Genomic DNA, 55,897 nt, shown 5'->3' on the forward strand with positions numbered 1-55,897 from the left:
CTTCCATCACCACGCAACCCTGTGCATCGCAGCCTATGGCTTTCTGATCGCCGAGCAGGCGACGATTCCCCCCTCAGGACCACGTTCCGCCCCGTCAGTCCCGGTACCTCGCTTACCCGACGATTATCGACCGAGAGGCTCCGCCCACGCGGCCTGAACGCCACGTCCCGAACTCGATCGCAACCATGCGCGCCCGATTGATCCGCATGCTCATTAAAACCTTGCCGCGATGTCCATGCTGTGGCATCGGCGCAGCATCCAATGGACGACGACGCCCATGACGCAGTAAGATTAGCGCAGCGTAACCCACCTCTTTGGTTTCCGCGGAAACAGAAGTGGTGGGTTACGCTGCGCTAACCCACCCTACAATTCTGCGATTGCTCAGCCCGCCAGATCCAGCTTCGACGCCACCGTCGAATCCGCATTGAGGCGGTAGATGATCGGCACGCCGGTGGCGAGCTCGCGCTTCAAAATGCCTTCGGGCGACAGCTTTTCCAGCACCATGATCAGCGCGCGCAGCGAATTGCCGTGGGCGGCAACCAGCGTGCGCTTGCCGTCGAGCACAGCGGGCAGGATCTCCTGGACGTAATAGGGCAGTGCGCGCGCAAGGGTGTCCTTGAGGCTTTCGCCGCCGGGCGGCGGCACGTCGTAGGAGCGGCGCCAGACATGCACTTGCTCTTCGCCCCATTTCTTGCGTGCGTCGTCCTTGTTGAGGCCAGAGAGATCGCCATAGTCGCGCTCGTTCAGCGCGAGGTTCTTCGATGTCGGCAGACCGGTCTGGCCGAGCTCGTCGAGGATCAGGTCGAGCGTGTGCTGGGCGCGCGTCAAGACCGAGGTGAAGGCGACGTCGAACACGAGGCCCTGTGCCTTCAGCTTGCGGCCGGCCTCCTTGGCTTCCTTCACGCCGAGCTCGGTGAGGTCAGGATCCTTCCAGCCGGTGAACAGGTTCTTGAGATTCCATTCGCTCTGGCCGTGCCGCACCAGCACGAGAAGACGTTCGCTCATTGACTGCTTTCCGTTATCTGTTTCGTTCAGATGTCAGCGAGGCCGAGCACGTCGGCCATCGAGTAATGCCCCGGCTTCTTGCCGTGCGCCCACAGCGCCGCCTTCAGCGCGCCGTGCGCGAACAGCATGCGGTCCTCGGCGAGATGCGACAGCGTCAGCCGCTCGAACGGGCCGAGGAAGGTCACGCTGTGCTCGCCGGCGACGGTGCCGCCGCGCAAGGAGGCAAAGCCGATCGCGCCCGGCTTGCGCGCGCCGGTGATGCCGTCGCGGCCGCGTTCCGCATTGTCCTCGAGCGAGATGCCGCGGCCGGCTGCGGCCGCCTGGCCCAGCATCAGCGCGGTGCCGGAGGGCGCATCGACCTTCATGCGGTGATGGGTTTCGACGATCTCGATGTCAAAGCTCTCGTCGAGCGCCTTGGCGACGCGCTTGACCACCGCGGCAAGCAGATTGACGCCCAGGCTCATATTGCCTGATTGCACCACGACCGCGCGGTTGGTGACGCTCTTGATCACGGCATTATCCGAAGCCGAAAGCCCGGTGGTGCCGATGACATGGACGAGCCCGCGCTGCGCCGCGATCGCGACATTGGCGATGGTCGCAGCCGGCACGGTGAAATCCAGGATGCCGTCGGCGTCTTTCGACATCGCCCAGAGGTCGGCCGAGAGTTTGATGCCGTTGGCCGGCAGGCCCGCGAGCACGCCGGCATCCTTGCCGAGCAACTCCGAACCCGGCGCCTCCAGGGCTCCCGCGAGCACCGCGCCTTCGGTGTCGGCAATCGCTCGCGCCAGCGCCCGGCCCATCCGGCCGCCGGCCCCAGCAACAATCAAACGCATATCGGCCATGGTTCACCCTCTCCACGCCCTATAGCGGGAGCGGGCCGTTCCGGCAACCGATCAGACCTTCAAAAGGCCCGTGGAGAGGGTCCCCCAGAACGCAGGCGCAGCACTAGAGCATGAGCTCGAGGTCTTTCCTGAGCACGACCTTGCCATCGCGCTCGACAACGTAAGTTGCCTTGTAGGAGCCACGTTCCCAGCCCCCAGGAGGTCGCTTCTTCCCCGCGAAGAGCATGAATTGCGCCTTGTTGGCCTGAAGTGGTGCAGACCGATTTTCCGCAATGACGTTCTCGAGGGGATCCTTGATGACCAGCCATTGCGCATCGCCTGCCTTCAGCCCGATAGCCCGCACGAACGCGACGATCGCCATCGAACTGACAGACGGCATTTGGCTCTCGGCACTGCCGTCCTCGACGAGTTCCATCGTGACCGGCCCCGTCGTAAAGCCCGCATTGAGGATGGCTCGTTCCCGATATTCGAGTTTCGAGCGGAGGGCTGCAAGCCAGAGGGATTGACCGCCCTCGCAAGACTCGGGACGAACGCCATACGCAAAGGGATCGACGACCACGCCATTATGCCTCACGGTGAAATGCAGGTGAGGATACTCCGTGAGGCCGGAGAGTCCGACACGGCCGATCGGCTGTCCAAGGTCGACCTTGTCTCCAGACTTGACCAACACACTGCCGGTGGCCAAGTGACAGTACTGGGTTTCCCACTGCTCCGGATGTTCGATGACGACGCCATTGCCGCATTCGGCCTCGCGTACCGCTTCGCGTCCCGATTTTGTGAAAGCGCCGTCCGGAGCGTCATTGCGGGTACGAATAATGCGGCCGCCTGCCGCTGCGCGCACTTCCACGCCAGCTTTTTGCACGGCCAGTGAGGGCAGACGAAAGTCGGTGCCGTTGTGGTCGTCATAAGTCAGCGTGCCGCACTTGTAATCTCGCGCCGACCGAGACGGATCGATATCCGTGTAGTTCTGGATGTAGCAGGTACGGCCAAGCTCGCAGGCAACCGGAAGCGCCAATTGAATGTTCTGGGCATCGGCATGGAAGCCGGTCCCAGCCAATGCCAGGGCAGCGAACGCCCGGTAGAAGAAACCTGCGCAGCTCATGCGCCTCGACATCAGGGCCCCGTACTCAGTCAGGCGAACGCTTGTCAGCCGTCCGCAAGCCCATCGGACCCTCTTCGTCCAATCGACCGTCGGAGGCCGACCGGCTCACCGTGTTCTCGCGTCTGCCAGCGCCAAAAGGCGACTGTGTGAGATGATACAGAAGAAAGAACTCCGACTGTCGATTGATCCCTAATTTGAGCATGATCCTCTTGGTGTAGGTTCGCACCGTTGCCTCGGTCAGCCGCAGCTCGGCTCCAATATCGCGAGGGCACTGGAATTGAAGAATCCTGGCGACGATTCTTTCCTCAGCCCAGTTCAACCCGAAGGCAGATCCAATGCAGTGCGCACCCTGCACGTCATCGAATTGCGGCACGACAATGAGGGCCTGTCCCAGCTTGTCATGCGTTGGAACAGCGCCGATCTTGGCGAAGGCGAATTGCTGGCGATCCATCGAGAGCGGTACCGTAGTGTTGAGCCCTCCATGAGTCCCGCTCTCGATGAGCACCTTCCCGATTGCCTCCCGCAAGCTCTCGGTCACGGAACCGCATGAGCCAGCGAGCCTGCCTCCGTCGATCCTTAGCAGCTCGCGCTTGGCAAGCAGCGCTCGTCCACCACGATTGACCGCGCAAATGTGCAGGCCCTGGTCCGCGACGATGGCAGGAAAGGTCAGCTCTTCAAGCCAGAGTTGCGGATCGACACGCGCCGGCGTTTGTCGGGCAAGTGAATAAGCAGCCTTCCATAATGGGCGCACGGTATGCGCCAAACCGGGAATCTCGGCTGCCGCAAGCGGGGCCGGTCGCCATCCGGCCACGAATACGACCGTGGCTCGCTCATCGGAAGCAAACCTGCCAATGACCGAATGACTCTTCACCGGGGGTTGCGCGCCGATCAACTTGCGGACGAAGGAGGTCCGGGAATTGATCGGCTCGAGCGAGGCGACGTCCTCGGCGATGCCCTTGCGCGCAATTCGCTCAACCATCGTCGTGCATGACGGGTCGGTCGGGGCGTCTCCGATTCTGACTTCTTCCAGCCCGGAGGAGGATATCAAGGCTACGTAGCAGCTCCGGCAACCGAGCAATTCCGCCATGGCCCTCGCGAAATATTCCATTGCGGCCTGTTGCGGGCGCAGCTCCGGACAAGGCCCTGATGGACCAGGTCCGTCACTGCCTTGCTTCGAGGCGCGCTCGACGCAATCGGAATGAAAATCATCCTGTGCGGAAGGTAGTGCCTTACTGCACTCATGCACGGTCGCCTCCCTCGTAGGCCGGCCCACCCCTTACCAGCGCTTAATTCTCCCTGAACGCACGGTTGATCCGTAGCGTCATCGGCTGCAAAAGATATTCCGCAAAGGTTCGTTCCCCGGTCTCGACAAATATCTCGACAGGCATTCCAGGCATCAATGTGGAGATGTAGGAGGCCGTCGGTGCGTTGGGGTCCAGCTCAACCTCGGCCAAATAGGAGCTCTCGCCGGAATGGGTATCGGTCAGCGCGTCTGCCGCAACGCCGACGACCCTTCCCTCGAGCATCGGCCGGCGACGGATGTTCAGCGCGTGAACCCGCACACGCGCCATCTGTCCGACGTAGACCTCTTCCCGATCGGCAGGCTTCAATGTCGCCTCGATGACAAGCCGATCTTGCGTCGGAACGATTTCCATAAGGGTTTCCCGAGGTCCAAGCACGGCATTGAGGTCCCTGCTGTTGAGGCCGACGATCCTTCCACTTTCCGGGGCACGCAATTCAGACCGGACAAGCTGGGCACGCAACGCGGCAATTCGATGTCTGAGGTCGCCGATTTCCTCGCTCGTCGCATGCCGCTGCTTGGCGATATCCTGATTTTGGTTGAACCCCAGCTGCCGGCGTCTGTCCTGCAACTCCGAGATTTTGCCCTGCATCTCCGAAATTGACGCGGCATTGCGATCGACCTGTCCGGCGGCCTCGGCTTCGGCGCGTCGCAACGCCAGCACACGTGGTTTCCGGGCGAGGCCCTTTGCCAGGAGATAGCTCGTGTCGGCTATCTCTTCTCGCAGCAGTTTGAGTTGCTGTTCGAGTCCTTGAGTGTTGCTCTGCAGGCCGCGGATGGCGTCCGCGTCTTGCAGCATCTGCTGATCGATCACCTTGCGCTCGTTTTCGATCGCGGCCAGTCGCGCGGCAAATTCAGCCTCCTGGGTTTGAATGGCGATACGTGCGGAGAGACGGGTCGCACTTTCCCGCAATTCGTCCGGAAACCGGATTGACTTCGCGGCGTCTTGCTCCGCCGCCAACCGGGCCTCCATCGCCAGGTCAGCAAAGAACTTCGTTTCGAGGGAACCAAGGGTCGCTTCGATCTGCGCGGTGTCGAGCCGTGCAATGAGTTGACCGGCTTCGACGTGATCGTTTTCCCGGACATAGATCGATTTGATGATTCCGCCTTCCAGATGTTGCACCGCCTTGCGCTTTGAATGGACCTTGATGAATCCTGGTGCCACGACGGCGCCGCGGAGCGGAACCGTGGTTGCCCACAAGCCGAAGCCGCAAAATTGCAGGACGAGCAACACACAGCCCCAGGCGATGATCCGTCGCATGTCGGATCGCGGTCGCTCCGTCGACCACGTCTTCGAGCCGAGGCCGGCAACAGGCGCGGAAATCGCGGAGGCATGACCGATCTGCCTCATGGAAGGACCCTCCTGCCTGGCAGCTTCTGAGGTTCGACATTGCGAGGGAGCCCAGGCGAACCCGGTACCGGTGCCGGCCGCTGGGCGCGAAGAACCTCAAATGGCGGTCCGAAGGCGACCTGGTTGCCGTCCCTCAACAGCAGCACAGCATCGGCGATGGTCAACAGCCGCGGCCGGTGGGTGACGATCACCGACGCTGCGCCGCGCGCTTTGGCCGATTGAATCGCGGAGCACAACGCTTCTTCGCCATCCGGGTCGAGATTGGCATTGGGCTCATCCAACAGGATCAATTTGCGATTGCCGAAGAAAGCGCGTGCAAGACCGATGCGCTGACGCTGGCCGCCGGATAACCTGCTGCCGTCGCGGCCGATCTCGGTCTGGTAGCCGGCCGGAAGGGACAGGATCATCTCATGCGCCTGCGCGAGCATGGCCGCGGCGACGATGGCCTCGTCCCGTGCGCCTTCATCAAACCCGGCAATGGCTTCGGCCACCGTTCCATCCAAGAGCTGCACGTCCTGGGGGAGATAGCCGACGAATTGCCCAAGCTGGTCGGGATCCCAGTTATGGAGTGCTGCGTGGTCCAACCGGATCGTACCGCTGGTCGGCCGCTCGAGGCCTGCCATCAAGCGCAGCAATGTGGATTTTCCAGCGCCGGTCGGTCCGATCACGACGACAAGTTCGGAGGGCCGGCATCGAAAGGATATGCCCCCGAGAATGGGACGCTGCGTCCCGCCAATCCGGAATGTCACCCGTTCGACCTGGAGAATGCCAGATGGCGGCGGAAGCAACGTCTTCGGCGCACGCGCAAGAACCGGCATCGCGGCGTTGCAGACTTGCGTCCAGGCGTCCTGCGCAGATGCCAACGCGCGCCAAGCCGAGACCAACCCCTCCATGGGCTGCAATGTGCGAGCTATCAGGATTGAACTCGCGATCAGACTGCCGGACAGCACTTCGTTCTGGAGCACGAGCCAGGCACCGGCGCCGATTGCGGCAATCTGCAGGATGGTCCTGACCATTCGTGCGGCGGCCGTAATCGTGTAGATGCGTTCGCTGGCCCGCACCACCGGAGACAGGGCTTCGTCATTGAGGTTCATGAACGCGCGGATGGCGCCTCGGGTCCAGCCCATCGCCCGCACCACGCTGGAGTGCCGGAGGATTCCATCGAGCATCGCCTGCGTCTTCAACGCGGCCTGTGAAGCCTGCGCAATTTCCTCGCGCGCGATCCAGTGGCTTGCAACGCCCATCGCCAACAGGACCCCCACCCCGATCAGGGCTATGATTCCATACCAGGGGTGCAGGAAGAACAGGATGAGAATAAACACCGGGAGGAATGGAGCATCTATCAGCGATGTGACCGTTCCGCTCGACAGGAAACTTCTCAACTCGCGAAGCTTGACGAGATCGTGCGGTCGGCCGTCGCCCGGCGCCGTGCCGATGATGCTGCCTTCAAGGATGATCGGCGCGAGGCAGTGCTCGAACCCAACCGCGAACCGGCTCAACAGGCGGTTACGAAACGTGTCGAAGGCGGCGCTGAAGGCGATAGCGCCCACGGCGATGACGGTAAGGCCGACAAGCGTCTCAACGCTACCGCTGCTGAGCACACGGTCGAACACTTCGATGGAATAGAAAGGCACGACCAGCAGCAGCAGGTTTACGGACACGCTGAAGCAGACGATCCACACCAACGCGAATCGTCCCGGAATCAAGGTCACCAGCAATCTCTGTCCAGATGCTGGGATCGCACCACGGTTACGCGAATCCATAACTTGCCGGCACTATCACTGATTGAAATCATGCAGAGGACGGGGCGGCCTGACAGCCGCCCCGCTGCTAATCGACGCTAGACAACTTCGATCGCCGTATAACCGGCGGCAGTGTTGATGTCACCGATCGACTCGAACGGCGTCGCACCGCCTGAGACGCCGTCGAGCTGGATTGTGCCGAAGCCGAAATCCAGCACGGTGTTGGTGCCGTCGTCGGCCACGACGACCGTGGCCGGGTCAAAGCCTGCCGGTGCATCGACATGAACGACATCGCCGTCAGCAGCACTGAGATCAGTGACCTCATCATTGCCGAAGTTGGTCGCCGTGCCGTCACCGAAGTTGTGCGTATCGGTACCTCCGCCGCCCGTCAGCACATCGTCGCCGAGCCCGCCGCTGAGGACATCGGCGCCGTTGCCGCCGCTCAACTCGTCATCGCCGGCTCCGCCATTCAGGGTATCGTTGCCGGCCCCTCCCGACAGGGAGTCGTTCCCATCTCCACCATTCAGGACATCGTTGCCATCGCCGCCGGCCAGAGTGTCGTCTCCGGCGTCGCCATTGAGCGTATCGTTGCCGGTTCCGCCGCTGAGTTCGTCATCTCCGGCACCGCCGCTCATGGTGTCGTCGCCGGCACCGCCGGCCATGAGGTCGTCTCCGGCATCGCCGAACATCGTATCGTTGCCGGCGCCGCCATCCATGAGATCATCGCCCGCATCGCCATGCATGGTGTCGTTGCCGGCGCCACCGTCCAGCGTATCCGCGCCGGCGCCACCATTCAGGATGTCGTCGCCCGCGCCGCCATTCAGCAGGTCGTTGCCAAGTCCACCGTTCAGCGTGTCGTTGCCGGCGTCGCCATTCAGGGTGTCATCCCCGAGGCCGCCGTTGAGTACGTCGTTACCGTCGCCGCCGTTCAATACGTCATTGCCGGCGTCGCCGCTCAACGTATCGTCGCCTGCGTCGCCCCACAGGGTGTCGGCACCCGCGCCGCCATGGACGTCATCATTGCCGTCACCGCCATGGATGCTGTCGTCGCCGGCGTCACCAAAGAGGTGATCGTCGCCGGTTCCACCATCGATTGCATCGTTGCCCGCGTTTCCATGGATGGTGTCCACGCCGGCATTTCCGTTCAGCGTATCGTCGCCCGCGCCGCCATTGATCGTGTCATCGCCATCGCCACCGGCGATCGTGTCGATACCGGCATTTCCATCCAAGGTGTCGTTGCCGGCACCGCCATCGATGACGTCGTTGCCCGGGCCGCCGCTTACGGTATCGTTTCCGTCGAGAGCGGTGATCGTGTCGTTGCCTTGCAGACCGTTGATCTGATCGTCCGCAGCCGTGCCAACCAGCGCATCGTCGCCTGCTGTTCCATTGATGAGTGCCATGGTTTCCGCTCCCTTTACATGGAAATGCGCGACGCGGGTCGCATGCGGCCCGTCGTGGACGTCGCAGATTTCGGGTTTGGCTTGATGCCCATCACCGATCGATGTGGGCTCCGATCAAGCAACCTTGGATGAAAGGAGAGAGATGCAGCAATCCCCATTTGGGGACAAAAGAATACGGCAAGCTGGTAGACCCAATGACGGCGACAGTCTTCGTCTCAGGCCCGAACGGCTCTCACTCGTTCAATAGAATGAGTCCGTCAGGTGATGTCGGTGAGTGCGATCGGAGATGTCCCCGACGCTCTCCCGATCGCGTTCGATCATCGTACGCGCGTTCTGTCCGCGAGAGCCGGATGATACTCGCGTCAATCCAGGATAGGCTCTCGTGACAATCCGCCTTCAGGGCTGCGGGCCGTCATAGCCCTCGATGATGATGAGGTCGGCGATCGCGTGCGGCTGGCGCACCTTGATGTTGGCCTGGTATTCCGGCGAGTTGTAGCAAGCGATCGCGGTCTGGTAGTCCGGGAATTCGATCACGACGTTGCGGGTGCGGCTGGCGCCCTCGACCGTGGTGAACTTGCCGGCGCGGACAACGAAGCGGCCGCCCCATTTCTTGAAGATCGGACCGTTGGCGACCGCGTAGGGCTTGTAGCCCTCGTCATTGCTCACGTCGACGCGCCCGATCCAGTAGCCTTTTGCCATTGTTCTTCTCCTTGGTTGTTGTTGATTAGCCGAGCGCCTGCGCGATCTCGGCCTGGATGGCGTCAGCGATCGCCCTTGGCTCCGTGGCTTCCACCACCGGCCGACCAACGACGAGATAGTCTGCACCGGCGCTGATCGCACGACCAGGCGTCATGATGCGCTTCTGATCGCCGGTTGCCGAACCCGCCGGGCGAATGCCGGGCGTGACGAGATGCATCTGGTGGCCGACGACCTTGCGCAGGCTCCCGACTTCCTCAGGCGACGACACGAGGCCGTCGATACCGAGCACCTGCGCCTGCTGTGCGCGCGCTTCGACGAGTTCGGAGACGCCGAGCCGGTAGCCGGCCGCATGCAAATCGTCCTCGTTGTACGAGGTCAGCACCGTGACCGCGAGGAGCTTCAGCTTCGAGCTGCCGCGGCCTTCGACGGCGCCCTTCATGGTCTGCGGATAGGCGTGCACGGTGAGGAAGGTCGCACCCAGCTTCGTGATGCTCTCGACGCCTTGCGTCACGGTGTTGCCGATGTCGTGCAGCTTGAGATCGAGAAAGACCTTCTTGCCCTTGTCGGCAAGCCTGGCGACCAGCGGCAGTCCGCCGGCATAAGCGAGGCGATAGCCGATCTTGTAGAAAGTGACGCTGTCGCCGAGCCTTGCGATCATCGCCTCCGCGGCATCGACGCTGGGCAGATCGAGCGCAACGATCAGGCGGTCCTTTGGGGCGATTTCGGTTGGCGTCATGTCACCTCACATCATGCGTTGGGAATTGTCGATCAACTGCCGCACCATCTCCTTCATGGCGTCGATATCGCCCTGGTTCTTGAGCCTGTCCATATCGTCATAGGCCTGATCGGCAAAGGCGAGGGAGAGCTGGCTGGCAATCACATTGGCGTGGCAGGAGGTCAGGATCAGCCGCAACGCCTGCAGCGCGCGGGCGGCGCCGAGCCGGCTCTGCGAAGCACCGGCGAGCGCGAAGGCGCGGTTGCGGAACACGTCACCGCGCGCCTCGTGCAGCTCATGCACGCGGCTGACCCAGTCGATCGCGTTCTTCAGCAGCGGCGGCACCGAGGCGTTGTATTCGGGGGAGACGATCAGCACGCCATGATGCGCGCCGATCATGCGCTTGAGATCGATCGCGTGCTTGGGCACGCCGGATTTGGCCTGGAGATCGCCATCGTAAATCGGCAGCGGAAAATCGGCGAGCGAGACGCGGGTGACGTCAACGCCGGCCTGGGCGAATTCATACGCCGCGACCGCAGCCAGCTTCGCGTTGTGCGAGCCGGTGCGCAGCGAGCCGGGAATGACCAGGATTTTCGGGGCTGACATCCAATCCAATACGTTCGGCGAAACGAGCCCGCCGCGCATAAAAGGAAGCCGGCGGAATTAGTCCTTGCGATACACCCAGACGCGGGCCGGCGGAAGGTTCATCCAGATCCGTTCCGAGGCCTCTGTGGACACGCCGGGCAGCGATTTCGGGATCGGCGGCACCACCGCATAGGTGAACTGGACGAAGGGCGCACCGGGCGCGAGCGCCGTGAAGGCGTCACGAATGAGCCGAAGGCGCGTCAGCATCGGTTTTGTCACCAGCGGCAGGCCCGAGACCACTGCGGAGGCAGGCGCGCTCAGCACGTTCCAGAGCGTGTCGCGCAGGCGATAGGCATCGCCCTGCACCACCTTGGCTTGCGGATAGCGGTCGCGCAAAAGCGCACAGAAGCCGGGATTGTATTCGACGAGGACGAGGCGCTTCTGGTCGACGCCGCGCTCGACCAGCGCCGAGGTGATGGCGCCGGTGCCGGGCCCAAGCTCGACCACCGGAGCATCCGAATCGACGTCGACGTAATGAGCCATGGTTCGGGCGAGCAGCTTGCCCGACGGCATCACCGCGCCCATGTGGAGGGGCTTTTCGATCCACGACCTGAGAAAGCGCACCTCGTCATCAAGACGGGGCTTCTTCAACGCACGCGCGGACGACGGCAATGGCATGTCTGGACCGGACGGGACGAGACCGCGTGACCGCGGCGTGTCAGAAAATGGTCATAAACAGGTATAGGCCGAAGGCGGCACGGTCAAGACGGCTCAATTCGCCCGATTACCGAAGAAATCCTTGACCTTGGTGAAGAAGCCTTCGGATTCCGGCTGGGTGTTGCCAGAAGAGAGCTTTTCGAACTCGGCCAGCAATTCCTGCTGTTTCTTGGTGAGGTTCTGCGGAGTCTCGACCACGACCTGCACGTACATGTCGCCCATCTGACGCGAGCGCAGCACCGGCATGCCCTTTGATGCAATGCGGAATCGGCGGGCAGACTGGGTTCCGGCAGGGACCTTCACCTTGGCCTTGCCCTTGTCGATGGTCGGCACCTCGAATTCGCCGCCGAGCGCCGCGGTCACCATCGAGATCGGCACGCGGCAATGCAAATCGGCGCCGTCGCGCTGGAAGAACTGGTGCTGGGCCAGCGACAGGAAGATGTAGAGGTCGCCGGGCGGGCCGCCGCGGACGCCGGCTTCGCCTTCGCCGGCGAGCCTGATCCTGGTGCCGTCCTCGACGCCCTGGGGAATGTTGACCGACAGATTCCGCTCGCGGGTGACGCGACCCTGGCCCGAGCAGGACGGGCAGGCGTCCTCGATCATCTGGCCGCGGCCCTGGCAGCCGGGGCAGGTGCGCTCGAGGGTGAAGAAGCCCTGCGACTGCCGTACGCGGCCGGCGCCGCCGCAGGTCGAGCAGGTCTTGGGCTTGGTGCCGGCCTTGGCGCCGATGCCCGAACAGGCCTCGCAGGTGACCGAGACCGGAATCTCGATCTGCGCGGTCTTGCCGCCGAAGGCTTCCTCGAGAGTGATTTCCATGTTGTAGCGCAGATCGGCGCCACGCTCGCGGCCGCCGCGGCCGCGCTGTCCGGCCATGCCGAACAGATCTTCGAAAATGTCGGAGAAGGAGGAGGCGAAGCCCGCGCCGAAACCGGCGCCGCCGCCGGGACCGCCTTGCTCGAAGGCGGCATGGCCGAAGCGGTCATAGGCCGCGCGCTTGTCCTTGTCTTTCAGGACCTCGTAGGCCTCGTTAATTTCCTTGAACTTGACCTCACTGGTGTTGTCCCCGGGATTGCGGTCGGGGTGAAACTTCATCGCCAGCTTGCGGAACGACGACTTCAGGACGGATTCGTCAGCGTCGCGTTCGACTTCGAGGGTTTCGTAATAGCAGCGCTTGGTGGACGTGGACATGTCGGACTCGGTCTATCCAATCGCGATTTCAAGTCGGAGCGAAACAACGTCGCCACGCGACGATATAGGCAGCCTTCCGCGTTACGGCAGAGGGCCGCATGGCAGCGTTGAGCATAGCTATAGGGAATTGATCGATCGTAACGGGCAAACCGCCCGTCGAGCCCGACACGAAAGCCTCCCCCCTGAGGGGAGAGGCCGACTGAGCGTGTGGGGTCCAAGCCGTCCGCATCATACCCTCTCGGGGCTTATGCGGACTTCTTGTTGTTCTTCTCGTCGTCGACTTCGGTGAATTCCGCATCGACGACGTCGTCCTTTGCAGCGTCCTTGGCCGCATCGGCCTCGGCCTGCTGCTTGTACATGGCTTCGCCGAGTTTCATCGAAGCCTGGGCCAGCGTGTTGGTCTTGGCCTTGATCGCCTCGGCATCGTCGCCCTTCAGCGCTTCCTTGAGGTCGCTGACGGCGTCCTCGATGGCGCGGCGCTCGGTCTCGGCGACCTTCGAACCGTGCTCGGCCAGCGCCTTCTCGGTGGAGTGCACCAGCGCGTCGGCATGGTTCTTGGCGTCGACCGCCTCGCGGCGCTGCTTGTCGGCCGCGGCATTGGCCTCGGCGTCCTTGACCATCTTGTCGATGTCGGCTTCCGACAGGCCGCCGGAGGCCTGGATTCGGATCTGCTGCTCCTTAGCAGTCGCCTTGTCCTTGGCCGAGACGTTGACGATGCCGTTGGCGTCGATGTCGAAGGTCACCTCGATCTGCGGCATGCCGCGCGGAGCCGGCGGAATGCCCATCAGGTCGAACTGGCCGAGCATCTTGTTGTCGGCCGCCATTTCACGCTCGCCCTGGAAGACGCGGATGGTGACCGCGTTCTGGTTGTCCTCGGCGGTCGAGAACACCTGGCTCTTCTTGGTCGGGATCGTGGTGTTGCGGTCGATGATGCGGGTGAACACGCCGCCCAGCGTCTCGATGCCCAGCGACAACGGGGTCACGTCGAGCAGCAGCACGTCCTTGACGTCGCCCTGGAGCACGCCGGCCTGGATCGCGGCGCCGATCGCCACGACTTCGTCCGGATTGACGCCCTTGTGCGGCTCCTTGCCGAACAGCTGCTTCACGACTTCCTGGACCTTCGGCATGCGCGACATGCCGCCGACCAGAACGACTTCACCGATCTCGCCGGCGGTCAGGCCGGCGTCCTTGATCGCCTTGCGGCAGGGCTCGACGGTCTTCTGAACGAGGTCGTCGACCAGCGCTTCGAACTTGGCGCGGGTGAGCTTCATCGTCAGATGCTTCGGGCCGGTCTGGTCCGCGGTGATGAAGGGCAGGTTGATCTCGGTCTGCGTCGTCGACGACAGCTCGATCTTGGCCTTTTCAGCGGCTTCCTTCAGGCGCTGCAACGCGAGCTTGTCGTTGCGCAGGTTGATGCCCTGCTCCTTCTGGAACTCGTCGGCGAGATAGCCCACGAGACGCATGTCGAAGTCTTCGCCGCCGAGGAAGGTGTCGCCGTTGGTCGACTTCACCTCGAACACGCCGTCGCCGATTTCGAGAATGGAAATATCGAACGTACCGCCGCCGAGATCGTACACGGCGATCGTGCCGGCCTTGGTCTTGTCCAGACCATAGGCGAGCGCTGCCGCAGTCGGCTCGTTGATGATGCGCAGCACTTCAAGGCCGGCGATCTTGCCGGCGTCCTTGGTGGCCTGGCGCTGGGCGTCGTTGAAGTAGGCGGGAACGGTGATGACCGCCTGGTCGACCTTCTGGCCGAGATGCGCTTCCGCGGTCTCCTTCATCTTCTGCAAGATGAAAGCAGAAACCTGCGAGGGCGAGTAGGTCTGGCCGTCGGCCTCGACCCAGGCGTCGCCGTTGGAAGCCTTCACGATCTTGTACGGAACGAGCTTCTTGTCCTTCTCGACCATCGGGTCGTCGTAGCGGCGGCCGATGAGGCGCTTCACTGCGAAGAACGTACGCTCCGGATTGGTCACGGCCTGGCGCTTGGCAGGCTGGCCGACGAGGCGCTCACCATCGTCCGTCACGGCGACGATCGAAGGCGTCGTGCGCATGCCTTCGGAATTCTCGATAACCTTGGCGTTCTTGCCATCCATCACGGCGACGCACGAATTCGTGGTGCCGAGGTCGATCCCAATGACCTTTCCCATGGTCCTGATATCCTTGTTTTTGCGGCAGGTCGGCTGGGCCCAGAAGGCACCCGAACCGAACCCCCTAAGATCAAACATCCGCGATATTGCGATGATTGACGCTCATATAGGAGGGGGGGAGGGGCCCGCAAGGACCGAACGCAAGTTTCGGCCGTGAAAACATTGGGTTTTGGAAGATCATATCCGGACTTCACCGCACTTGCGGGTGAGGATTTATTAATAGGTTCAGGTCTCAGCCGGCCCCGCCGCCATGATCGGCCCGGCCCTGTTACCGGCGGACCAAACCCGCTAAAAGGCGCACCGGCCGGACAGCCTCGTCATGGGACTGCCTCGCGCGACAAAGCGGCCCAATCGCCGACCATTGAACGGCCTCAATGTGAACCAATCAGAGTGCCCATGAAGCTGACCCGCCCGCTCGCCGCGCTCGCCCTCCTCGTTGCCTCGGCACTTCCGGCGTTTGCCGCCGATGCCGTCTACCCGCCCGGCTTGCGCCTCGGCATGGTGCCGCTGGTCGGGCTGAACACGGCCAAATCCTTTCCGGGCTTCGAGAGCGAGGACGGCAGCGTCAAGGTGCTGATCACCGAGCTGCCGCTGGCGGCCTATGGCGAAGTCGTGGGCGCCTTCAACGCCAATCCGGCCGGCAGTAACGGCGTCAAGCCGGACAAGATCGAGACACCCGCGGGACTAGCCTATTTCACCACCGAGAGCGGCAAGGCCGGCACCACGCTGGTGAAGCGCTATTCGATGATCGTGCCGGGCGCCGGATTCTCCGGCTATGTCGCGGTGCAGGTCCCCGAGAACGCGTCGAAGATCTATACCGACGAGGCGGTGCGGCAGATGTTTGCGACTGCCGTAACCCGCAAGGAGGTGTCGGCTGACGAGCAGATCGGGCTGTTGCCGTTCAAGATTACCGATCTCGCCGGCTTCAAGGACGTCCGCACGCTGGTGCCGGGTTCGAGCATCATCCTGGCCGACGGCAACGAGAGCGCAGGCTATGAATCGAAGCCGTTCTTGATCCTCGGCCTGATCGGCGCCACCCCGCAGCAGGCCGACGACCGCGCCCGCTTCGCCCAGGAAGCCGCGCTCCAGATCCCCGGCGTGCGCGAGTCGCGCGTTACCATGTCCGAGCCGATCCGCATCAACGGCCAGCCGGGCTTTGAGACCCGGATCGACGGCGTCAGCGGCAAGGACAAGACCCCGGTGACGGTGGTGCAGTGGATCCGCTTCGGCGGCGGCACCTCGCTGCGCATCATCGCCAGCGCCCCGCGCGACCAGTGGTCGGACGCCTTCCCCCGCTTCCGCGCCGTTCGCGACGGCATCCAGCCCAAGGGCTAGCTGCCTCCGCAAGGAGGCTGCGCTCCCTCCCCCGCTTGCGGGGGAGGGCTGGGGAGAGGGTTGTCTCAACAACCGAGAACCCCCAAGAGGAGAAAGCCCTCACCCGGCGCTTCGCGCCGACCTCTCCCGCAAGCGGGAGAGGTGCACCGAGCCCGCGGCTCAAGCTCGAATACTCGCCAGAGCCGACTGCTTTTTCAGGCTTTTGTTCGTACACGAACGGAACTAGGCTTCCCTCCATTGAATCATCCTGGAGGGAGGCGGACGATGCTTGATCGACGACAAATCTTGGTGGCGCTGGGGACGACGGCGCTCGCGAGTCTCGCTCCAACCACGCTGTTCGCTGCGGCCACGATCAAGCCGGATGATGCATCCGCGCTACTCGTGATCGACGTGCAGAACTGCTTCCTGCCGGGCGGCAGCTTGGCCGTGAAGGAAGGCGAGCAGGTCGTGCCCGTCATCAATAAAATGGCGAAAGCGTTCTCGAACGTGGTGATGACGCAGGACTGGCACACGCCGGGTCATGTCTCGTTCGCTTCAGTCCATTCCGGCAAGAAGCCGTTCGAGACCATCGACCTGCCCTACGGCAAACAGGTGCTGTGGCCCGACCATTGCGTGCAGGGCACCGACGGCGCATCGCTGTCGAAGGACCTTTCGATACCGCAGGCCGAGCTCATCATCCGCAAGGGTTTTCACAAGGACGTCGACAGCTATTCGGCGTTCCTCGAAGCCGACGGCAAGACCTCGACCGGACTTGCCGGCTATCTCAAGGGGCGCAAGATCAAGCGCGTCTTCGTTGCGGGTCTCGCGACGGATTTCTGCGTCGCCTGGACCGCGCTCGATGCACGCAAGGCGGGCTTCGAGGTCTATGTCGTGGAAGACGCCTGCCGCGGCATCGACAATCAGGGCTCGCTCGCCAAGGCCTGGGCCGACATGGCCAAGGCCGGTGTGAAGCGGATTCAGTCTGCGGATATCGCGGTCAGCGCGTAAGGCGCGCGCTTCTGCCAAACCTCATCCTGAGGAGCGCGCTTCTTAGCGCGCGTCTCGGAAGGATAGAGGCCCCGCTGCCGCAGCTCGGCCTGCATGGTTCGAGACGGCGCTTCGCGCCTCCTCACCATGAGGGTTGAGAGCTGACGCCGCTCAGTTCGCTTCGTTGTTATTCGCGGCAGGCGCGGGCTTTGCGCCGCCCTTGGCAACGCCAACCAGCGCCGGACGCAGCACGCGCTCGCCGATGGTATAGCCGGCCTGCATCACCTGCACGACGGTGCCTGCGGGCACCGACGCATCCGGCACCTCGTACATCGCCTGCTGGAAGTTCGGATCGAACTTCTGGCCCTGCGGATCGAACTTCTTCACGCCGTGCTTTTCCAGCGCGTTGAGCAGTGAGCGCTCGGTGAGCTCGACGCCCTCGATCAGCGATGTCAGGCCGGGATCGGCCGCGGCACGCGCTTCGGCCGGAACGGCATCGAGCGCACGCTGGAGGTTGTCGGCGATGTCGAGCACGTCGCGGGCAAAGCCGGTGACGCCGTAGAGCTTGGAGTCCGCGACCTCCTTGGCGGTGCGCTTGCGCAGATTTTCCATCTCGGCCAGCGTCCGCAGCATGCGGTCGCGCGCCTCGGCGGCTTCCTTCTGCAGCAATTCCACCGAATCGGGCTCGGGGTCATCGGGCATGATGTAGGGTTTCGACACCACGGGCTCGCCGGTCGCAGCACTCGTGTCTTCGGGTTGCCGGTCTCGATCGGTCATCGGCTCTCTTTTCGAACTGGTCTTAGGGATTTTGCTGGCCCGGATATCGTGCTTCGGGCGCTGAAAATCAAGCGCCCGTGATCGGCTCAAATGTCGGTCAGCCCCCCAAGGAGCCGACTGACGATGCGGGCGGCGTAGTCTACGGTCGGGATGACGCGGGCATAATTCAGCCGCGTCGGCCCGATCACGCCCAAAACCCCGACGATATGGCCGGCGGCATCCCGATAGGGCGAGATGATGGTGGAGGAGCCGGACAGCGAAAACAGCTTGTTCTCGCTGCCGATGAAAATCCGCACTCCTTCGGCGGTTTCTGCGCGCCCCAACAGGTCGATCACGCCACGCTTGGTCTCGAGATCCTCGAATAGCAGGCGCACGCGCTCGAGATCCTCCAGCGCGTGCAGATCTTCCAGCAGATTGGCGTGACCGCGGACGATGAGCTGGCGGTCATCGTTCTCGCCGCCCGACCAGCTCGCAATCCCGGCGGAGATGACCTTCTGCGTCAATTGATCGAGCTCGGCACGGGCTTCTCCGAGCGCGGTTTCCAGCTCGAGCCGCGCCTCGGCCAGCGTCCGGCCGCGAATCCGCGCATTGAGGAAATTGCCGGCCTCGGTAATGGCCGAGGAGGGAACTCCCGGCGGCAATGCCAGCACGCGGTTTTCAACCTGACCGTCCTCGCCGACCAGGATCACCAGCGCCTTCTCGGGTTCCAGCCGGACGAATTCGATATGTTTCAGCCGCGCATTGGATTTTGGCGTCAGCACCACCGCAGCGGCGCGGGTCAGACCGGAGAGCCGGGTCAGGGCCTGATCCAGCGCGGCCTCGACCGACTGCACCTGACCGACGGACGTAAGCTGGCTCTGGATCGACTGCCGCTCGGCGTCGTTGAGGTCCCCGACCTGCATCAGGGCGTCGACGAAGAAGCGCAGGCCGAGTTCCGTCGGCAGCCGGCCCGCGGAGGTGTGCGGAGCGTAGATCAGGCCGAGCTGTTCCAGATCGGCCATGACATTGCGCACCGAGGCCGGCGACAGCGGCATCGCGATCAGGCGCGAGATGTTGCGCGAGCCTACAGGCTCACCGGTCGCGAGGTAACTTTCGACAATTTGACGAAAGATGTCGCGGGAACGCTCGTTGAGCTGGGCGAGGCCTGCGCGCGGCGCGATCAGATGGATCGGATCGTGATGGGCCACAGACGGTAACTCCTGTCAGTTACTTGTAATTTGTCCATCCCGGACGCGTCTGACAAGCGTGGCGTTTGCGGGGTGGAAAACCGTGGGTGAAAAAGCCTTGCTGCTCACCCTCACGCCACCTACAAGCACCGCGAACAGCCTATTCCCGTGAGTTTTGGAGGATTTCCCATGCGGCCAAGCCGCCGTGCGCCCGACGAATTGCGCCCCGTGACGCTTGAGCGCGGCGTGGTCAAATATGCGGAAGGCTCCTGCCTCGTGAAATTCGGCGATACCCATGTGCTGGTCACCGCCACGCTGGAAGACCGCCTGCCGCCCTGGCTGAAGGGCCAGGGCCGCGGCTGGGTCACCGCCGAGTACGGCATGCTGCCGCGCGCGACCTCCGAACGCACCCGCCGCGAAGCTGCCGCAGGCAAGCAGAGCGGCCGTACCGTCGAGATCCAGCGCCTGATCGGCCGTTCGTTGCGCACCATCGTCGATCTCGAAGCGCTCGGCGAGCGCCAGATCACGGTCGATTGCGACGTGCTCCAGGCCGACGGCGGCACCCGCACCGCCTCGATCACCGGCGCCTGGGTCGCGCTCGCCGACTGCATCAACTGGATGAAGGCGCGCAACATGATCAAGGCCAACGTCATGCGCGACAACGTCGCCGCGATCTCCTGTGGCATCTACAAGGGCGCACCGGTGCTGGATCTCGACTATGCCGAGGATTCGGAAGCCGAGACCGACGCCAATTTCGTCATGACCGGCGACGGCCGCATCATCGAAGTGCAGGGCACCGCGGAACGAGAGCCCTTTACGCAGGACGAGTTCCTGGCGCTGATCGCCTTGGCGCAAAAAGGCATCGCGCGTCTCGTGGACTTGCAGAAACTGGCTGTCGCGTAGTCAATAGACCCATGCATCGCCGAATCACCGGAAAGCTCGTCATCGCGACCCACAATCCCGGCAAGCTTGCCGAGATGAGGGAGCTGCTCGCGCCTCACGGCATCGAGGTGGTGTCGGCCGGTGAGCTCGGCCTGCCTGAGCCGGACGAAACCGGCAACGATTTCCGCAGCAACGCCGCGATCAAGGCGATCGCGGCGGCGCATGCGACCAAGCTTCCCGCGTTCGCCGATGATTCCGGCATCGTGGTCGACGCGCTCGACGGCGCGCCCGGCATCTACAGCGCGCGCTGGGCCGGACCGTCCAAGGATTTCGCCGCAGCGATGGCGCAGATCGAGCGGCTGTTGCAGGAGCGTGGCGCCACAACGCCGGACAAGCGCAAAGCGCATTTCGTCTCCGCGCTCTGCGTCGCGTGGCCCGACGATCATCTCGAAGGGGTCGAGGCGCGCGTCGACGGCACGCTGGTCTGGCCGCCGCGCGGCACGTCCGGTTTCGGCTACGATCCGATGTTTTTGCCCGACGGTCACGCGCGCACCTTCGGCGAGATGGAAAGCATCGAGAAGCACGGCCTGCCGCCGCTCGGCCTCGGCCTGTCGCACCGCGCCCGCGCCTTCGTGAAACTGGCGGAGATCTGCCTTGAGCCGCGCTAAGGAAGCCTTTGGCGTCTACGTGCACTGGCCCTTCTGCCTGTCGAAGTGCCCCTATTGCGACTTCAACAGCCATGTCCGCCACGCCGCGATCGACGAGGCGCGCTTTGCATCCGCCTTCGCCCGCGAGATCGAAACGACCGCGCAGCGCTCGCCCGGCCGTGAGGTCACCTCGATCTTCCTCGGCGGCGGCACGCCCTCGCTGATGCAGCCGGCAACGGTCGGCGCCGTGCTCGATGCTATCGGCAAGCACTGGAACGTCGCCAACGACGTCGAAGTGACGCTCGAAGCAAATCCGACCAGTGTCGAAGCCACGCGCTTTGCCGGCTATCGCACAGCCGGTGTCAATCGCGTCTCGCTTGGCGTGCAGGCGCTCGACGACGCTTCGCTGAAAGCGCTGGGCCGCATGCACAGCGCGCGCGAGGCGCTCGATGCGGTTGCGATCGCGCGCCGCTCGTTTGACCGCTATTCGTTCGACCTGATCTACGCCCGTCCCGACCAGACGCCGGCGATGTGGGCCGATGAGCTGCGTCTCGCGATCGATGAGGCGGCCGAGCATCTGTCGCTCTACCAGCTCACCATCGAAGAAGGCACGCCGTTCTTCGGCCTGCACCAGGCCGGCAAACTGAAGACGCCGGACGAAGCCGTCGCGCGCGCGCTCTATGACGTGACGCAGGAGACCTGCGACAAACTCGGTCTGCCCGCTTACGAGATTTCCAACCACGCGCGGCGCGGCGCCGAGTGCCGGCACAATCTCGTATACTGGCGCGGCGAGGAATATGCCGGCATCGGTCCCGGCGCGCACGGTCGCCTCGACATCGACGGCGTGCGCCATGCCACGGCCACCGAGAAGCGTCCCGAAGCCTGGCTGATGCGCGTCGAAAGCAGCGGCCACGGTGTCGTCACCGACGATCTCCTCAACAGCGAAGAACGCGCCGACGAATTCTTGCTGATGGGATTGCGTCTCGCCGAAGGCATCGACCCCGAGCGCTACACGGCGCTCTCCGGCCGCCCGCTCGACCCCAAGCGCATCGCGCTCTTGCGCGAAGAAGGCGCGATCGCGGTGGATGCAACGGGCCGGCTCCGCGTGACGAGCAGCGGCTTCCCGGTGCTCGATGCGGTGGTCGCGGATCTGGCGGCGTAAGTCTGAGCCAAACCAACGGTGCGCTCCCTCGCCCGCTTGCGGGAGAGGGTTGGGGAGAGGGTTTCTCCGCAGCGGGACAATCCCCCAGAGGAAAGAGCCCTCACCCGGCGCTACGCGCCGACCTCTCCCGCAAGCGGGAGAGGTGAACTATCAAGCTCCAAAACTCTTCGGCGAACCCGCGACCGCGACACCGCCGCCGGTCGTCACCTTCATCACCGCAAGGCCTCGCTCGTTGGTTCCATCTGCGCGGAAGCGGAACAGGCCGTCGATGCCGGCGAAGCCCGAGGGATTGGTCAGCACGTCAGCCGAGAAGCGCGTGGTGCCTTGCGTGCGCGCGAGTGCCGCCACGAGCGCGACCGCGTCATAAGCGAGCGTTGCGGTGCGGATCGGCTCCGCGCCGTATTTGGTGCGATAGCGGCCGGAGAAAGCGCGAAAACCGGCGGGATCCGGCGCGGCGTAGAGGCCACCTTGCAGAGCCGGGCTCGCATAAACACGCGGGCTATCCCACAGGCCGGTGCCGAGCAGCTGGATGTTGCGCAAATTGGCGCCTGCCGCGGTCATCGCATCAGCCACCGCGACGACGGCATCGCCGTCATCGGCAATGAACAGGGCGTCCGCGCTGCCGAGTTGCTGCGCCACGGTGCGCGCCGGCGTGGCGCGATCGGCGCCGTATTTCTCGAATGCGACGATGCGGCCGCCGCGCCTGGGCACCGCGGCCTTCACCGCGGCTTCAACGACATTGCCATAGGCATTGTCGGGCACCAGCACGGCGACGGAGCGTTTTCCGATGCTGGCGGAATACTCGATGATGCGATTGACGTCGGACTCCGGCAGGAAGCTCAGCAGGTAGACCCCGCGGCCGGCGATGCTCGAATCGGTCGAGAACGCCATCACAGAGATGCCGCGCGTGCGCGCGACCTGGGCGACCGCCGGGACCGACTGCGCAAACAGCGGCCCCAGAATGATCTCGGCGCCTTCGTCGACCGCCTGCTGCGCGCCGGCTTGCGCGCCCTGCGGGCTGCCATTGTCGTCCTTGATCAGGAGCTGGATGTTCGGGTTCTGGAACTCGGCCAGCGCCATCTCGGCGGCGTTGCGCATGGATTGCGCGGCGAGCCCGGCATTGCCGGCGGCCGAGAGCGGCAGAATCACCGCAACCTTCACCCCGCCGGTGCCGGCGGTGGTCGCCTGCTGTGGCGGACCGGCCGGCTGGGCCGGCGGCGGGGAAGAACTAGAGAATGGGTTGGAAAACTGGCTGAGGCTCTGCTGCACGCCAGCGCAGGCTGACAGCAAGGGCGTGCCGAGCAACAGGCCAAGCGCACTCCGCCGGGTCGCCCCTGTTAATCGGGGCCCCTGAACGGGAGACTTCGGATCACGCGGGCCCACCATGGCAGCTCTTCTTCTGATCTTCCGTCACCGGTAGATCACAACAAATCTTGCCGCGACAGAAGCCGCGGATTCAGGCATATTGTCGGCAAATAGTTAACCAAAACAAAAGGATAATGACCGCTTAACGCGGCTACCCTCGGTTCCTGGCTGGCTGTTCGCCCTCCATCATCCAGCATCAAGGCGGAGTTTCCGCCACGAATATGGCGCTGACGCTTCATTCGCTAGGGAATGTGATGCCGGATGGATCACATTCCAGTCCTTCCTCGCCCCAATTCAATACCTTGGCTCGGCACGATCTTTTTCGAATGACCGGTTCCCAGCCCCGGGGATCATGCCTAAGTTCGTTTCATTATGCGCTCAAAGCCGGCCTCAATAAATACGACTGAAGCTACGGACGCCGCCCCGCGCGGTTTCTCCATCGACGCCCACCGTCTCGTGGCGCCGAAGCCGGCAGCTGGCCTCTATCTGGTCGCGACCCCGATCGGCAATCTCGGCGACATCACGCTGCGTGCGCTGCAGATTCTGGCCGGGGTCGACGCCATCGCCTGCGAGGACACCCGCATCACGCGGCGCCTGACCGAGCGTTACGACATCTCGGCGCAGCTCAAGCAATATCACGAGCACAATGCCGAGGCCGCCCGGCCAAAGATCCTGGAGGCGCTTGCCGCAGGCGGCTCGGTCGCGCTGGTATCGGATGCAGGCACACCGCTGATTTCCGATCCCGGTTACAAGCTGGTGCGGGAGGTCTGCGCGGCCGGCCATGCGGTCTATGCCCTGCCCGGCCCGTCCTCGGTACTGGCGGCGCTGTCGGTTGCCGCCCTGCCGACCGACCGCTTCTTCTTCGAGGGCTTTTTGCCGTCGAAATCCGCCGCGCGGCGGTCGCGCCTCACTGAACTTGCTCGCATCGACGCGACGCTGGTGATGTTCGAATCCGGCAACCGTGTGCAAGACACGCTCGCAGAACTCGCCGAGATCATGGGCACACGCGAGGCCGCGATCTGCCGCGAGCTGACCAAACTGCATGAGGAGATTTCGCGCGCGAAGCTCGACGAGCTGGCGCGCGAGGCAGATACGCTGGAGACACGCGGCGAATTCGTGCTGGTGATCGCTCCGCCTGCCGCGGATGCCGACGTGCTGACATCGGATGCGCTGGACGATCTCCTGCGCGAGCAGCTCGCCACGCATAGCGTCAAGGACGCCGTAGCACACGCCGTCGCGCTCTCGGGGCGGCCGCGCCGCGAGGTCTATGCCCGCGCGCTCGAGCTCGCAAAAGATTTGCGGGGCGGCGATGGCGAAGACTAAGGACGCCCAAGGATCGAAACAGGAGCCAAAACAGGAACCGAAGATCGCCTCGCCCGAGCGCGTCGCCGCGTTCCGCACCGGCATCTCGGCCGAGAGCCGCGCCGCCGCTTATCTCATGGCGAAGGGCTATCGCATCCTGGCCAAACGCTACCGCACCCCTCATGGCGAGATCGACCTCGTGGCGCGCCGTCGCAATTTGATCGCCTTCGTCGAGGTCAAGGCGCGCGCCAGCCTCGATGAGGCCGCCTACGCGGTCACGCCGCGCCAGCAGCAGCGCATCATCGATGCCGCCCAGGGCTGGCTTGCCACGCATCCCGAGCATGCGGAATTCGAAATGCGATTCGACGCCATGCTGATTGCGCCGCGGTCACTTCCGCGCCATGTGTTGGCGGCATTCGACGCCTCGACCTGAAAGGCAGACCATGAAACTGAACGTCGCCGTCCAGATGGACCCCATCGCCCGCATCAACATCAAGGGCGATTCCACCTTTGCGCTGCTCCTGGAGGCGCAGAAGCGCGGCCACGGCCTATCCTATTACACGCCCGACAAGCTCTCGATGGTCGGCGATGAGATCGTCGCGCCCGTCCAGCTCCTGACCGTGCGCGACGAGCCGGGCGATCATTTCACCCTCGGCGAGCCCAGGCGCGAGGCGCTGAACGGTTTTGACGTAGTGCTGCTGCGCCAGGATCCGCCGTTCGATCTCGCCTATATCACCTCGACGCACATGCTCGAGCGAATCCATCCGAAGACGCTGGTCGTCAACGACCCGGCCTCGGTGCGCAACGCGCCCGAAAAGCTGTTCGTGATGAATTTTCCGCAGCTGATGCCGCCGACCCTGATCTCGCGCGACCTCGATGAGATCAACGCGTTCCGCGACAAGTACGGTGCCGTCGTCATGAAGCCGCTGCACGGCCATGGCGGCGCCGCGGTATTCCGCGTGATGCCGCAGGACATGAATTTCGGCTCGCTGTTCGACATGTTCTCGGTCACCTTCAAAGAGGCCTGGGTGATCCAGCAGTTCATCCCCGAGGTGAAGCTCGGCGACAAGCGCATCATCCTGGTCAATGGCGAGTTCGCAGGCGCGGTGAACCGCGTGCCGGCCACCGACGACCTCCGCTCCAACATGGTGCGTGGCGGCGCGGCGAAGGAGACCGAACTCACCCCGCGCGAACGCGAGATCTGCGCTACTGTCGGCCCGGCGCTGCGCGAACGTGGGCTGCTGTTCGTCGGCATCGACGTCATCAACGGCAACCTCACCGAGATCAACGTGACCTCGCCCACCGGCATCCGCGCCATCGCGCGGCTCGGCGGCCCGGATGTGGCGGCCAAGATCTGGGACGCGATCGAGCAGAAGCGGGCGAAGTAGGCGGGCTGCAACGATAGTATTCGTGTAATCCACGATCTCTCTCCGCGTCGTCCCGGCGAAGGCCGGGACCCATACCCACAGGGAAAAGTTTGGCGAAGATTGTGGGTGGGTACTTCTACCTTCCACAATCGAAAGATCACGCGGTATGGGTCCCGGCTTTCGCCGGGACGACACCTGATGATCTCATCGCTGTAGTGCCCCGTCACTAACCACCTGTTCACCATGACACCCCGAGCCTCATGCGAACGCATGAGCGCGCTTGCGTGAATCTACGGAGCCACTGGCCGAGCGGCTAACGCGGCATTCACCATCTGCCCAAAACCCGCGCCGTCACGGACCATCACACTCGGCCTCGCAACACCCCTTATACTTTTACTCCCTACTCATCGATGCCGGGGAACCCGCCAGGTGCGGTTCGAGTGCCCCGCGTAAGAGTAGAAGCGTATGAACACCGCACGCATTGTCGTTCTCGTCATCGCACTGGGCGCCGGCGGCGTCGCTGCGTATCTGGCAAGCGGTTACGACAACAAGCCCGCGCCCGCGCTCCCGGTGACGGAGAAGCTGCCGACGGTCGAGGTGCTCGTCGCCAAATCCGACATTCAGCTCGGCCAGGCCGTGAAGGCCGAGGATCTGCAATGGCAGACCTGGCCGCAAGCGACCGCAAGCAGCGCCTTCATTCGGCGCGACAGCAGGCCCGACGCACAGACCCAGATCGCCGGCTCGATCGCACGCGTGCCCTTGATGCAGGGCGAGCCGATCCGCGAGCAGAAGCTGGTGAAGGCCGACGGCTCGGGCTTCATGGCCGCGATCCTGCCGTCCGGCATGCGGGCCGTGTCCACCGAGATTTCCGCCGAGACCGCAGCCGGCGGCTTCATCCTGCCGAATGACCGCGTCGACATCGTCCTGACGCGCCGCCTGAAGAATCCCGACGGCGCCAACAGTAGCGGCTCGACCGGCGGCAATGACCTGATCCTGTCAGAGGTCATCCTGACCAACATCCGCGTGCTCGCGATCGACCAGGCGCCGAAGGAGAAGGACGGCCAGAACGCCGTGGTCGGCAAGACGGTCACGCTCGAGCTTCGACCCGACCAGGTCGCAACGCTCTCGGCCTCGCGCCAGGGCGGCACGCTGACACTTGCACTGCGCAGCATCGCCGATGCCAGCGCCTCCGACGGTGGGCCGGAGGATCAGGCACTCAAGCAGCGTTCGAGCGGCGTGAACGTGATCCGCTACGGCGTGCAGGCGCGACAACTGACGTCACAGAAGTGATGGGGACATGATGAACTACGGGGATAATCGGACGGGCCTGCGCATTCGGGGGAAGCGCGCTGGCTCGTTCTGGGCCGGGGCAATGCTGATACTGGGGCTGGTCGCGGCCCCCGATTTGGTCCGCGCTGCGGATGCGCCGGTCGGAGACCAGGCGCCGATGCAGGCGCCTGATCTCGGCGTGTCGCCGGTCGCGACCATCGCGCCGGCGCGGACACGCTCGCTGTCGCTTGGCATCGGCAAGTCGGTCGTCATCGACCTGCCACGCGAGGTCAAGGACGTGCTGGTGGCTGATCCCAAGATCGCCAATGCGGTGATCCGCTCGGCGCAGCGCGCCTATATCATCGGCGGCCAGGTCGGCCAGACCAACGTGGTATTCTTCACCGCCGACGGCCAGCAGGTTGCTTCCTACGATATCGCGGTCAAGCGCGACCTCAACGGCATGCGCACGGCGTTGCGCCAGTCGCTGCCGGGCGTGCAGATCGAGGGCATCGGCGACAGCGTGATGCTGACCGGCTCGGTGTCGAGCCCGGTCGAGGCCCAGCAGGCCGGCGACGTCGCCGCCAAGCTCGTCGGCGGCGCCGACAAGGTCGTCAACAACATCGTCGTGCGCGGCCGCGACCAGGTGATGCTGAAGGTGGTCGTCGGCGAAGTCCGCCGCGACATCGTCAAGCAATTGGGCGTCGATCTCAGCGCCAGCCTGAATGCCGGCACCGCGGTGGTGAATTTCAACAATTCCAACCCGTTCTCGGTCTCTGGCGGCCCGCTGGTCTCCAGCAACGGGCTTGGCGTCACCGGCCTCGCCAAGGGCGTGGCCACTGTCAACGCCACGATGCGCGCGATGGAAACCGCCGGCGTGATGCGGACGCTGGCCGAGCCGAGCCTGACCGCGATCTCCGGCGAATCCGCGACCTTCATCGCGGGCGGCGAATTCCCGATCCCCGCAGGCTATTCCTGCGATCCGACCACGCATGTCTGTACCACCCAGATTTCCTACAAGAAGTTCGGTATCTCCCTGAACTTCACGCCGGTCGTGCTCAGCGAGGGCCGGATCAGCCTGCGCGTGATGACCGAGGTCTCGGAGCTGTCGAACCAGCAGGCGATCACGGTGACGCAGGCGTTATCGTCGACCGCGAGCAACTCCATCACTATTCCCTCGATCCAGACCCGCCGCGCCGAGACCACGCTCGAAATTCCCTCGGGCGGCTCGATGGCGATGGCCGGCCTGATCCAGCAGCAGACCAAGCAGGCGATCAACGGCCTGCCCGGCGTCGACCAGGTGCCGATCCTCGGCGCGCTGTTCCGCAGCCAGGACTTCGTCAACAACGAGACCGAGCTGATGGTGATCGTGACCCCCTATGTGGTGCGCGCGGTCGCCCAGAAGGAATTGTCGCGGCCCGATGACGGCTTCGCGCCGTCCTCGGATGCGCAGTCGGCGCTGCTCGGCCGCATGAACCGCCTCTACGGCATCGCACGCCGCGTCGATCCGATCGACGGCGATCGCGGCGATTTCGGCTTCATCATCGACTGACACCAACGGTTTGGGGACCGGGGCAAGGACCGCGGCAAGACACGGGCAAGAGGGGACCAGGCGATGACGAAGACAATCGATCGACGTCGCAATTTGCGCATCGCGCTCGCGCTGGCGGGGCTCTCCGTCATGCTGGGAGCCTGTAACACCACGGGCGACGTCGTGACCACCCAGACGGTGCCGACCGACTACCGCATGCGTCACCCGATCGCGGTGCAGGAAGCCAAGCGCTCGATCGTGATCTTCGTCGGCAAGGCGCGCGGCGGCCTTTCGACCGCACAGCATGCCGACGTGATGGGCATTGCCCAGGATTGGGTGCGCGAAGGCACCGGCTCGGTCGTCGTCGACGTGCCCATCGACACCACGAATTCGCGCGCCGCTGGGGCGACGTATCGCGAGATCCGCGCCGTGCTCGGCAGCGGCGGCGTGCCGTCGCGCGCCATCGTCCAGCATCCCTATCGCCCCGAGGATCCCGCCCTGCTGCCGACCATCCGGCTGAGCTATTCCAGGATCGCTGCGGTCGCCGGCCCCTGTGGGCTGTGGCCCGAGGACATGGGACCGTCGATCCTCGACCCCGGCTACAACGAGAACCGGCCCTACTTCAATCTCGGCTGCGCCACGCAGCGCAATCTCGCCGCAATGATCGACAATCCCGCCGACCTCGAGCAGCCGCGCGCGGAGACGCCGGCCTATACCGCGCGGCGCGACATCGCATTCGACCGCTACCGCAAGGGCACTACCACCGCGACAACTTATCCCGAGGCTGAAAAGGCCAAACTCAGCGATACAGGCAAATGACGGGCATCCACGACGAAGAGGCGGACGATCCGCAACATCCCGAGGAACACATTGCGCCGGTTCCCCGTATCTCGGTGCAGGCCTTTTGCGAGACCGAGCAGACGCTCGCCGCGGTGACCGCGGCCGGGCAGGACCGCCGTCTCGCCAAGGCGCATCTCACCGCCAAGAGCGGCGGCCTGGCCGCGGCGATCGAAGTTTATGACACGATGCCGACGCCGAACGTGATCGTGATCGAATCCGACGGCACGCGCGACATCCTCGAAGGGCTCGACGACCTCGCCGGCGTCTGCGATCCCGGCACCCGCGTGGTCGTGATCGGCAATCCCAGCGACACCGCGCCCTATCGCGAGCTGGTGCGTCGCGGCGTCAACGACTACGTGATCGGGCCGGTCGAAACCCTCGACGTCGTGCGCTCGATCTGCAGCCTGTTTTCGGCGTCCGAGGCCATCATCACCGGCCGCGTCATCGCGGTGGTCGGTGCCAAGGGCGGCGTCGGCGCGTCCACCGTCGCGCACAACGTGGCCTGGACCATCGCGCGCGACCTCGCGCTCGATTCCGTCGTGATCGATCTCGACCTCGCCTTCGGCACCGCCGGCCTCGACTACAACCAGGATCCGGCGCAGGGCATTGCCAACGCCGTGCTGTCGCAGGACCGGCCGGACACGGCGCTGATGGAGCGCCTGCTCTCCAAATGCACCGAGCACCTCAGCCTCCTTGCTGCCCCGGCCACGCTTGATCGCGTCTATGATTTCGGCGCGGAAGCCTTCGATGCGATCTTCGACACCCTGCGCATGACCACGCCCTGCATCGTGCTCGACGTGCCGCATCAATGGTCGGCCTGGACCAAGCGCGCGCTGATCAACGCCGACGACATCGTCATCGTGGCCGAGCCGGATCTCGCCAATCTGCGCAACACCAAGAACATGCTGACCGTGCTCAAGGCGGCGCGGCCGAACGATCGGCCGCCGCTCTACTGTATCAACCAGGTCGGCATGCACAAGCGGGCCGAGATCGAGGTCAAGGCATTCGCCAAGACCATGGAAAGCCAGCCGCTCGCGGTGATCCCGTTCGATTCAAAGCTGTTCTCGACCGCCGCCAATAACGGCCAGATGATCGCGGAAGTTTCGAAGAGCCACCGCACCACCGAGCTGTTCCAGAACATGGCCAACCGCCTCGCCGGGCGCGGCGAGGTGAAGAAGCCGAAGCGTTCGCTGCTCGGGCCGCTGCTGAAGAAGCTGAAGGGCAGGACGGGACGCGGATCCGCTCCGCATCGCAAAGCGTCGTAAGCGCCAGAACGTTTTCGAGCGAACGAGAATCTCGGCGGCGGCGGATTACTTCTCCGCCCGCTGCTGCTGCTTCTTCGACAGCAGCTGGCGCAGCGCCGTGACCTTTGCCGCCGCCTGATCCGGCGGCAGATCGGCCTTCACGATGGTCTCGGCCTCGGCCTGCTTGCCTTCCAGTCCAAGCACCAGCGCGAGATTGGCCCGCACGCGGGAATCGGCCGGGTTGCGCTGATAGGCGCGGCGCATGGTGTCTTCGGCCCGCGGCAGATTGTTCTGGAGCATGTAGGACAGGCCGAGATTGGACAGCACTGAGGGCTCGTCCGGCACGATCTTCAGCGCCGACGCATAATATTGCTGCGCTTCCTCGTTGCGGCCGAGCTGATCGAGCGCCGCGCCCTGCGCCGACAGGATGTGCCAGTCGGGATCCTCGGGCGTATGCGCGCGGCTGAGCACATCGAAGGCCTGTTGGAAATTGCCATTGTCGGCGAGCGCGCGGCCGTAGCCGGCGAGCAGCGCCTTGTTGCTGGGATGGGCGAGCACGGCCTGCTCCATCACCGCGACCGCCTGGGCACGCTGGCCGGTCTCGCGCAGCGCCTTGCCGTAGGCGAGCGCGATGTTGGGATCGCTGGACTTGGCGCGATAGCGCTCGCGCAAGCCGTCCATGTCAGGCTTGGCGTCCGCCGTGGCGGCAGCTTCCGGCTTGCCGCCGACGCCGAGCGCGCCGGTCACGTCCTCCAGGCTCGTGGTTTGGCAGCCGCCGAGGGCAAGCACAAGGAGCGCGGGAAACAGCAATCTCGCCGGGGGGGAGGCAAGGGACGAACGCTTGGACATACTCTGATCACCGCCGGCGGACTGATCAGAGATGCTTTGCCGATTAACGCTAAATTCCCGTTAAGGACGCGCGCGTATCCGGCCTAATCGGTGAACTCGGCACCGAATTCGCAGCCGATGCGCCAGCGCAGGCGGCATTGGCGGGAATAATCGGGCGCGAAGATAATGGTGAACTGCGGCGGCACTTCCAGGAATTCCGCCACGACCTTCACGCCGCCATCCGAGATATCCGTGATCGTGCAGTCCCGCGGCAGCGAGCCCGCGCCAAAATGAATCTTGGCGAGCCGCGTGCACACCCGACGTTCGCTTCTGCGGCGATTTGCAAGCATTTGAATTGTTCACCCGTTAGATCACGGCCCATCCCGCACCCTCAGGATTAGCGGACATTCGTTGGGATGTGCTGTGCGCAGCCGCTCGCATTCGAGGCGTAGTGTCTGGAGCCCCTTTACGATTGGTTAGGGTTCGAGGCGCCCTCGCCTTCGTTCCCCTATTGTTCTTGTCAGAGCGATCCCACTCTGCTACCCTCGATTGTGCGAGGGGGCAGCATGGTTCAGCGGGTTTCGACAGTCGCCTTTGAAGGGATCGAGGCCCGCGCGGTCGACGTGCAGGTGCAGGTCGCGCCGGGCCTGCCGGCGTTCGCCATCGTCGGTCTTCCCGACAAGGCGGTGTCGGAGGCACGCGAGCGGGTCCGCTCGGCGCTGATCGCCTCGGGGCTGGCGCTGCCGGCGCGACGGATCATCGTCAATCTCGCCCCGGCCGACCTGCCCAAGGAAGGCAGCCATTACGATTTGCCGATCGCGCTCGGGCTGATGGCGGCAATCGGCGCGATCCCGCCGGATGCGCTGACCGGCTTCACCGTGCTCGGCGAGCTCGGCCTCGACGGCTCGATCGCGCCGGTGGCCGGCGTTCTGCCCGCTGCGATCGGCGCCAATGTGCGCGAGGAAGGCCTGATCTGTCCGGCGGCCTGCGGATCGGAAGCGGCGTGGGCGAGCCCGGATATCCAGATCGTCGCCGCGCATTCGCTGATCCAGATCGCCAACCATTTCAAGGGCACGCAGGTGTTGTCGCGCCCCATACCAAAAGTGCACGAGGCCGCCGCCTCGCCGCTCGATCTGCGTGACATCAAAGGCCAGGAGAGCGCCAAGCGGGCGCTGGAGATCGCAGCCGCAGGTGGGCATCACCTCTTGATGATCGGCGCGCCCGGCGCCGGCAAATCGATGCTGGCGGCGCGGCTGCCCTCGATCCTGCCGCCGCTGTCGCCCGGCGAATTGCTCGAGGTCTCGATGATCGCCTCTGTCGCCGGCGAGATCGAGGGCGGCGCGCTGACGGCGCGGCGGCCGTTCCGTTCGCCGCATCACTCCGCCAGCATGGCCGCGCTCACCGGCGGCGGCGCGCGTGCAAAGCCCGGCGAGATCTCGCTGGCACATCAGGGCGTGCTGTTCCTCGACGAGCTGCCTGAGTTCGATCCGCGCGTGCTGGATTCGCTGCGCCAGCCGCTGGAGAACGGCGAGGTCTCGGTCTCCCGCGCCAACCACCGCGTGACTTACCCTGCGCGCTTCATGCTGATCGCAGCGATGAATCCCTGCCGCTGCGGCAATGCGTTCGAGCCCGGCTATGCCTGCAAGCGCGGACGCATCGACCGCTGCACCGGCGACTACCAGGCACGCATCTCCGGCCCGCTGATGGACCGCATCGATCTCCGCATCGAGGTGCCGGCCGTGACCGCGGCCGATCTGATCCTGCCGCCGCCGGCCGAAGGCTCAGCCGAAGTCGCCGCGCGCGTAGCAGCGGCGCGCGATATCCAGCTCGCGCGCTTTGCGGATATCGGCCTGCCGCAGGTCCGCACCAATGCCGAGGCGCCGGCCTCGGTTCTCGAAGACATCGCCAAGCCCGACGCACAGGGACAAAAGCTGCTGCGCGATGCCGCCGAGACCATGCGGCTGTCGGCGCGCGGCTATCACCGCGTGCTGCGGGTGGCGCGCACGCTCGCCGACCTCGACGGCACCGAGAAGATCGGCCGGCTGCATCTCGCCGAGGCGCTGTCCTACCGCGCACTCGCGGAGGATGTGCGGCAGATGGCGTGAGGCTCGCCTCTTGCGGCGGACCTTCCTGCTGGAGGCGCTTTCCGTGACAAAGACACTGGCTCTTGCAGGGGATAGCGCTTTCGCATGAAGGCGCTCGAAAAGGTCCCGGACCGGGTCACGGCACCTTCGGTCGAGTCGTGGGGAGGTCATCTTTTCCGACTACCCTTACGCCGCGGGTTTTAGAGGTTCAAGAATGTTCAACCACATCTATGGCATTGATGGCTTGGCGACACGTACTCCGGCTGTCTACGACAATTTCGACGTCGATAACGCAAATCTCAGCCAACGCTTCTCCTCCTCCGGCCAGCAGTGGGCCGTATCAGAAGCGGGCGGCCAGCCTCCCACGATTAGAGACGGTGTAATGACCTGCGACGCGAATATGTACGCGTCGCTACCTTATCCCGTTGGCCAACTATTGCCCCGCATCAGCGCGCGGATTTCGTGGGCACCCGTCGCTGGTGGCGATGGTAACCGAGCTGCAGCATCGTTCACACTGATCGGAAGTGCTTATTCGGCGACAGATGGTAACGTGCTTCTGAATTTGGTCCATCTCCAAGTAACGCCAGATGGCTGCAATTTGGAAGTAACCAGCACTGGACCAAGCGGCTTCGTTCCAGTTCCTGGCAGTCCCATTTCATGGAAAATTCCCTGCATTACCGACGGAACTGAATACTCCATTGCCATTGAATTTGACTACACTGGGCAAATTGTTACGGTTTACGGTCCCGACGGGTCCGTCACTCCACTGTCCGTCACTGGACTGGGTACCGTGTACACACCGTACTTCGGTATGTGGCAGATCACGGGGAAAACCAACTTTCGGATCAACTGCTACGAAGTTTCGCTGGGAAGAACAACTCGCCGAGAGGTTCTCGCGCCGGCCAGCATTGTTGCGCCGCTCTATGGAGATTCATTCTCCAGAAGAACCTTCTTCACAACAATCGTCCCTGGTACGACATCTGGAGCGTGGTTCAGGATCGGCACCGGCATTGCTTGGGGAAGCGGAGCTGGGTTCGCTCTCGCAGGACGCATGCGCCTGAGTGCGAACGATGGCCATGACCGATGGAATGATTGGGAATTCGATTGCACATCTTCGTCGCGAAGCACGTATACTCCAACGCTTGTAAACAGAACGGGCGTCGCGCTCGCCGTCGACTCCTTTGTGGCTATAAGCGCTGCCCGTCTGACCTTATCTAGCGACCGTGTGGCCTTCGGCCTAGATCTACAAGTGGCTCCAGGCGCGTCGGGCGCGATAAATTTGTCAGGCGTTTTTGAAGGGTATGTCAGTTTGGTTCAGAATCCAACCATTGGTGCGGTACCGCTTGGAGGTCCTGCCGCTTCGCTGAGTTTTGTAAACGGCTAAACTGGAGATCGGAACGCCGGGGCGGCGAGAGAGTCTAGGCTTCTCTCTTCCCCCGAGCCAAATGCCAAGCGGTGGTCGACGCACGAAATTTGCTTCAGATCGCAAACTCGCGCTGTCAGCCCCGGAAGCTCAACCGTTCACGGCTTCCTGCATTCCAGGTAAAGCGACTCGGCCTTGTATTCACTTCCGTCGGACGCCACTTCAAGACCAGACCGTTGCCAGCCATCGATGTCGCTGCTGTTCCAGGAGCAGACCTTAATATCAATGAAACCGGCATCCATCAGCACGGTGCGAAGGTTGACCCGATCCCACATCCATTGATGTGTTTCTCCACGGGCGCGCGCATCGCCGAGAACGAAGTTCTCCATCCGGACCCGCATTCCCCTCTTGTCCTTGACGCCTTGGGAGGCGCGCCGGACGCTTTGCTCGAGAATATTGGCGACTGCCCGATCGTGGCGCAATGACGCTTCGCGCGTACCGTCATCCGTCGTCAGAGTTGCGCTATATGCGGCGACGTATCGCTCGAGATCAGGAACCGCAAGGCGCTGTATCCCACCCCGCTTGAGGACACGAAAAATCTCCTTCTGGAAGCCGAGAACGGCGTCGCGGTCGATATGCTCCATGATGTGCGAGTGATACACCGCATCACTCGAATTGTCGGGAAAGGGAATCCCTTTCCTGAGATCGTGGCAGATTGTGGTCCCGCGCATGGCCCGAACACGCTCGGCCCGGTCGCGCCGGATCAGTGGCGTCACTAGCGGGAGCAGCCAGCGATGCCGGTGCAGGATGACGTAAATCGACCAATCGACATTGATGCAGAGCTCCGACGTCTTGGCACCGCAGCCGAGATTGATGATCAACGGACCAGCGTTCTGTTGTGCGTGAGCTTGCGAGCTACGCACCACCGTGCCGCCAACCTTCATCGCGTCGGACCGCAAGCCCGCTGCGCCTATTGTACTCGCCATCGGTTACTCGGTTCAAAATGCTCGTTTCGGCGCCCCGAATCTCAGCAAGCGAAGAATGAGGGGATACCCGCCGACCAGCTAGAGGTAGCGGTCCAAGACGAAAGTATTGCGACAGACCTGCCAATGGCCCGCCCATCAACCCGGCGGTAACGAGTTTCCTTTACGCTCTGCAAACCATAAGGCCCATCAGCTCCAGTCCGGGCCCGGCGAGTAGCGTGTCATGTTGCGTTTCAAGATCCTGGCCTCAGTGGTTCCCCTGTTGGCGGCTGCGGTGTTCGCCCGCAACGAGATCGGGTCGGTCTCGCATCCCTGCATCGCCCTCGGCGACACCTCGGTCGAGCTCACCTCCCTGTTCTGGACAGCCGGCATCCACGTCGCCTTCACCGACGATCCGTCGCGGGCCACGGTGCGGGTCCAGATCACCGATGATGCAGACGCTGCTGACTTCGCTGTCGTCGATGATGGCGCAAGCGACGAGCCGGGCGCCTGCCAGGGCAATCCGTCGACCCGCCTCATTACGATTGCCTCGCAGCCCGTCGACGGCGGTCCGGTGATCTATCTCTCCACCGAAGGCCCGGCTGATTACCGCATCTATGTGCGCTCGAAGACGTTCTCGCAGCGCGAGGCCGCGGCCCTGATCGTCGGCGCTCGTGGCGACCACCTGCGGCCTCTCCAGGCTGCCTCGCTTTGACACGTTAATACCTCGTCAACCCTGTTTCGAGGCCGCCCCAAGGCCTCAAGCTGTTCGCAAGGTCGGCAAGACATCGTCGCAAACGGCGGTGGCGGGATTTCGGACAAGAGTCAGGGTCGGTGGCAATGGATCGGACGTTCCGGATCAAGGTGCGCATGCGCCGCTTCAGGCGGCAGCATCCCCGAATTGCCTTCGCGATCCGCTCCTTCATGATCTTCTCGGCGACGTTCGGCGGCGCCTATGGCTTCGTCACCGGCAGCCGCGCGCCAAATTCCGGCTACGATCCCAACACCTTTGCGATCGGCGCGAGCTTCCTGTTCGCGCTGGCCTGCCTTGGCCTCGCCACGCTCAGCATGCGGCTGCGCTTCGTCAACAAGCGGATGCGCAAGCTCGCCGCCCACAACGAGGCGCTGATCGACCGCAATTGGGAGCTGAAGGAAGCCGAGGAGCGCGCCCGCAGCCTGTTCGAATCGCAGGGCGACCTCATCGTGCTGCGCGACCATCAGGGCCGCATCACCTTCGCCAACGACGCCTATTGCGCACTGGCCGGGCAGGCGCGCAGCGCGCTGGTCGGCACGCGGTTCGATTTCGACGTGCTGGAGCAGGGCGACAGCGCGCGCGAGAGCAACGGCACGCGCATCCACGACCAGAGGATCTCCACCCCGCTCGGCGCGCGCTGGATCGCCTGGCGTGAAGGGTTCGTGCGGCTGGATGCGGGCCAGCCCGCCGAACTGCAGAGTGTCGGCCGCGACGTCACTGACCGCACCGAGACTGAACGCGCGCTGTCGGATGCGCGCGACCAGGCCGACGCCGCCAACCGCGCCAAATCGCGCTTCCTCGCGATGGCCTCGCACGAGATCCGTAACCCCCTGAACGGTATCATCGGCATGGGCGGCCTCTTGCTCGACACCACGCTGACGCCGGAGCAGACGACTTACGCCCGGGCGGTGAAGACTTCGGGTGAAGCGCTGGTGGCGCTGATCGAGGAGCTGCTCGACTATTCCAAGATCGAGGCCGGCAAGCTCGATCTCGACCAGCGTCCCTTTGCGCTCTCGACCTTGATCGAAGAGGTCACCGAGCTGCTGGCACCGCGCGCGCAGGCGAAAAACCTCGAGATCGCAGCCTATGTCGACGAGCGGCTGCCACTCGAGGTCACCGGCGATGCCGCGCGGCTGCGCCAGGTGCTGCTCAACCTCGCCGGCAACGCGATCAAGTTCACTGCGATCGGCGGCGTGGCGCTGATCGTCGAACCCGGCATCTGGCCGAACGAGATCAGCTTCCTGGTCCGCGATACCGGCATTGGCATCGCGCCCGAAGCGCAGTCGCGGATCTTCCGCGAATTCGAGCAGGCCGACGATCGCGTCGCCCGCACCTATGGCGGCACCGGGCTTGGCCTCGCCATCAGCGAGCGCATCGTCAAGCGCATGGGCGGCCGCATCACCCTGGAAAGCGCGCCCGGCAAGGGCTCGACCTTCGAAGTCGCGATTCCGCTTGCGCCATCGCCAGGCGACGCTGGACAGATCGCGTTCCCGAGTCCCGACCTCGCCGGCAAGTCGATCCTGCTGGTGGCCGACGGCATCGAGGCGTCCCTGATCGCGCGACGGCTGGAACGCTGGGGTGGCCAGACCTGCCTGGTCGCGGATGCGGCGGTGGCCGAAGCCCTTCTCCCGGAGCGCTCCTGGCATGCGGTGCTGATCGACCGCGCACTCGGTCCGTCAGTCACCGACCGCCTGGGCGAAGCCGCCCGCGTCCATGCGACGCAGCGGCTGGTGCTGCTGACCCCGAGCTCGCGTCATGACAAGCTTTCGCCGGCCTTCACCGGCTTCCTGGTAAAGCCGCTGCGCGCAGCATCCCTCGCCGCGCGTCTCGCGCTGACGCCGGAAGTCGCCTCGCCCGATCTCGCGCCTGAGCCTGTCGAACCGGCTGTACCCCGAACGCACGCCCACGGCCTCTCGATCCTCGTCGCCGAGGACAACGAGATCAACGCGCTGCTGATGCGATCATTGCTGACGAAGCTCGGTCACCGCGTCGTCATCGCGGTCCATGGCGAGGCCGCGTTGGAATCCTGGCTTGCGGCCAGCTCCGCCGGCACGCCCTATGATCTGGTTCTGATGGATATCCAGATGCCGCAGCTCGACGGCATCGAAGCAACAAAACGCATCCGCGCCCATGAGGCCGCCACCGGCCGCCACCACACCCCGATCCTCGCGCTCACCGCGAACACACTGGTGGAAGATCGCTACGCCTGTTTCGAGGCAGGCATGAACGGATTTTTGATCAAGCCGCTCGATCGCGAAAAGCTGGACGAGGCGCTGGCTGGCTTGGCGGCGGCGCGGCAGACGGCGGTGTAGCGCCAATCGACGCTGCCGTAGGGTGGGCAAAGGCGCCCTTGCGCCGTGCCCACCAATCATGTCCCGCAACGCAAGTAGATGGTGGGCACGGCGCTTCGCGCCTTTGCCCACCCTACGAAACTGCGCTCGCAATGACGAGTGTGTGGCCTACAGCCTTCGCAGCGCCACGCTCTCCACCGCGTGATCCGCGCCCTTTTTCAGGATCAGCGTCGCGCGCGGGCGGGTCGGCAAAATGTTGTCCTCGAGATTGGCAAGGTTGGTGCGCTCCCAGATCGCGGTGGCGGTGGCGGTGGCCTCCTCGTCCGACAAGAGCGCATAGCGGTTGAAATAGGATTTTGGATTGGTGAACGCGGTGTCGCGCAGCGCCAGGAAGCGCTTGATGTACCAGCGCCGCAGCGCCGCCTCGTCGGCGTCGATATAGACCGAGAAGTCGAAGAAGTCGGAGACCACGGGCACCGCCTTGCCGTCGCGCGGGAGCTTGCCGGTCTGCAGCACGTTGACGCCCTCGACGATCAGGATGTCGGGCTGGTCGATCTCGGCCCATTCGTTCGGCACGATGTCGTAGGTCAAATGCGAATAGACCGGCGAGCGCACATGACGGCGGCCCGACTTGATGTCGGACAGGAAGTTGAGCAGCAGCGGCAGGTCGTAGCTCTCCGGAAAGCCCTTCTTCTGAAGGATGCCCTGCTGCTCGAGCAGGGCCTTCGGGTAGAGAAATCCGTCCGTGGTGATCAGGTCGACCTTCGGACGCGGCGACCAGCGCGCCAACAAGGCCTGGAGCACGCGGGCGGTGGTGGATTTACCGACCGCAACCGAGCCGGCGACGCCGATGATGTATGGGACCTTGCGATCGCGGATGTTGAGGAACTGGCGCTCAGCGTAATACAGGCGCTGCATCGCATCGACATAGATCGAGAGCAGGCGCGACAGCGGCAGATAAATGTCCTCGACTTCCTTGAGATCGAGGCGATCGTGCAGTGAACGCAGCCGGTCGAACTCGCCCGGCTCCAGTGTCATCGGCGTATCGTCGCGCAGACGCGCCCATTCTTCGCGCGAATAGACGCGGTATGGATTATATTGCTGCTCGGGTGCGCGGATATCCATGACGCGACCTTCTCCGTTAAGAGCTCGGCTAGCTGCCGCTCTTGCGAGACGCTTTCTCTTCCAACCCTGACATATTCGTACGCCTGTCCAGCGCCGCTTCGACCTCTTCCAGCTTTACGCCGCGAGCCTTGAGCAGCACAAGGAAATGGTAGAGCAGGTCGGCGCCCTCGGCGATCAGATGCGCGCGATCGTTTTCGACTGCTGCGATTACGGTTTCGACTGCTTCCTCACCGAACTTCTTGGCGCAATGTTCGGCGCCCCTGTCGAGCAGCTTGCGGGTATAGGAGCCCTCGCCACCGGAGGCCGCGCGGGCATCAATGGTTACGGCGAGATCGTGGATCGTGAAACGCGGCATAATGAATACTCGAAACGCGCGTCTGGCCGGTTGGGCCAGTCCCCGCCGGTTGATGTAGCACTTTTATGAACGGGAGTCGTCAGGCATCCAGGCGCATGGGTAGTCCGCGCCGGGCCATGTGCTCCTTGGCTTCACGGATGGTGAATTCCCCGAAATGGAAGATCGAGGCGGCCAGCACGGCGGTGGCGCGCCCGTCGCGGATCCCGTCGACGAGGTGATCGAGATTGCCGACGCCGCCCGAGGCGATGACGGGAACGGTAACGCTGTCGGCGATCGCGCGGGTCAGCGGAATGTCAAAGCCCTGCCGCGTGCCGTCGCGGTCCATCGAGGTGAGCAGAATTTCACCAGCACCGAGCGAGACCACTTCCTGGGCATACTCGATCGCGTCGATGCCGGTCGAGTTGCGGCCACCATGGGTAAAGATCTCCCAGCGGTCGCCGCCCGGGCGCTTGACCCGTTTGGCATCGATCGCGACCACCACGCACTGCTCGCCGAATTTTTCGGCGGCTTCCTTGACGAACTCGCGCCGCGACACCGCAGCGCTGTTGATCGAGACCTTGTCCGCGCCGGCGCGCAACAATGTCTTGATGTCGTTGACCTCACGCACGCCGCCGCCGACGGTCACCGGCATGAAGCAGGCCTCGGCCGTGCGCCGGACCACGTCCAGCATGATACCGCGGTTCTCATGGGTCGCGGTGATGTCGAGGAAGGTCAGCTCGTCGGCACCGGCGGCGTCATAGGCGATCGCGGCTTCGACGGGATCGCCGGCATCGCGCAGATCAACGAAGTTGACGCCCTTGACGACGCGGCCGTCTTTCACGTCGAGGCAGGGGATCACGCGCACCTTGAACATGGGTCAGCTCCTGGGCGCGTTGCGGATCAAAGTGAGGGCGGCGGCGGGATCGAGCCGGCCGTCATAGAGCGCGCGGCCAGCGATCGCGCCGGCGAGCTTTTTCGCGCGCGGCGTCAGCATGGCCTTGACGTCATCGATCGAGGCGAGGCCACCGGAAGCGATCACGGGAATCGAGATCGCGTCGGCGAGTGCAATGGTCGCATCGAGGTTGAGGCCCTTGAGCAGGCCGTCGCGCGCGATGTCGGTGAAGATGATGGCGGCAACGCCGGCATCCTCGAAACGCTGCGCGATCTCCAGCACCGTGACCTGCGAGGTCTCGGCCCAGCCTTCGACCGCGACCTTGCCGTCGCGCGCGTCGAGCCCGACCGCGACGCGGCCGGGGAATTTTTTGGCGGCGGCTTTCACCAACTCGGGATCGCGCACCGCAGCCGTGCCGATGATGACGCGGGTGATGCCTTTTTCGAGCCAGGCTTCGACGGTGGCGAGATCGCGAATGCCGCCGCCGAGTTGCACCGGGATCTTGATCGTCTTCAGCATCGCCTCGACCGCCTGCGCATTCACCGGCTTGCCGGCAAACGCACCGTCGAGATCGACGACGTGAAGATATTCAAAGCCCTGCGTGACAAAGCTCTGCGCCTGGGCCGCAGGATCGAGACTGAACACGGTCGCGCGCGCCATATCGCCTTGCTCGAGGCGCACGCACTGGCCGTCCTTGAGGTCGATGGCAGGAAAGAGAATCACGGTTTCCATCGCAAGAAGTTCGAGATCAGGGCCAGGCCAAAACGCTGGCTCTTCTCGGGGTGAAACTGCGTGCCGATGGCGGTGTCCTTCGCGACGATCGCGGTGACAGGCCCGCCGTAATCGGCGCGCGCGAGCACGTCCGCCTCGTTGGCAGCGTTGAGGTGGTAGGAGTGCACGAAATAAGCGTGCTGACCCCCGGGGCCGAGCGGCAGCTTGTTCAGCACCGGATGCTCCTGCAGCACATCGAGCGTATTCCAGCCCATGTGCGGGATCTTCAGGCTTTCGTCGCGCGGCGTGATCTTCTCGACGTCGCCGCCGATCCAGTTCAGGCCCTGCGTAATGACATGCTCCTTGCCGCGGGTGGCAAAGAGCTGCATGCCGACGCAGATGCCGAACATCGGCCGCGCCTTGACGCGCACGGCTTCCGTGATCGCCTCGACCATGCCGTTGACGGCATCGAGCCCGCGCCGGCAATCGGCGAAGGCACCGACGCCCGGCAGCACCAGACGGTCGGCACCATAGGCCTGATCAGGATCGCTGGTGACGAAGACCTTCTCGCCGTTCTCCAGGCTGCGCGCGGCGCGTTCAAACGCCTTGGCGGCGGAATGCAGATTCCCGGAACCGTAATCGATGATGGCGACGCTCATCTTGACCCTCCCGGTTCTGGAAACAATCCAATGATGCCGCCGGCCGGAATCGGCGGCGGGTTGGAAAATTGCTGACCCGGCAAATTGCGGGTCGGCGGCGGCCCGCCGCGATCGACAGCCCATTGATCGTTGACGATGCCGCGCTGCTTCTGGCTCCAGCGCTCGAAGAAACGACGCTCGGCGGTGTCCTCGTCGTCAGCGACGACGACGTCGAGCTGCCGCCATCTGCCGCGCGACAGCGTCCAGCGGCGCAGGCTCGAGGCCTCGAAACCCATCAAAAGCGCGACGATGGTGTTGGCAAAGAAGATCGCGCTGCGACCGACGCCGAGGCTATGCAGCCCGGCATCGAACGCGGCGAGGAAGACGATCCAGCCGATCAGCGCCAGCCAGAGCCTGTTCCAGGCCAACCAGAACGGGCCGAACACCATCGCCCAGAAATGGAAGCCGTCGCGCACGAACACGAATCTGTCGGTCGCGCGCAGATCGGCCCCGCCTGGGGTGGGAGCATGAACTGTGTAGACAGGCATTTTCGATGCCCCGTTCTCGAGAATTCAGTGATGCCGCCGGCAGCGCTTCGCCACCGAGACGGAGATGTCAGCCGCCAAGCGAGCCCTTGGTGGACGGGATTTCGCCCGCCGCCTTGGGATCGATCGCAACCGCGGTGCGCAGCGCCCGCGCCAGGCCCTTGAAGCAGGACTCGGCGATATGGTGGCTGTTATCGCCATATAGGGTCTCGACGTGGAGAGTCACGCCGGCATTCATGGCGAAGGCCTGGAACCACTCGCGCACCAGCTCGGTGTCGAACTCACCGATCTTGTCGCGGGGGAAGTCGGCCTTGAACACCAGGAACGGACGGCCCGAGATGTCGATGACCACGCGCGACAGGGTCTCGTCCATGGGCATGTGCACGCCGGCATAGCGGGTGATGCCCGCCATGTTGCCGAGCGCCTGCCTGACCGCCTGGCCGAGCGCGATGCCGGTGTCTTCGGTGGTGTGGTGATGATCAATGTGCAGGTCGCCAACCGCCTTGACCGTCAGGTCGATGCGGGAATGGCGGGCGAGGAGATCGAGCATATGGTCGAAAAAGCCGATGCCGGTCGCGATATCGGCCACGCCGGTGCCGTCGAGGTTCACGGTGACCTCGATGTCGGTTTCCTTGGTCTTGCGCTTGATCGTCGCGGTGCGCATTGAAAGCTGGTTTCCATCCTGGCTTGAGGGCCGAAAACGGCGGTCTTTTAACAGCCAAATGACACCTTCGCTACTGCGGGAACGGCTGGCCGGGCCTCTACTTCCGCCTATGGTGAGCGAATTTGAGGCCGGAACGGCCCGTTGTGCCCTTGGCCCTGACCGCCTAAATCAGGCCGGACAAAGAGGTACTTCATGCAGGACTCCCAGAACAGCTCGCCGGTCTGGCACGGCACCACGATTTTGACGGTCCGCAAGGGCGGCAAGGTGGTGGTCGGCGGCGATGGCCAGGTCTCGATCGGCCAGACCGTGATCAAGTCCAACGCCAAAAAGGTCCGGAAACTCGGCAAGGGCGACGTGATCGGCGGGTTTGCCGGCGCCACGGCCGACGCCTTCACGCTCTTTGAGCGGCTGGAATCCAAGCTCGAGCAATATCCGGGGCAATTGACCCGGGCTGCCGTGGAACTCGCCAAGGACTGGCGCACCGACCGCTACCTCCGCCGGCTGGAGGCCATGATGATCGTGGCCGACAAGGACGTCTCCCTGGTGCTGACAGGCACCGGCGACGTGCTCGAGCCCGAGGCCGGCGTCATGGCGATCGGTTCCGGCGGCAATTACGCGCTGGCCGCGGCCCGTGCCCTGATCGACACCGACAAGGACGCCGAGACCATCGTCCGCCGCTCGCTCGACATTGCCGCCGACATCTGCGTCTACACCAACCGCAACGTCACCATCGAAGCGCTGACCGCCGGCTGAGCGGATGGCATTGGCCCGCAGCACGAGCCCGACCCAACCCGCGTTTCCGCCGCTCGCCTGGGTCGGCATCGCGCTCTTGCTGCTGGCGCTGCAGGCCTCGATCCTGTTCGCGATGGGACGGGTGCCGATCTGCACCTGCGGATACGTCAAGCTCTGGCATGGCGTGGTGAACAGCTCGGAGAATTCCCAGCACATCGCCGACTGGTACAGTTTTTCGCACGTGCTGCACGGCTTGCTGTTCTACGGACTGACGTGGCTGTTGTTCTCGCGACGCCTGTCCTTTCTTAAGCTTTCCTGGCCCGCGCGGCTGATCATCGCGATGCTGATCGAGGGCGCCTGGGAGATCGTCGAGAATTCACCCGTCATCATCGAGCGCTACCGCGCCGGCACGATCTCGCTGGATTATTACGGCGACAGCATCGTCAACTCGGTCTCGGACACGTTGTTCATGATGCTGGGGTTCCTCACCGCGCGCGTGCTGCCTGTCACGGCGACCGTCGTCCTCGGACTCGCCTTCGAGATCATGCTGGCGCTGCACATTCGCGACAATCTGACGCTCAACATCCTGATGCTCATCCATCCGATCGAGGCCGTGAAGCAATGGCAATCCGGCCCGCCGATCATTTGACGGTCAAAAAAGCGGCTTGTCCCCGCCGGCTTCTAATCCTAGCTAAGGTCCCATGACAGACTTTTCTCCCCGCGAAATCGTTTCCGAACTCGACCGTTTCATCGTCGGCCAGGCCGACGCCAAGCGCGCCGTCTCGATCGCGCTGCGCAACCGCTGGCGCCGGCAGCAGCTCGAAGGCTCCTTGCGCGAGGAAGTGCTGCCGAAGAACATCCTGATGATCGGGCCCACCGGCGTCGGCAAGACGGAGATCGCGCGGCGACTGGCAAAATTGGCCAATGCACCATTCCTGAAGGTCGAGGCCACGAAGTTCACCGAAGTCGGCTATGTCGGCCGCGACGTCGAGCAGATCGTGCGCGACCTCGTCGAGGTCGCGATTGCCCAGGTGCGCGAGCGCAAGCGCAAGGACGTGCAGGCGCGCGCGCAGCTCGCCGCCGAGGAACGCGTGCTCGATGCGCTCGTGGGCGCCAATGCCAGCGCCCCAACCCGCGAATCCTTCCGCAAGAAGCTGCGCGCCGGCGAGCTCAACGACAAGGAAATCGAGATCGAGACCCAGTCGTCCGGCGGCGGCATGCCCATGTTCGAGATCCCGGGCATGCCGGGCGCGCAGATGGGCGCGATCTCGATCGGCGACATCTTCGGCAAGCTTGGCGGAGGCCGCAAGACGCGGCGGCTGACGGTCGAAGGCTCGCACGAGCTTCTCGTCAACGAGGAATCCGACAAGCTGCTGGACACCGATCAGCTGACGCTGGAGGCGATCAGTGCGGTCGAGAACAACGGCATCGTGTTCCTCGACGAGATCGACAAGATCTGTGCCCGCGAAGGCCGCGTCGGCGGCGACGTCTCGCGCGAAGGCGTGCAGCGCGATTTGCTGCCGCTGATCGAGGGCACCACGGTCTCGACCAAGCACGGCGCGGTCAAGACCGACCACATCCTGTTCATTGCCTCCGGCGCCTTCCACGTCGCCAAGCCATCCGACCTGCTGCCGGAGTTGCAGGGCCGCCTGCCGATCCGCGTCGAGCTGCAGGCGCTGACCCGGGACGATATGCGCCGCATCCTCACCGAGCCCGAGGCCTCGCTGATCAAGCAATATGTCGCGCTGATGCAGACCGAAGGCGTCACGCTCGACATCACCGACAGCGCCATCGATGCGCTCGCCGACGTCGCGGTCGCCGTCAATTCCACCGTCGAGAACATCGGCGCCCGGCGGCTCCAGACCGTGATGGAGCGGGTGCTGGACGAGATCTCCTTCACAGCCCCCGACCGCAACGGCGAGACCGTCCGGATCGATGCTGATTTCGTGCAGAAGCACGTCGGCGACCTCGCCAAGAACGCCGATCTGAGCCGGTTTATTTTGTAATTCCGGGCTGCCGCGCTATGGATGCGGCGTGACCGCGCGCATCCTGCAAAACCCCTGGCGATTTCTGCTCGCGATCAACGCCGCGGTCATCGTCGGCGTGTTCGTTCACAAGATCCAGCTGCCGCCTTACGTCCCCTACGTCCATCTCCTCGTCGACTATCATTTCGGCTTCATCAAGCGTGCGCTGATCGGGGCGATCGTCGCGCTGTTCACGGCCAAGGTGCCGGTCTGGCTGGTGTTCGTGCTCGGTGGGGCGACGTGGCTGGTGACGCTCGGGCTCTACGCAAAACTGTTTCAGAGGACATTCGGCTTCACCGCGAAGACGCTGCCGCTGTTCGTCTTCATCGCGGGCTCGCCGTTCTTCCTGAAAAACTTCATGCACACGCTCGGCCATTTCGACATCTATGGCTGCGCGCTGGCGCTCATCCTGCTGCTGATGCCGGCCGGCTCGTTGCTATTCGTGGCGACGGCCGCGCTGTTCGCGATCACTCTCGTCCTGATCCACCACATCCATCTCCTGATGTATGTGCCGACCATCATCACCATCGTCGTGACCAGGCACTATCTCGCTCACGGCATCGCCCGGACGAACGTCGCGTTCGGTCTGGCCGCGCTGCTTTCCGTGAGCATCCTGTTCTTCGCAGCCCAATTCCTGGGAACGATGCCGATCCCGGAGGCGGATTTCGTCGCGTATCTGAAGACCCGGATGGCCGATCCCTCGCGCACGGATCTGCTGCAATTCAGCTACATCTGGTATCAGCCGCTGGCGAAGGAGATCTCGGACACCTGGGGCCGCTTGCCGCACAACATCCTTGGCGTGCCCGTCTTCGCCCTGCTGATCTGGCTGCACACGCCGCTGTGGCGCTATTTTGCGAAGCTGATCGGCTCCCTCGCGAACGAGACGCACCGCCGGCTCGTGATCGCGGCGCTGATCGGCGTCAGCTTTGCTTATCTCGTGATGTTCGCGATGGTGTTCGACTATTCGCGCTGGATCTCGAACTGGGCGGTCTGCATGTTCTTGATCCTGCATGCGGTAAAGATGCTGCCAGCCTCGCAGGAGACGCCGTTGATCCCGGCCGCGGACCAGAAGACCAACATCTTCGGCCTGATCGTCACCCTGATCCCACGCGTCGGAATCGTCCGGCCGTTCTGAGACGATTCAGTCCAACTACGAAGACGGTGAGCTCCCTCTCCCGCTTGCGGGAGAGGGTTGGGGAGAGGGCTTTCTCCGCGATCGAGAACCCCCAAGAGGATAGAACCCTCACCCGCCGCGCTTCGCGCGACGACCTCTCCCGCAAGCGGGAGAGGCAAGAGGAGCCCGGGGCTAGCTTGATCCCTAAAACCTCGCGCGCCTGATCCGCACGTAAAGCGCGCCCTCGCCGCCATGGCTGATAGCGGCCTCCTCGAACCCGACCACGAAGGCGCGGAATTCCGGCAGGCTCAGCCATTCCGGCACCTGCCGGCGGAGCACGCCGCTTTCGCCACCACTGCGGCCCTTGCCGGTGATGACCAGCACAAAGGTCAGGCCATCGTGATGGGCGCGGTGCAGGAAACTGGTCAAGGCACGGTGGGCGCGCGTCTGGGTCATGCCGTGCAGATCAAGCCGCGCCTCGATCTCGCTGCGGCCACGCGACAGCTTTGTGCGCTCGCGCTTGCCGAGCGGGGCGAGCGGCGGTATCGCCGGCTTGGATGGACGCGGGGTTGGCGCTTGAGCCAACGGCCGCGGCGACGGCGCGGGCTTTGCGGCCGGCGCGACCGGCGACGGCTCAGCGCGCGGCGTGGTGTGCACCTTCGTCGCCCTTTGCTTTCGCAGCGGCTTGACCTGTTTCGCAACGAGCTCCCACAGCTCGCGATCTTCCTCGCTGAGCACGCGACGGCGCGGCGAGGGACGCGGATCCAGCACGGGCGGACGGGACGATCGCTTCATTGCTGGTGGGGACGACTTTTCATGTGCCTGCGCGGTTCGCGGACAGGTTCTATCACAGGACGCGGCGCCGGCAGCGGCACCGGGCCGGCAATTGCAACCGTCTCGCCCTTCGCCGGACCCTTGAGATCGGTCTGCGGAAACAGCTTTGCGATTCTCCCCGACGGCCGCGGATCCGGCACCGGCAGCCGCGCGGCGCGCACGGCGGGATCGAGGCTCTTCGGCACCAGCATCACGAAATGCATGGGGTGCCGCAGCCGGCCCGAGACGCGGCCGGCGTCAGCCCCCGCGCCAAAATAGAGATCGGCGCGCGCGGGGCCGATAATGGCCGAGCCGGTGTCCTGCGCGATCATCAGGCGATGGAACGAGGTCTTGGCGCGGTCGGATTCGATCGGCAGCTCGCCCTCGATGAAGAACGGCGTACCGTAGACATGGAGCGATTTGTCGACCGCGATCGAACGGCCCGCGGTCAGCGGGATGCCCTGCGCACCAACCGCCTCGTCCTTGTCGGACAGATTGACCTCACGGAAGAAGATGTAGGAGCGGTTCTGGCGCCGCAGCTCCTTGGCGCCGTCGGGGTTCTGCGCCATCCACTCCCTGATCTTCTGCATCGACATCTCTTCCTTCGGAATGATGCCGCGCTCGATCAGGACGCGCCCGACGGCGGTGTAGGGATAGCCGTTATACGAATCGTAGTTGAGCCGGAGGGTGGCGCCATCATCGAACTTGATCCGCGCCGAGCCCTGGATCTGGGCGAACAGAAGATCGGTCGGGTCCTTCAGCCAGGCGATCTCCAGCCCGCGGCCGGCGATCTTGCCGTCCTCGATCTCGCCGCGGTCGTAATAGGGCACGAGCTTGCGGCGGCCGATCTTGCGGTAGACCGCGCCTTTGTTGGGCAGGCTGACTGAGGCCTGATTGTAGCCGCGGACGAACAGGTTCGAGGGCCGGCGATAGACCGGGACATTGTAGACGTCGGTCTGCGTGCGTGATCCCTCCAGCACCGGCTCGTAATAGCCGGTGACGAAACCGTCGGGCTCGCCGAGACGCGAGATGCGCAGCGGCGAAAAATTCTCCTCGAAGAAGGTCTTTGCTTTCGCGTCGTCGGCGAGGTCGAGCGATTTGGCGGCGCGGCAGGGTTCACTCAATGAGCCGCCCAGCGCTTTCGGCTCGGGAGCACCGGTCTGCGCGTTGATCGACCGGCAGCTTGCGCGAAAGGTTTTGTAGGCAGTGAGATGATCGTCATCGCCCCAGCCCTTCACGTCCGCCCAGGCCAGCGGCAGATATTGTGCGCCGGGAATTTCAAATGGAAGAGGGAGCTGCGGATAGGGCAAGGCCCGCGGAGGAATCGCAGCCACTTCGGGAGGATGATGGTAATGGCTGCGGTAGTGGCGCCGCGCAGCCTCGGCGCCGAGCGAAAACGAAGCCAGCACGACGATACCAGCGCAAAGCGCCGTCGCGCTGTTCCTCAGGAAACTCCTAATTCGCGCTTCCGGTGCCAACCAGCTTCCAGTTCGGATCGCGAGAGGTGATATCGCGGGCGAAAGTCCAGATGTCGGTAATGTCGGCGACCGTGTCGGCGCTGCCGTCGACGATGTTACCAGCCCTGTCGCGGGTGGCCGAGATCATCTGCGAGACGAAGCGAATCGTGAGCTGTGCCGTGCGATCGCGCAGCTCGGCGCCGACCAGCTCGGCCTTGTCGATCGAGACGAAACGCGTCTCGGTCTTCTGCTCGTTCTTCTCGCGGTCCTTGATGGCGGCATCGAAGCTTTCATAGACCTCGGACGACAGCAGGTCGCGCAGCGCGCGGCGATCGCCATTGGCGAAGGCCAGCACGATCATCTCATAGGCGCCGCGGGCGCCCGAGATGAAATGGCGTGGGTCGAAGGTGGAATCCTTATCGACGATCGCGTCGAGACCCAGGGCGAGCGCAGTGCCGGGCTCAGTCAGGCCCTTCCAGCGGTCGGAAGGCGGGGCAGGCTCGGCCGTCGGCGCCAGCGGCGCCTGGTCGATCACCTTGCCCGGCATGGTCACGACGTTCTTGTCCGGGGCACCCCCGAGCGCATTGCGAGCCGTGCGGTCGAACGGCGGCCGCTCATTGCCGGTCCGCTGCCCCAGCACGCTGCGCAGCCGCAGGAAAATAAAGACCGCCAGCGCAAGGAAGATGATGGTGTAGATGTCCACGTCGTATCGCTTTCTGGTCTTTACTCAGGTCTTCTTTGGGGTCGCTGCCGGGAAAATCAATCCGGCCAGTAGACCGTTCCATACCGGAACGGCAAGACTACATCACCATTTTAGGCCCGCGCGTCTCGTCCGCCGGATGTAGGCACGAAATCTGGCCCGGCCAATGGCGCCTTTTGGCACAGCGGGAAGTGTAGCGCGTTTTATGCTTAAGGGGAAACCCGATCGTGGGTGGAAATCGCGCATCTTCAAGCGTTTAACGTGCGATTTCGTGTCCGGGGCGGGTGGAACGTCACAGTTGTGGGCGCGGCCCGGATCGACCCTCCGGAGCCGTTCGTCCTTGTGGAATGAGGCGGCCCTATGTTAGCCAACCGCCGCGAAATTCAGCCCCAATCGGGTAAGGAGACACTTCGATGACCAACGGTAACGGCACCCCTCCCGAGGCGGCCCAGGCTCCCCAGCTCAACGTGCTGGCGCAATATACCAAGGATCTCTCGTTCGAGAATCCGAACGCACCGACCTCGCTCCAGCCACAGAGCCAGCAGCCCCAGATCAACATCCAGATCAATGTCAGCGCCAACAACCTCAGCGAAGCCGAGTTCGAGGTGACGCTGTCGGTCGAGGGCAAGGCCGAGAACGCGGGCAAGGTGATGTTCTCGTTCGAGCTCGCCTATGCCGGCGTGTTCCGGATCGTCAACGTGCCGAAGGAGAACCTGCATCCGCTGGTCATGATCGAATGCCCGCGCCTGCTGTTCCCGTTCGCCCGCGAAATCATCGCGACCGCCGTGCGCGACGGCGGGTTCCCGCCGCTGATGCTGGACCCGGTCGATTTCGTCGGCCTCTATCGCCAGAACATGGAGCGGCAAATGGCCGCCGGTGGTCAGGCAGGCCAAGCCTAGCTGATAGGCCTAACCAGCCGGATTGACGGCAACTGGAACGGGCAAAAACTCGTTCCAGATCGCCTTATCCCCGAGCGTTGCAATGAAAGCCAGGTGCGCCTCGCGCTCGGCGTCTGACACCCGCGGCGCGAGCGGCACAGTCCGCTGCCGCCGCGGCGCATCGCCGGCGGCATTGACGCGAATGTCCCGGGCGTCCGAAGCCAGCAACAGCTGCGATTGCCGCGCCCCGACCAGATCGACATAGACTTCTGCGAGCAGTTCGGAATCGAGCAGCGCGCCGTGCTTGGTGCGGTGTGAATTGTCGATTGAATAGCGCGAGCAGAGATCGTCGAGCCGGTTCGACACGCCCGGATGCTTGCGCCGCGCCAACAGCAGCGTATCGACCAGCCGCTCGCGCGGGATCGCAGCACGCTTGATCCGGTCGAGCTCGGCATTGATGAAGCTGATGTCGAACGAGGCGTTGTGGATCACCAGCGGCGCATCGCCGATGAACTCGAGAAACGCGTCGACCACCTCGTGGAACAGCGGCTTCGTCGAGAGAAACTCGGCCGACAGCCCGTGCACGGCGAAAGCTTCCGCCGGCATGTCCCTCTCAGGATTGATATAGACGTGGTACGTCTGCCCCGTCGGCATGCGGTTGAAGATCTCGACGCAGCCGATTTCGACCAGGCGGTCACCGCGCAAGGGATCAAGGCCGGTGGTTTCGGTATCGAGAACGATTTCACGCATGATTTGAAGTGCCGTGTGGGACGGCGAATCAGGCTCGCCGCTGCGGCATCTTAACGACCTCGGCCAGGATGTGCGTGATTTGCGCCCGCACCGGCTCAAGTCCGTGTGACGTATCCACCACGAAATCAGCCCGCTTGCGCTTTTCGGCGTCGGGCATCTGCTTGGCGATGATGGCGTCGAGTTTTGCTTCGTCCATGGTTCCCCGCGCCAGCACACGCTCGCGCTGCAGTTCCAGCGAGGTCGAGACCACAACCACGGCGTCGACCCGCTTCTCGCCGCCAGTTTCGAACAACAGGGGAATATCCAGGACCACGACCGGTGCCTTGGCGGCTTCGGCATCGGCAAGGAATTTTTGCCGGGAGGCGCCGAGCATGGGATGGACGATCTGCTCGAGCTGCTTGATCGCGGCGGGATCGTGCACCACGCGCGCAGACAGTTTGGCACGATCGACCTTGCCGTTTGCGGTGGTGCCGGGGAAGGCGGCCTCGATCGCGGGCGCGGCCTCACCTTCGTAGAGCTGATGGACGGCGGCATCGGCGTCGTAGACGGGCACGCCGGCCTCCGCGAACAATCTTGCGGTGGTGGATTTGCCCATCCCGATCGAGCCGGTCAGTCCGAGAATCCGCATCAGCGCAAAACCATCCCTGTCAGTCACACCGCAACTAGCCGCTCGCGCCGCAGGAACGCAAGCAACGGCAGCAGCGGCAGGCCGAGAATGGTGAAATGGTCGCCCTCGATGCGCTCGAACAGATGGATGCCGAGGCCTTCGAGCTGATAGGCGCCGACGCTCGTGGCGACAGCGTCGCCGGCGGCGTCGAGATAGGCGGAAAGCTCGGCCTCGGACATCTGCCGCATGGTCATGCGCGCGACCGACACATCCTCGAAGATAATCTTGCCGTCATGCGCCACCGCGACGGCCGAATTCAGCTCGTGGCTACGGCCGGCGAGATCACGCAACTGCGCCAGCGCCTGTGTGCGGCCGGCGGGCTTGTTGAAGAGACGGTCGCCGAGGGCCAGCGTCTGGTCGGCGCCGATCACATAGCTTCCGGGACGATGGGCCGAGACCGCCTTGGCCTTCTCGCGCGCCAGCAGCAGGCCGATCTCGCGCGGGTTCGAAAGTTTTGAAGCAGCCTGAATGCCTCGCTCGTCGATGTCGGCCGTGACGGCCTCGAATTCGAGCCCGGCGTTCGCCAGCAGCATTTTGCGCGCGCCGCTCTGCGAGGCCAGGATCAACGGAGATTTGCCGCGCCACAGGCTCATCGCGAAAACTATTCCGAGGGCCGGTTGCGCTGGCGATCGCTGTAGAGCTTCATGATCGCGGCCGCGGTTTCCTCGATCGAGCGCCGCGTGACGTCCAGCAGCGGCCAGTCGTGCTTGGCGCTCAGCTTGCGCGCAAATGCGACCTCCTCGGTCACCGACTGCCTGTCGGTATAGGTGTCGCTGCCTGATTCGGCGCCCATGGAGAGCAGGCGATTCTGGCGGATCTGGATCAAACGCTCCGGCGTCGCGTGCAGGCTGACAACCAACGGCCGCGTCAGCGTCTCCAATTGTGCCGGCACGGGAATGCCCGGCACCAGCGGCACGTTGGCGGTACGGATGCCGCGATTGGCCAGATAGATCGACGTCGGCGTCTTCGAGGTGCGGGACACGCCGACCAGGACGACGTCGGCTTCCTCGAGCCCATCAACATGCTGGCCGTCGTCATGGATCATCGTGTAGTTCAGCGCGTCGATACGCTTGAAATATTCCGCGTTGAGTACGTGCTGCGCCCCGACGCGACCTGTGGTCGCAGCGCCGAGATAAGCTTCGAACAGCTGCATGACCGGGCCGATGATCGAGAGGCTCGGCACGTTGATATTCTTGCACTTGTCCTCGAGCCTGGAGACCAGATCCTTCTCCAGCAGCGTGAACAGCACGATGCCCGGCGCTTCCTCGATCTCGTCGAGCACGCGATCGAGCTGCTTCTGGCTGCGCACCAGCGGATAGACATGCTCGACCGGGGTGACTTTCGCGTACTGCGCGGCAACGGCGCGCGCGACCGTGATCAGGGTCTCGCCGGTCGAGTCGGAGACGAGGTGCAGATGGAAATAATTGTTCGAGGTCGGCACAAAAACTCTTTGTATGGGGGCGGTGTGCTTTGTGGATTTCTGTGGACCTTAACCGCTCGGAAAGGGTTGCGCGACACCAGGGGCGGGACAAGTGCCAATTTTCTTCACACCACTGCCCATCGGAACAAGTCCGGCGCCCTGCCGAGCGGAAAACGGGATTGCGCGGACAACCCCCTTGATAAGCTGCCGACAGAAACGCGCAAGTCTTTGAAGCTGGCTGGCTTATCGGAAGCCGCCAGAGCGGTCAGGGATATGTTGATGGATGTGAACAAGCACGCGTGAACTTACGGACGGAATTGTGTGAGTCCAATCCACGGTCACATAGACTCAAACCTTAAGAATCTAAGATTCTTAGATTTAAGAGGAGCGCTACGGACGGATATGTGTGCAGGTAAGACCTTAACGAGTTCTTACTATCCCCAGCGTTCCCTGAGCGGGCGAAGCCGGATGCAAAACATGTTTGAAGACGTCTACCTCTGGATCAAGGCGCTGCACGTGATTGCGGTCATCGCCTGGATGGCCGGCATGCTCTATCTGCCGCGGTTGTTCGTTTATCACTGCGAGGCCGAGATCGGCTCGAAGCAGTCCGAAACCTTCAAGGTCATGGAACGCCGCCTGCTCAAGGCGATCATCAACCCCGCCATGATCGTCACCTGGCTCGCCGGCCTCTACCTTGCCTGGGCCGGCCATTGGTTCACGTTCGGCTGGCTGCACGTAAAACTGGCACTGGTCCTGGCGATGTCTGCGGTCCACGGCTTTTTTTCCCGCTGGCTTAAGGATTTCGCCGCCGACAGGCGCCCGCACAATCAGAAATTCTTTCGGATTATCAATGAGGTGCCGACCGTCCTGATGATCATCATCGTGATCATGGTGATCGTGAAGCCGTTCTAGGCAGGAAACGTGAACGATCGCTCAGCGCTTCGGCTTGCGGAGTGGGAAGCGATTTTCTATATTAGCGATATCCCACCCAACGCAGGCGGATGTGGTTGTGTCTGAGCTTTTTTAAAGGCCGGACACCGCATCAGGTTTGAAGCCTCCACCGGCGCTCACCTTGCCAGACCTGCGGACCTTACCTTCTCGCGTCCGCATTTCAGAGCCTCCTCGCACCCCCTCCCAAGGTTACCCCACAGGACCACCCCAATGCGGGAAATTAAACTCCAGGACCTCAAGTCGAAGACGCCGGCCGAGCTCGTCTCGTTCGCGGAAGAGAACGGGGTCGAGAATGCCAGCACCATGCGCAAGCAGGAGCTGCTATTTGCCATCCTCAAGCAGCTTGCGCTCGCGGAAACCGACATCGTCGGCGAGGGCGTCGTCGAAGTGCTCTCCGACGGTTTCGGCTTCCTCCGCTCACCCGATGCCAATTATCTGCCGGGCCCTGATGACATCTACGTTTCGCCCTCGCAGATCCGCCGTTTCGGCCTGCGTACCGGCGACACCATCGAAGGCCACATTCGCAGCCCGAAAGAGGGCGAACGCTATTTTGCGCT

General features: G+C 63.9%; 56 protein-coding genes and 1 pseudogene (1 of these 57 cut by a window edge). 24 read left to right on the forward strand and 33 right to left on the reverse strand.

Annotated features, from left to right (window positions below; all coding sequences use genetic code 11):
- Nucleotides 1-157, forward strand: a pseudogene (locus YUA_RS52100) (IS701 family transposase); the annotation flags it as partial.
- A 224-nt stretch (nt 158-381) separates the two neighbouring features.
- On the opposite strand, the gene YUA_RS0135645 reads toward YUA_RS52100, so the two are convergent.
- The 13 genes from YUA_RS0135645 to dnaK form a co-directional block, all read right to left on the reverse strand.
- Nucleotides 382-1,005 (reverse strand): 2,3-bisphosphoglycerate-dependent phosphoglycerate mutase, encoded by a 624-nt coding sequence (locus YUA_RS0135645; protein ID WP_027534952.1) that lies wholly within the window; start codon nt 1,003-1,005, stop codon nt 382-384.
- Between the two features lie 26 nt (nt 1,006-1,031).
- Nucleotides 1,032-1,847, reverse strand: coding sequence for a 4-hydroxy-tetrahydrodipicolinate reductase (dapB, locus tag YUA_RS0135650; RefSeq protein WP_027534953.1), 816 nt, complete (start codon nt 1,845-1,847; stop codon nt 1,032-1,034).
- A gap of 103 nt (nt 1,848-1,950) precedes the next feature.
- Nucleotides 1,951-2,961: a M23 family metallopeptidase gene (locus YUA_RS0135655; protein ID WP_245285344.1), complete on the reverse strand. Its 1,011-nt coding sequence runs from the start codon at nt 2,959-2,961 to the stop codon at nt 1,951-1,953.
- 13 nt (nt 2,962-2,974) lie between these two features.
- Entirely contained in the window at nt 2,975-4,036 is a 1,062-nt protein-coding gene (locus YUA_RS0135660) for a helix-turn-helix transcriptional regulator (protein ID WP_245285345.1), read from the reverse strand.
- Between the two features lie 199 nt (nt 4,037-4,235).
- Nucleotides 4,236-5,600, reverse strand: coding sequence for an HlyD family type I secretion periplasmic adaptor subunit (locus YUA_RS0135665; RefSeq protein WP_027534956.1), 1,365 nt, complete (start codon nt 5,598-5,600; stop codon nt 4,236-4,238).
- Nucleotides 5,597-7,312 (reverse strand): type I secretion system permease/ATPase, encoded by a 1,716-nt coding sequence (locus tag YUA_RS0135670; protein WP_245285346.1) that lies wholly within the window; start codon nt 7,310-7,312, stop codon nt 5,597-5,599. Before YUA_RS0135670 ends, YUA_RS0135665 begins: the two co-directional genes overlap by 4 nt.
- Before the next feature lie 128 nt (nt 7,313-7,440).
- A complete protein-coding gene (locus YUA_RS46090; RefSeq protein ID WP_027534958.1) occupies nt 7,441-8,742 on the reverse strand; it encodes a calcium-binding protein in 1,302 nt (433 codons plus the stop codon).
- A gap of 396 nt (nt 8,743-9,138) precedes the next feature.
- On the reverse strand, nt 9,139-9,441 hold the full coding sequence (locus YUA_RS0135680; protein WP_027534959.1) for a DUF1330 domain-containing protein: 303 nt from the start codon (nt 9,439-9,441) through the stop codon (nt 9,139-9,141).
- A gap of 25 nt (nt 9,442-9,466) precedes the next feature.
- Nucleotides 9,467-10,177: an orotidine-5'-phosphate decarboxylase gene (gene pyrF, locus YUA_RS0135685; protein WP_027534960.1), complete on the reverse strand. Its 711-nt coding sequence runs from the start codon at nt 10,175-10,177 to the stop codon at nt 9,467-9,469.
- Nucleotides 10,178-10,183: 6 nt separating this feature from the next.
- Entirely contained in the window at nt 10,184-10,762 is a 579-nt protein-coding gene (locus YUA_RS0135690) for an NADPH-dependent FMN reductase (protein ID WP_027534961.1), read from the reverse strand.
- A gap of 57 nt (nt 10,763-10,819) precedes the next feature.
- Nucleotides 10,820-11,419: a class I SAM-dependent methyltransferase gene (locus YUA_RS0135695; protein WP_027534962.1), complete on the reverse strand. Its 600-nt coding sequence runs from the start codon at nt 11,417-11,419 to the stop codon at nt 10,820-10,822.
- Between the two features lie 93 nt (nt 11,420-11,512).
- On the reverse strand, nt 11,513-12,646 hold the full coding sequence (gene dnaJ / locus YUA_RS0135700; RefSeq protein WP_027534963.1) for a molecular chaperone DnaJ: 1,134 nt from the start codon (nt 12,644-12,646) through the stop codon (nt 11,513-11,515).
- A 245-nt stretch (nt 12,647-12,891) separates the two neighbouring features.
- Entirely contained in the window at nt 12,892-14,793 is a 1,902-nt protein-coding gene (gene dnaK, locus YUA_RS0135705; RefSeq protein WP_027534964.1) for a molecular chaperone DnaK, read from the reverse strand.
- Nucleotides 14,794-15,189: 396 nt separating this feature from the next.
- Here dnaK and YUA_RS0135710 point away from each other — a divergent pair, with 396 nt between their 5' ends.
- Together YUA_RS0135710 and pncA are read left to right on the forward strand one after the other, a co-directional pair.
- Nucleotides 15,190-16,128, forward strand: coding sequence for a hypothetical protein (locus YUA_RS0135710; protein ID WP_027534965.1), 939 nt, complete (start codon nt 15,190-15,192; stop codon nt 16,126-16,128).
- Between the two features lie 264 nt (nt 16,129-16,392).
- Complete coding sequence (gene pncA / locus YUA_RS0135715; RefSeq protein WP_027534966.1) at nt 16,393-17,115, forward strand: bifunctional nicotinamidase/pyrazinamidase; 723 nt, start codon at nt 16,393-16,395, stop codon at nt 17,113-17,115.
- Between the two features lie 150 nt (nt 17,116-17,265).
- On the opposite strand, the gene grpE is transcribed toward pncA, so the two are convergent.
- Both grpE and hrcA read right to left on the reverse strand, forming a co-directional pair.
- Entirely contained in the window at nt 17,266-17,871 is a 606-nt protein-coding gene (gene grpE / locus YUA_RS0135720) for a nucleotide exchange factor GrpE (RefSeq protein ID WP_027534967.1), read from the reverse strand.
- An 86-nt stretch (nt 17,872-17,957) separates the two neighbouring features.
- Nucleotides 17,958-19,058, reverse strand: a complete 1,101-nt coding sequence (gene hrcA, locus YUA_RS0135725) for a heat-inducible transcriptional repressor HrcA (RefSeq protein WP_027534968.1) — start codon at nt 19,056-19,058, stop codon at nt 17,958-17,960.
- Nucleotides 19,059-19,226: 168 nt separating this feature from the next.
- Between hrcA and rph the strand changes: the two genes are divergently transcribed.
- The 3 genes from rph to hemW are packed head-to-tail and all read left to right on the forward strand — an operon-like array spanning nt 19,227 to nt 21,728.
- Entirely contained in the window at nt 19,227-19,940 is a 714-nt protein-coding gene (gene rph / locus YUA_RS0135730) for a ribonuclease PH (protein ID WP_027534969.1), read from the forward strand.
- 11 nt (nt 19,941-19,951) lie between these two features.
- Nucleotides 19,952-20,587, forward strand: coding sequence for an RdgB/HAM1 family non-canonical purine NTP pyrophosphatase (rdgB, locus tag YUA_RS0135735; RefSeq protein WP_027534970.1), 636 nt, complete (start codon nt 19,952-19,954; stop codon nt 20,585-20,587).
- Nucleotides 20,574-21,728: a radical SAM family heme chaperone HemW gene (gene hemW, locus YUA_RS0135740; RefSeq protein ID WP_027534971.1), complete on the forward strand. Its 1,155-nt coding sequence runs from the start codon at nt 20,574-20,576 to the stop codon at nt 21,726-21,728. Before rdgB ends, hemW begins: the two co-directional genes overlap by 14 nt.
- 150 nt (nt 21,729-21,878) lie before the next feature.
- Here hemW and YUA_RS0135745 read toward each other — a convergent pair whose 3' ends face one another.
- Nucleotides 21,879-23,114 carry a penicillin-binding protein activator gene (locus YUA_RS0135745; protein ID WP_027534972.1) on the reverse strand — a complete coding sequence of 412 codons (1,236 nt, stop codon included), beginning with the start codon at nt 23,112-23,114 and terminating at the stop codon, nt 21,879-21,881.
- Between the two features lie 351 nt (nt 23,115-23,465).
- On the opposite strand from YUA_RS0135745, the gene rsmI reads away from it, so the two are divergent.
- The 7 genes from rsmI to YUA_RS0135780 all read left to right on the forward strand — a co-directional run bounded on the left by rsmI (nt 23,466) and on the right by YUA_RS0135780 (nt 30,664).
- Complete coding sequence (gene rsmI / locus YUA_RS0135750) at nt 23,466-24,416, forward strand: 16S rRNA (cytidine(1402)-2'-O)-methyltransferase (protein WP_027534973.1); 951 nt, start codon at nt 23,466-23,468, stop codon at nt 24,414-24,416.
- The gene (locus YUA_RS0135755; RefSeq protein WP_027534974.1) at nt 24,403-24,828 is read left to right on the forward strand and encodes a YraN family protein; all 426 of its coding nucleotides are present in this window, start codon (nt 24,403-24,405) and stop codon (nt 24,826-24,828) included. Before rsmI ends, YUA_RS0135755 begins: the two co-directional genes overlap by 14 nt.
- 10 nt (nt 24,829-24,838) lie before the next feature.
- Nucleotides 24,839-25,783 carry a glutathione synthase gene (gene gshB / locus YUA_RS0135760; RefSeq protein ID WP_027534975.1) on the forward strand — a complete coding sequence of 315 codons (945 nt, stop codon included), beginning with the start codon at nt 24,839-24,841 and terminating at the stop codon, nt 25,781-25,783.
- A 444-nt stretch (nt 25,784-26,227) separates the two neighbouring features.
- Nucleotides 26,228-27,052 (forward strand): Flp pilus assembly protein CpaB, encoded by an 825-nt coding sequence (cpaB, locus tag YUA_RS0135765; protein WP_027534976.1) that lies wholly within the window; start codon nt 26,228-26,230, stop codon nt 27,050-27,052.
- 10 nt (nt 27,053-27,062) lie between these two features.
- The gene (locus YUA_RS0135770) at nt 27,063-28,580 is read left to right on the forward strand and encodes a type II and III secretion system protein family protein (protein ID WP_027534977.1); all 1,518 of its coding nucleotides are present in this window, start codon (nt 27,063-27,065) and stop codon (nt 28,578-28,580) included.
- A gap of 63 nt (nt 28,581-28,643) precedes the next feature.
- Nucleotides 28,644-29,378, forward strand: a complete 735-nt coding sequence (locus YUA_RS0135775; protein WP_027534978.1) for a CpaD family pilus assembly protein — start codon at nt 28,644-28,646, stop codon at nt 29,376-29,378.
- The gene (locus tag YUA_RS0135780; RefSeq protein WP_027534979.1) at nt 29,375-30,664 is read left to right on the forward strand and encodes an AAA family ATPase; all 1,290 of its coding nucleotides are present in this window, start codon (nt 29,375-29,377) and stop codon (nt 30,662-30,664) included. The genes YUA_RS0135775 and YUA_RS0135780 overlap by 4 nt, the downstream gene beginning before the upstream one ends.
- Nucleotides 30,665-30,709: 45 nt before the next feature.
- On the opposite strand, the gene YUA_RS0135785 is transcribed toward YUA_RS0135780, so the two are convergent.
- Both YUA_RS0135785 and YUA_RS0135790 read right to left on the reverse strand, forming a co-directional pair.
- The gene (locus YUA_RS0135785; protein WP_027534980.1) at nt 30,710-31,492 is read right to left on the reverse strand and encodes a tetratricopeptide repeat protein; all 783 of its coding nucleotides are present in this window, start codon (nt 31,490-31,492) and stop codon (nt 30,710-30,712) included.
- A gap of 83 nt (nt 31,493-31,575) precedes the next feature.
- Complete coding sequence (locus tag YUA_RS0135790; RefSeq protein ID WP_027534981.1) at nt 31,576-31,821, reverse strand: PilZ domain-containing protein; 246 nt, start codon at nt 31,819-31,821, stop codon at nt 31,576-31,578.
- Between the two features lie 216 nt (nt 31,822-32,037).
- Between YUA_RS0135790 and YUA_RS0135795 the strand changes: the two genes are divergently transcribed.
- The gene (locus YUA_RS0135795; protein WP_027534982.1) at nt 32,038-33,576 is read left to right on the forward strand and encodes a YifB family Mg chelatase-like AAA ATPase; all 1,539 of its coding nucleotides are present in this window, start codon (nt 32,038-32,040) and stop codon (nt 33,574-33,576) included.
- Nucleotides 33,577-33,769: 193 nt separating this feature from the next.
- A complete protein-coding gene (locus YUA_RS50575; RefSeq protein WP_156947515.1) occupies nt 33,770-34,939 on the forward strand; it encodes a hypothetical protein in 1,170 nt (389 codons plus the stop codon).
- A gap of 137 nt (nt 34,940-35,076) precedes the next feature.
- On the opposite strand, the gene YUA_RS0135800 is transcribed toward YUA_RS50575, so the two are convergent.
- Nucleotides 35,077-35,877: a methyltransferase domain-containing protein gene (locus YUA_RS0135800; protein WP_198029566.1), complete on the reverse strand. Its 801-nt coding sequence runs from the start codon at nt 35,875-35,877 to the stop codon at nt 35,077-35,079.
- Between the two features lie 247 nt (nt 35,878-36,124).
- Here YUA_RS0135800 and YUA_RS0135805 point away from each other — a divergent pair, with 247 nt between their 5' ends.
- Together YUA_RS0135805 and YUA_RS0135810 are read left to right on the forward strand one after the other, a co-directional pair.
- Entirely contained in the window at nt 36,125-36,595 is a 471-nt protein-coding gene (locus YUA_RS0135805; protein WP_027534984.1) for a hypothetical protein, read from the forward strand.
- Between the two features lie 125 nt (nt 36,596-36,720).
- Entirely contained in the window at nt 36,721-38,946 is a 2,226-nt protein-coding gene (locus YUA_RS0135810; protein WP_035972623.1) for an ATP-binding protein, read from the forward strand.
- A 147-nt stretch (nt 38,947-39,093) separates the two neighbouring features.
- On the opposite strand, the gene coaA is transcribed toward YUA_RS0135810, so the two are convergent.
- The 7 genes from coaA to hisB all read right to left on the reverse strand — a co-directional run bounded on the left by coaA (nt 39,094) and on the right by hisB (nt 43,834).
- Nucleotides 39,094-40,050: a type I pantothenate kinase gene (gene coaA / locus YUA_RS0135815; RefSeq protein ID WP_027534986.1), complete on the reverse strand. Its 957-nt coding sequence runs from the start codon at nt 40,048-40,050 to the stop codon at nt 39,094-39,096.
- Nucleotides 40,051-40,078: 28 nt separating this feature from the next.
- Nucleotides 40,079-40,405 (reverse strand): phosphoribosyl-ATP diphosphatase, encoded by a 327-nt coding sequence (locus YUA_RS0135820; RefSeq protein ID WP_027534987.1) that lies wholly within the window; start codon nt 40,403-40,405, stop codon nt 40,079-40,081.
- 79 nt (nt 40,406-40,484) lie between these two features.
- Nucleotides 40,485-41,258 (reverse strand): imidazole glycerol phosphate synthase subunit HisF, encoded by a 774-nt coding sequence (gene hisF / locus YUA_RS0135825; protein WP_027534988.1) that lies wholly within the window; start codon nt 41,256-41,258, stop codon nt 40,485-40,487.
- A gap of 3 nt (nt 41,259-41,261) precedes the next feature.
- A complete protein-coding gene (gene hisA / locus YUA_RS0135830) occupies nt 41,262-42,008 on the reverse strand; it encodes a 1-(5-phosphoribosyl)-5-[(5-phosphoribosylamino)methylideneamino]imidazole-4-carboxamide isomerase (RefSeq protein ID WP_198029567.1) in 747 nt (248 codons plus the stop codon).
- Nucleotides 41,996-42,646: an imidazole glycerol phosphate synthase subunit HisH gene (hisH, locus tag YUA_RS0135835; RefSeq protein WP_027534990.1), complete on the reverse strand. Its 651-nt coding sequence runs from the start codon at nt 42,644-42,646 to the stop codon at nt 41,996-41,998. Before hisH ends, hisA begins: the two co-directional genes overlap by 13 nt.
- Entirely contained in the window at nt 42,643-43,173 is a 531-nt protein-coding gene (locus YUA_RS0135840) for a DUF2628 domain-containing protein (RefSeq protein WP_027534991.1), read from the reverse strand. The genes hisH and YUA_RS0135840 overlap by 4 nt, the downstream gene beginning before the upstream one ends.
- Before the next feature lie 67 nt (nt 43,174-43,240).
- Nucleotides 43,241-43,834 carry an imidazoleglycerol-phosphate dehydratase HisB gene (gene hisB, locus YUA_RS0135845; RefSeq protein WP_027534992.1) on the reverse strand — a complete coding sequence of 198 codons (594 nt, stop codon included), beginning with the start codon at nt 43,832-43,834 and terminating at the stop codon, nt 43,241-43,243.
- Between the two features lie 192 nt (nt 43,835-44,026).
- Here hisB and hslV point away from each other — a divergent pair, with 192 nt between their 5' ends.
- The 4 genes from hslV to YUA_RS0135865 are packed head-to-tail and all read left to right on the forward strand — an operon-like array spanning nt 44,027 to nt 47,725.
- Nucleotides 44,027-44,587 (forward strand): ATP-dependent protease subunit HslV, encoded by a 561-nt coding sequence (gene hslV, locus YUA_RS0135850; RefSeq protein ID WP_027534993.1) that lies wholly within the window; start codon nt 44,027-44,029, stop codon nt 44,585-44,587.
- Between the two features lie 4 nt (nt 44,588-44,591).
- Nucleotides 44,592-45,215, forward strand: coding sequence for a DUF2585 domain-containing protein (locus tag YUA_RS0135855; RefSeq protein WP_027534994.1), 624 nt, complete (start codon nt 44,592-44,594; stop codon nt 45,213-45,215).
- Between the two features lie 52 nt (nt 45,216-45,267).
- Nucleotides 45,268-46,572, forward strand: a complete 1,305-nt coding sequence (gene hslU / locus YUA_RS0135860) for an ATP-dependent protease ATPase subunit HslU (RefSeq protein WP_027534995.1) — start codon at nt 45,268-45,270, stop codon at nt 46,570-46,572.
- 28 nt (nt 46,573-46,600) lie between these two features.
- Nucleotides 46,601-47,725: a hypothetical protein gene (locus YUA_RS0135865; RefSeq protein ID WP_027534996.1), complete on the forward strand. Its 1,125-nt coding sequence runs from the start codon at nt 46,601-46,603 to the stop codon at nt 47,723-47,725.
- A gap of 183 nt (nt 47,726-47,908) precedes the next feature.
- Here YUA_RS0135865 and YUA_RS0135875 read toward each other — a convergent pair whose 3' ends face one another.
- From YUA_RS0135875 to YUA_RS0135885, 3 genes are read right to left on the reverse strand one after another with little or no spacing between them, the layout of a single operon-like run.
- On the reverse strand, nt 47,909-48,499 hold the full coding sequence (locus YUA_RS0135875; RefSeq protein ID WP_027534997.1) for a Smr/MutS family protein: 591 nt from the start codon (nt 48,497-48,499) through the stop codon (nt 47,909-47,911).
- The gene (locus YUA_RS0135880; protein WP_027534998.1) at nt 48,496-49,995 is read right to left on the reverse strand and encodes a murein transglycosylase A; all 1,500 of its coding nucleotides are present in this window, start codon (nt 49,993-49,995) and stop codon (nt 48,496-48,498) included. The genes YUA_RS0135875 and YUA_RS0135880 overlap by 4 nt, the downstream gene beginning before the upstream one ends.
- Nucleotides 49,973-50,677: a Tim44/TimA family putative adaptor protein gene (locus YUA_RS0135885; protein WP_027534999.1), complete on the reverse strand. Its 705-nt coding sequence runs from the start codon at nt 50,675-50,677 to the stop codon at nt 49,973-49,975. The genes YUA_RS0135880 and YUA_RS0135885 overlap by 23 nt, the downstream gene beginning before the upstream one ends.
- Nucleotides 50,678-51,087: 410 nt before the next feature.
- Here YUA_RS0135885 and secB point away from each other — a divergent pair, with 410 nt between their 5' ends.
- The gene (gene secB, locus YUA_RS0135890) at nt 51,088-51,573 is read left to right on the forward strand and encodes a protein-export chaperone SecB (RefSeq protein WP_027535000.1); all 486 of its coding nucleotides are present in this window, start codon (nt 51,088-51,090) and stop codon (nt 51,571-51,573) included.
- Between the two features lie 9 nt (nt 51,574-51,582).
- Here the strand turns inward: secB and dnaQ are convergent, their stop codons facing one another.
- From dnaQ to YUA_RS0135910, 4 genes are read right to left on the reverse strand one after another with little or no spacing between them, the layout of a single operon-like run.
- Nucleotides 51,583-52,302 carry a DNA polymerase III subunit epsilon gene (dnaQ, locus tag YUA_RS0135895; RefSeq protein WP_027535001.1) on the reverse strand — a complete coding sequence of 240 codons (720 nt, stop codon included), beginning with the start codon at nt 52,300-52,302 and terminating at the stop codon, nt 51,583-51,585.
- Between the two features lie 28 nt (nt 52,303-52,330).
- Nucleotides 52,331-52,930: a dephospho-CoA kinase gene (coaE, locus tag YUA_RS0135900; RefSeq protein WP_027535002.1), complete on the reverse strand. Its 600-nt coding sequence runs from the start codon at nt 52,928-52,930 to the stop codon at nt 52,331-52,333.
- A 23-nt stretch (nt 52,931-52,953) separates the two neighbouring features.
- Nucleotides 52,954-53,562, reverse strand: coding sequence for a Maf family nucleotide pyrophosphatase (locus tag YUA_RS0135905; RefSeq protein WP_027535003.1), 609 nt, complete (start codon nt 53,560-53,562; stop codon nt 52,954-52,956).
- Nucleotides 53,563-53,570: 8 nt separating this feature from the next.
- Nucleotides 53,571-54,410: a pyruvate, water dikinase regulatory protein gene (locus YUA_RS0135910; protein ID WP_027535004.1), complete on the reverse strand. Its 840-nt coding sequence runs from the start codon at nt 54,408-54,410 to the stop codon at nt 53,571-53,573.
- A 456-nt stretch (nt 54,411-54,866) separates the two neighbouring features.
- On the opposite strand from YUA_RS0135910, the gene hemJ reads away from it, so the two are divergent.
- Both hemJ and rho read left to right on the forward strand, forming a co-directional pair.
- Nucleotides 54,867-55,301, forward strand: a complete 435-nt coding sequence (gene hemJ / locus YUA_RS0135920; RefSeq protein ID WP_027535006.1) for a protoporphyrinogen oxidase HemJ — start codon at nt 54,867-54,869, stop codon at nt 55,299-55,301.
- 249 nt (nt 55,302-55,550) lie between these two features.
- Nucleotides 55,551-55,897, forward strand: partial view of a transcription termination factor Rho gene (gene rho / locus YUA_RS0135925; protein WP_027535007.1) — the 5' end (the start) only. 919 nt of this gene lie beyond the right edge of the window; the window shows 347 of its 1,266 coding nt (coding positions 1-347); the start codon lies at nt 55,551-55,553; its stop codon lies off the right edge, out of view.

The sequence above is a fragment of the Bradyrhizobium sp. WSM3983 genome (assembly GCF_000473045.1).
Taxonomy (GTDB): Bacteria; Pseudomonadota; Alphaproteobacteria; order Rhizobiales; family Xanthobacteraceae; genus Bradyrhizobium.

Coding starts and splice junctions, on each gene's coding strand:
- hisF (WP_027534988.1), bottom strand. CDS start 41,258: ATGTTCAAGGTGCGCGTGATCCCCTGCCTCGACGTGAAAGACGGCCGC.
- YUA_RS0135745 (WP_027534972.1), bottom strand. CDS start 23,114: ATGGTGGGCCCGCGTGATCCGAAGTCTCCCGTTCAGGGGCCCCGATTA.
- dnaQ (WP_027535001.1), bottom strand. CDS start 52,302: ATGCGTGAAATCGTTCTCGATACCGAAACCACCGGCCTTGATCCCTTG.
- YUA_RS0135690 (WP_027534961.1), bottom strand. CDS start 10,762: ATGTCAGCCCCGAAAATCCTGGTCATTCCCGGCTCGCTGCGCACCGGC.
- dnaK (WP_027534964.1), bottom strand. CDS start 14,793: ATGGGAAAGGTCATTGGGATCGACCTCGGCACCACGAATTCGTGCGTC.
- dnaJ (WP_027534963.1), bottom strand. CDS start 12,646: ATGTCCACGTCCACCAAGCGCTGCTATTACGAAACCCTCGAAGTCGAA.
- YUA_RS0135855 (WP_027534994.1), top strand. CDS start 44,592: ATGGCATTGGCCCGCAGCACGAGCCCGACCCAACCCGCGTTTCCGCCG.
- YUA_RS0135710 (WP_027534965.1), top strand. CDS start 15,190: ATGAAGCTGACCCGCCCGCTCGCCGCGCTCGCCCTCCTCGTTGCCTCG.
- rsmI (WP_027534973.1), top strand. CDS start 23,466: ATGCGCTCAAAGCCGGCCTCAATAAATACGACTGAAGCTACGGACGCC.
- rph (WP_027534969.1), top strand. CDS start 19,227: ATGCGGCCAAGCCGCCGTGCGCCCGACGAATTGCGCCCCGTGACGCTT.
- YUA_RS50575 (WP_156947515.1), top strand. CDS start 33,770: ATGTTCAACCACATCTATGGCATTGATGGCTTGGCGACACGTACTCCG.
- YUA_RS0135655 (WP_245285344.1), bottom strand. CDS start 2,961: ATGTCGAGGCGCATGAGCTGCGCAGGTTTCTTCTACCGGGCGTTCGCT.
- hslV (WP_027534993.1), top strand. CDS start 44,027: ATGCAGGACTCCCAGAACAGCTCGCCGGTCTGGCACGGCACCACGATT.
- YUA_RS0135810 (WP_035972623.1), top strand. CDS start 36,721: ATGGATCGGACGTTCCGGATCAAGGTGCGCATGCGCCGCTTCAGGCGG.
- YUA_RS0135660 (WP_245285345.1), bottom strand. CDS start 4,036: ATGGCGGAATTGCTCGGTTGCCGGAGCTGCTACGTAGCCTTGATATCC.
- YUA_RS0135755 (WP_027534974.1), top strand. CDS start 24,403: ATGGCGAAGACTAAGGACGCCCAAGGATCGAAACAGGAGCCAAAACAG.
- cpaB (WP_027534976.1), top strand. CDS start 26,228: ATGAACACCGCACGCATTGTCGTTCTCGTCATCGCACTGGGCGCCGGC.
- YUA_RS0135805 (WP_027534984.1), top strand. CDS start 36,125: ATGTTGCGTTTCAAGATCCTGGCCTCAGTGGTTCCCCTGTTGGCGGCT.
- grpE (WP_027534967.1), bottom strand. CDS start 17,871: ATGACCGATCGAGACCGGCAACCCGAAGACACGAGTGCTGCGACCGGC.
- YUA_RS46090 (WP_027534958.1), bottom strand. CDS start 8,742: ATGGCACTCATCAATGGAACAGCAGGCGACGATGCGCTGGTTGGCACG.
- YUA_RS0135820 (WP_027534987.1), bottom strand. CDS start 40,405: ATGCCGCGTTTCACGATCCACGATCTCGCCGTAACCATTGATGCCCGC.
- YUA_RS0135695 (WP_027534962.1), bottom strand. CDS start 11,419: ATGCCATTGCCGTCGTCCGCGCGTGCGTTGAAGAAGCCCCGTCTTGAT.
- coaE (WP_027535002.1), bottom strand. CDS start 52,930: ATGCGGATTCTCGGACTGACCGGCTCGATCGGGATGGGCAAATCCACC.
- secB (WP_027535000.1), top strand. CDS start 51,088: ATGACCAACGGTAACGGCACCCCTCCCGAGGCGGCCCAGGCTCCCCAG.
- coaA (WP_027534986.1), bottom strand. CDS start 40,050: ATGGATATCCGCGCACCCGAGCAGCAATATAATCCATACCGCGTCTAT.
- rdgB (WP_027534970.1), top strand. CDS start 19,952: ATGCATCGCCGAATCACCGGAAAGCTCGTCATCGCGACCCACAATCCC.
- hemJ (WP_027535006.1), top strand. CDS start 54,867: ATGTTTGAAGACGTCTACCTCTGGATCAAGGCGCTGCACGTGATTGCG.
- YUA_RS0135840 (WP_027534991.1), bottom strand. CDS start 43,173: ATGCCTGTCTACACAGTTCATGCTCCCACCCCAGGCGGGGCCGATCTG.
- pncA (WP_027534966.1), top strand. CDS start 16,393: ATGCTTGATCGACGACAAATCTTGGTGGCGCTGGGGACGACGGCGCTC.
- YUA_RS0135665 (WP_027534956.1), bottom strand. CDS start 5,600: ATGAGGCAGATCGGTCATGCCTCCGCGATTTCCGCGCCTGTTGCCGGC.
- YUA_RS0135905 (WP_027535003.1), bottom strand. CDS start 53,562: ATGAGCCTGTGGCGCGGCAAATCTCCGTTGATCCTGGCCTCGCAGAGC.
- hisB (WP_027534992.1), bottom strand. CDS start 43,834: ATGCGCACCGCGACGATCAAGCGCAAGACCAAGGAAACCGACATCGAG.
- gshB (WP_027534975.1), top strand. CDS start 24,839: ATGAAACTGAACGTCGCCGTCCAGATGGACCCCATCGCCCGCATCAAC.
- YUA_RS0135775 (WP_027534978.1), top strand. CDS start 28,644: ATGACGAAGACAATCGATCGACGTCGCAATTTGCGCATCGCGCTCGCG.
- YUA_RS0135875 (WP_027534997.1), bottom strand. CDS start 48,499: ATGAAGCGATCGTCCCGTCCGCCCGTGCTGGATCCGCGTCCCTCGCCG.
- pyrF (WP_027534960.1), bottom strand. CDS start 10,177: ATGACGCCAACCGAAATCGCCCCAAAGGACCGCCTGATCGTTGCGCTC.
- dapB (WP_027534953.1), bottom strand. CDS start 1,847: ATGGCCGATATGCGTTTGATTGTTGCTGGGGCCGGCGGCCGGATGGGC.
- hisH (WP_027534990.1), bottom strand. CDS start 42,646: ATGAGCGTCGCCATCATCGATTACGGTTCCGGGAATCTGCATTCCGCC.
- YUA_RS0135780 (WP_027534979.1), top strand. CDS start 29,375: ATGACGGGCATCCACGACGAAGAGGCGGACGATCCGCAACATCCCGAG.
- YUA_RS0135785 (WP_027534980.1), bottom strand. CDS start 31,492: ATGTCCAAGCGTTCGTCCCTTGCCTCCCCCCCGGCGAGATTGCTGTTT.
- hslU (WP_027534995.1), top strand. CDS start 45,268: ATGACAGACTTTTCTCCCCGCGAAATCGTTTCCGAACTCGACCGTTTC.
- YUA_RS0135795 (WP_027534982.1), top strand. CDS start 32,038: ATGGTTCAGCGGGTTTCGACAGTCGCCTTTGAAGGGATCGAGGCCCGC.
- YUA_RS0135645 (WP_027534952.1), bottom strand. CDS start 1,005: ATGAGCGAACGTCTTCTCGTGCTGGTGCGGCACGGCCAGAGCGAATGG.
- hisA (WP_198029567.1), bottom strand. CDS start 42,008: ATGGAAACCGTGATTCTCTTTCCTGCCATCGACCTCAAGGACGGCCAG.
- YUA_RS0135770 (WP_027534977.1), top strand. CDS start 27,063: ATGAACTACGGGGATAATCGGACGGGCCTGCGCATTCGGGGGAAGCGC.
- YUA_RS0135790 (WP_027534981.1), bottom strand. CDS start 31,821: ATGCTTGCAAATCGCCGCAGAAGCGAACGTCGGGTGTGCACGCGGCTC.
- YUA_RS0135680 (WP_027534959.1), bottom strand. CDS start 9,441: ATGGCAAAAGGCTACTGGATCGGGCGCGTCGACGTGAGCAATGACGAG.